The sequence below is a fragment of the Mesorhizobium sp. WSM1386 genome (assembly GCF_055901595.1).
This window is the reverse complement of the sequence record NZ_CM148373.1, coordinates 395,545-451,116: the sequence shown is the minus strand read 5'-3', so window position 1 is coordinate 451,116 and position 55,572 is coordinate 395,545. Positions and strand designations below refer to the sequence as shown.

The 55,572-nt window shown below is 64.6% G+C and carries 53 protein-coding genes (2 of these 53 cut by a window edge); 19 read left to right on the top strand and 34 right to left on the bottom strand.

Features of this window, described 5'->3' with window-relative positions:
• From AC0NIH_RS02090 to AC0NIH_RS02070, 5 genes are all read left to right on the top strand, one after another.
• A protein-coding gene (locus AC0NIH_RS02090) for a carnitine 3-dehydrogenase (RefSeq protein ID WP_023775988.1) crosses the window boundary here: on the top strand, nt 1–818 show its 3' portion. Its footprint begins 277 nt before the window's first position; only the last 818 of its 1,095 coding nucleotides appear in the window; its start codon lies off the left edge, out of view; the stop codon is at nt 816–818.
• Between the two features lie 5 nt (nt 819–823).
• A complete protein-coding gene (locus tag AC0NIH_RS02085; protein WP_473466998.1) occupies nt 824–1,987 on the top strand; it encodes an acyl-CoA dehydrogenase family protein in 1,164 nt (387 codons plus the stop codon).
• A 3-nt stretch (nt 1,988–1,990) separates the two neighbouring features.
• Nucleotides 1,991–4,069 (top strand): acetate--CoA ligase family protein, encoded by a 2,079-nt coding sequence (locus AC0NIH_RS02080; RefSeq protein ID WP_473466999.1) that lies wholly within the window; start codon nt 1,991–1,993, stop codon nt 4,067–4,069.
• The gene (locus tag AC0NIH_RS02075) at nt 4,062–4,844 is read left to right on the top strand and encodes a carnitinyl-CoA dehydratase (protein WP_473467001.1); all 783 of its coding nucleotides are present in this window, start codon (nt 4,062–4,064) and stop codon (nt 4,842–4,844) included. The genes AC0NIH_RS02080 and AC0NIH_RS02075 overlap by 8 nt, the downstream gene beginning before the upstream one ends.
• A 216-nt stretch (nt 4,845–5,060) precedes the next feature.
• The gene (locus AC0NIH_RS02070) at nt 5,061–5,999 is read left to right on the top strand and encodes an alpha/beta hydrolase (protein ID WP_473467003.1); all 939 of its coding nucleotides are present in this window, start codon (nt 5,061–5,063) and stop codon (nt 5,997–5,999) included.
• A 21-nt stretch (nt 6,000–6,020) separates the two neighbouring features.
• On the opposite strand, the gene AC0NIH_RS02065 is transcribed toward AC0NIH_RS02070, so the two are convergent.
• From AC0NIH_RS02065 to AC0NIH_RS02045, 5 genes are all read right to left on the bottom strand, one after another.
• Nucleotides 6,021–7,679 carry an FAD-binding dehydrogenase gene (locus tag AC0NIH_RS02065; protein WP_473467005.1) on the bottom strand — a complete coding sequence of 553 codons (1,659 nt, stop codon included), beginning with the start codon at nt 7,677–7,679 and terminating at the stop codon, nt 6,021–6,023.
• A 40-nt stretch (nt 7,680–7,719) separates the two neighbouring features.
• A complete protein-coding gene (locus tag AC0NIH_RS02060) occupies nt 7,720–8,706 on the bottom strand; it encodes a Gfo/Idh/MocA family protein (protein ID WP_473467007.1) in 987 nt (328 codons plus the stop codon).
• A gap of 141 nt (nt 8,707–8,847) precedes the next feature.
• Complete coding sequence (locus AC0NIH_RS02055; protein WP_473467008.1) at nt 8,848–9,423, bottom strand: YceI family protein; 576 nt, start codon at nt 9,421–9,423, stop codon at nt 8,848–8,850.
• Nucleotides 9,424–9,491: 68 nt separating this feature from the next.
• Entirely contained in the window at nt 9,492–10,064 is a 573-nt protein-coding gene (locus AC0NIH_RS02050; RefSeq protein ID WP_473467010.1) for a cytochrome b, read from the bottom strand.
• Between the two features lie 187 nt (nt 10,065–10,251).
• The gene (locus AC0NIH_RS02045; protein ID WP_473467013.1) at nt 10,252–11,142 is read right to left on the bottom strand and encodes a LysR family transcriptional regulator; all 891 of its coding nucleotides are present in this window, start codon (nt 11,140–11,142) and stop codon (nt 10,252–10,254) included.
• Nucleotides 11,143–11,238: 96 nt separating this feature from the next.
• On the opposite strand from AC0NIH_RS02045, the gene AC0NIH_RS02040 reads away from it, so the two are divergent.
• On the top strand, nt 11,239–12,234 hold the full coding sequence (locus AC0NIH_RS02040; RefSeq protein ID WP_473467015.1) for an aldo/keto reductase: 996 nt from the start codon (nt 11,239–11,241) through the stop codon (nt 12,232–12,234).
• A 212-nt stretch (nt 12,235–12,446) separates the two neighbouring features.
• Here AC0NIH_RS02040 and AC0NIH_RS02035 read toward each other — a convergent pair whose 3' ends face one another.
• The 7 genes from AC0NIH_RS02035 to infC form a co-directional block, all read right to left on the bottom strand.
• Entirely contained in the window at nt 12,447–13,049 is a 603-nt protein-coding gene (locus tag AC0NIH_RS02035) for a nucleotidyltransferase family protein (protein WP_473467017.1), read from the bottom strand.
• A gap of 94 nt (nt 13,050–13,143) precedes the next feature.
• The gene (gene pheT / locus AC0NIH_RS02030; RefSeq protein ID WP_473467020.1) at nt 13,144–15,552 is read right to left on the bottom strand and encodes a phenylalanine--tRNA ligase subunit beta; all 2,409 of its coding nucleotides are present in this window, start codon (nt 15,550–15,552) and stop codon (nt 13,144–13,146) included.
• A gap of 43 nt (nt 15,553–15,595) precedes the next feature.
• Nucleotides 15,596–16,648: a phenylalanine--tRNA ligase subunit alpha gene (gene pheS, locus AC0NIH_RS02025; protein WP_473467082.1), complete on the bottom strand. Its 1,053-nt coding sequence runs from the start codon at nt 16,646–16,648 to the stop codon at nt 15,596–15,598.
• A gap of 187 nt (nt 16,649–16,835) precedes the next feature.
• Nucleotides 16,836–17,237: a 50S ribosomal protein L20 gene (gene rplT, locus AC0NIH_RS02020; RefSeq protein ID WP_006201247.1), complete on the bottom strand. Its 402-nt coding sequence runs from the start codon at nt 17,235–17,237 to the stop codon at nt 16,836–16,838.
• Nucleotides 17,238–17,329: 92 nt separating this feature from the next.
• Nucleotides 17,330–17,533, bottom strand: a complete 204-nt coding sequence (gene rpmI / locus AC0NIH_RS02015) for a 50S ribosomal protein L35 (RefSeq protein ID WP_006201248.1) — start codon at nt 17,531–17,533, stop codon at nt 17,330–17,332.
• 182 nt (nt 17,534–17,715) lie between these two features.
• Nucleotides 17,716–18,342 carry a methyltransferase family protein gene (locus tag AC0NIH_RS02010; protein WP_473467022.1) on the bottom strand — a complete coding sequence of 209 codons (627 nt, stop codon included), beginning with the start codon at nt 18,340–18,342 and terminating at the stop codon, nt 17,716–17,718.
• Between the two features lie 156 nt (nt 18,343–18,498).
• A complete protein-coding gene (gene infC / locus AC0NIH_RS02005; protein ID WP_010912915.1) occupies nt 18,499–19,035 on the bottom strand; it encodes a translation initiation factor IF-3 in 537 nt (178 codons plus the stop codon).
• 219 nt (nt 19,036–19,254) lie between these two features.
• Here infC and AC0NIH_RS02000 point away from each other — a divergent pair, with 219 nt between their 5' ends.
• From AC0NIH_RS02000 to AC0NIH_RS01985, 4 genes are all read left to right on the top strand, one after another.
• Nucleotides 19,255–20,022, top strand: coding sequence for an alpha/beta hydrolase (locus AC0NIH_RS02000; protein ID WP_473467025.1), 768 nt, complete (start codon nt 19,255–19,257; stop codon nt 20,020–20,022).
• Nucleotides 20,023–20,027: 5 nt separating this feature from the next.
• Complete coding sequence (locus AC0NIH_RS01995; RefSeq protein ID WP_473467086.1) at nt 20,028–21,170, top strand: benzoate/H(+) symporter BenE family transporter; 1,143 nt, start codon at nt 20,028–20,030, stop codon at nt 21,168–21,170.
• 117 nt (nt 21,171–21,287) lie between these two features.
• Complete coding sequence (locus AC0NIH_RS01990) at nt 21,288–21,770, top strand: DUF2852 domain-containing protein (protein ID WP_473467027.1); 483 nt, start codon at nt 21,288–21,290, stop codon at nt 21,768–21,770.
• 99 nt (nt 21,771–21,869) lie between these two features.
• Nucleotides 21,870–22,628 carry a M48 family metallopeptidase gene (locus AC0NIH_RS01985; protein ID WP_473467029.1) on the top strand — a complete coding sequence of 253 codons (759 nt, stop codon included), beginning with the start codon at nt 21,870–21,872 and terminating at the stop codon, nt 22,626–22,628.
• Between the two features lie 6 nt (nt 22,629–22,634).
• Here AC0NIH_RS01985 and AC0NIH_RS01980 read toward each other — a convergent pair whose 3' ends face one another.
• A complete protein-coding gene (locus AC0NIH_RS01980; RefSeq protein WP_023775971.1) occupies nt 22,635–22,853 on the bottom strand; it encodes a hypothetical protein in 219 nt (72 codons plus the stop codon).
• A 112-nt stretch (nt 22,854–22,965) separates the two neighbouring features.
• Between AC0NIH_RS01980 and AC0NIH_RS01975 the strand changes: the two genes are divergently transcribed.
• The 6 genes from AC0NIH_RS01975 (at nt 22,966) to AC0NIH_RS01950 (ending at nt 28,611) form a co-directional block, all read left to right on the top strand.
• Nucleotides 22,966–23,625 carry a phosphoribosylanthranilate isomerase gene (locus AC0NIH_RS01975; RefSeq protein ID WP_473467030.1) on the top strand — a complete coding sequence of 220 codons (660 nt, stop codon included), beginning with the start codon at nt 22,966–22,968 and terminating at the stop codon, nt 23,623–23,625.
• A 28-nt stretch (nt 23,626–23,653) separates the two neighbouring features.
• Complete coding sequence (gene trpB, locus AC0NIH_RS01970; RefSeq protein WP_023765620.1) at nt 23,654–24,904, top strand: tryptophan synthase subunit beta; 1,251 nt, start codon at nt 23,654–23,656, stop codon at nt 24,902–24,904.
• A gap of 2 nt (nt 24,905–24,906) precedes the next feature.
• Entirely contained in the window at nt 24,907–25,746 is an 840-nt protein-coding gene (gene trpA, locus AC0NIH_RS01965; protein WP_287387470.1) for a tryptophan synthase subunit alpha, read from the top strand.
• 48 nt (nt 25,747–25,794) lie between these two features.
• Nucleotides 25,795–26,721, top strand: a complete 927-nt coding sequence (gene accD / locus AC0NIH_RS01960) for an acetyl-CoA carboxylase, carboxyltransferase subunit beta (RefSeq protein WP_473467032.1) — start codon at nt 25,795–25,797, stop codon at nt 26,719–26,721.
• Between the two features lie 119 nt (nt 26,722–26,840).
• Entirely contained in the window at nt 26,841–28,166 is a 1,326-nt protein-coding gene (locus AC0NIH_RS01955) for a bifunctional folylpolyglutamate synthase/dihydrofolate synthase (RefSeq protein WP_473467033.1), read from the top strand.
• 25 nt (nt 28,167–28,191) lie between these two features.
• Complete coding sequence (locus AC0NIH_RS01950; protein ID WP_473467035.1) at nt 28,192–28,611, top strand: VOC family protein; 420 nt, start codon at nt 28,192–28,194, stop codon at nt 28,609–28,611.
• 21 nt (nt 28,612–28,632) lie between these two features.
• On the opposite strand, the gene AC0NIH_RS01945 is transcribed toward AC0NIH_RS01950, so the two are convergent.
• The 13 genes from AC0NIH_RS01945 to AC0NIH_RS01885 form a co-directional block, all read right to left on the bottom strand.
• Nucleotides 28,633–28,914 carry a cupin domain-containing protein gene (locus tag AC0NIH_RS01945; RefSeq protein ID WP_473467038.1) on the bottom strand — a complete coding sequence of 94 codons (282 nt, stop codon included), beginning with the start codon at nt 28,912–28,914 and terminating at the stop codon, nt 28,633–28,635.
• Between the two features lie 132 nt (nt 28,915–29,046).
• On the bottom strand, nt 29,047–29,370 hold the full coding sequence (trxA, locus tag AC0NIH_RS01940; protein WP_013891648.1) for a thioredoxin: 324 nt from the start codon (nt 29,368–29,370) through the stop codon (nt 29,047–29,049).
• A 75-nt stretch (nt 29,371–29,445) separates the two neighbouring features.
• Entirely contained in the window at nt 29,446–32,946 is a 3,501-nt protein-coding gene (addA, locus tag AC0NIH_RS01935) for a double-strand break repair helicase AddA (RefSeq protein WP_473467040.1), read from the bottom strand.
• Complete coding sequence (addB, locus tag AC0NIH_RS01930) at nt 32,943–36,077, bottom strand: double-strand break repair protein AddB (protein ID WP_473467042.1); 3,135 nt, start codon at nt 36,075–36,077, stop codon at nt 32,943–32,945. Before addB ends, addA begins: the two co-directional genes overlap by 4 nt.
• Complete coding sequence (locus AC0NIH_RS01925) at nt 36,074–36,820, bottom strand: nucleotidyltransferase family protein (RefSeq protein WP_473467044.1); 747 nt, start codon at nt 36,818–36,820, stop codon at nt 36,074–36,076. The genes addB and AC0NIH_RS01925 overlap by 4 nt, the downstream gene beginning before the upstream one ends.
• Nucleotides 36,817–38,328: a tRNA (adenosine(37)-N6)-threonylcarbamoyltransferase complex ATPase subunit type 1 TsaE gene (tsaE, locus tag AC0NIH_RS01920; RefSeq protein WP_473467045.1), complete on the bottom strand. Its 1,512-nt coding sequence runs from the start codon at nt 38,326–38,328 to the stop codon at nt 36,817–36,819. Before tsaE ends, AC0NIH_RS01925 begins: the two co-directional genes overlap by 4 nt.
• A gap of 9 nt (nt 38,329–38,337) precedes the next feature.
• Nucleotides 38,338–40,893 carry a sensor histidine kinase gene (locus tag AC0NIH_RS01915; RefSeq protein ID WP_473467047.1) on the bottom strand — a complete coding sequence of 852 codons (2,556 nt, stop codon included), beginning with the start codon at nt 40,891–40,893 and terminating at the stop codon, nt 38,338–38,340.
• Between the two features lie 199 nt (nt 40,894–41,092).
• On the bottom strand, nt 41,093–42,493 hold the full coding sequence (gene ahcY, locus AC0NIH_RS01910) for an adenosylhomocysteinase (RefSeq protein WP_023775959.1): 1,401 nt from the start codon (nt 42,491–42,493) through the stop codon (nt 41,093–41,095).
• Nucleotides 42,494–42,675: 182 nt separating this feature from the next.
• Complete coding sequence (locus AC0NIH_RS01905; RefSeq protein WP_013891641.1) at nt 42,676–42,972, bottom strand: HPr family phosphocarrier protein; 297 nt, start codon at nt 42,970–42,972, stop codon at nt 42,676–42,678.
• Nucleotides 42,969–43,370 carry a PTS sugar transporter subunit IIA gene (locus AC0NIH_RS01900; protein WP_013891640.1) on the bottom strand — a complete coding sequence of 134 codons (402 nt, stop codon included), beginning with the start codon at nt 43,368–43,370 and terminating at the stop codon, nt 42,969–42,971. Before AC0NIH_RS01900 ends, AC0NIH_RS01905 begins: the two co-directional genes overlap by 4 nt.
• A gap of 164 nt (nt 43,371–43,534) precedes the next feature.
• Entirely contained in the window at nt 43,535–43,999 is a 465-nt protein-coding gene (locus AC0NIH_RS01895) for an HPr kinase/phosphorylase (RefSeq protein ID WP_473467049.1), read from the bottom strand.
• Nucleotides 43,996–45,780: a sensor histidine kinase gene (locus AC0NIH_RS01890; RefSeq protein ID WP_023775957.1), complete on the bottom strand. Its 1,785-nt coding sequence runs from the start codon at nt 45,778–45,780 to the stop codon at nt 43,996–43,998. The genes AC0NIH_RS01895 and AC0NIH_RS01890 overlap by 4 nt, the downstream gene beginning before the upstream one ends.
• Before the next feature lie 143 nt (nt 45,781–45,923).
• Entirely contained in the window at nt 45,924–46,625 is a 702-nt protein-coding gene (locus AC0NIH_RS01885) for a response regulator transcription factor (RefSeq protein WP_010912942.1), read from the bottom strand.
• A 341-nt stretch (nt 46,626–46,966) separates the two neighbouring features.
• On the opposite strand from AC0NIH_RS01885, the gene AC0NIH_RS01880 reads away from it, so the two are divergent.
• Entirely contained in the window at nt 46,967–48,577 is a 1,611-nt protein-coding gene (locus AC0NIH_RS01880) for a phosphoenolpyruvate carboxykinase (RefSeq protein ID WP_473467051.1), read from the top strand.
• A 95-nt stretch (nt 48,578–48,672) separates the two neighbouring features.
• Nucleotides 48,673–49,110, top strand: a complete 438-nt coding sequence (gene arfB / locus AC0NIH_RS01875) for an alternative ribosome rescue aminoacyl-tRNA hydrolase ArfB (RefSeq protein WP_013891634.1) — start codon at nt 48,673–48,675, stop codon at nt 49,108–49,110.
• A gap of 74 nt (nt 49,111–49,184) precedes the next feature.
• Here arfB and AC0NIH_RS01870 read toward each other — a convergent pair whose 3' ends face one another.
• Nucleotides 49,185–49,313, bottom strand: coding sequence for a hypothetical protein (locus AC0NIH_RS01870; protein ID WP_473467053.1), 129 nt, complete (start codon nt 49,311–49,313; stop codon nt 49,185–49,187).
• Nucleotides 49,314–49,325: 12 nt separating this feature from the next.
• Between AC0NIH_RS01870 and AC0NIH_RS01865 the strand changes: the two genes are divergently transcribed.
• Nucleotides 49,326–49,955 carry an alpha-ketoglutarate-dependent dioxygenase AlkB family protein gene (locus AC0NIH_RS01865; RefSeq protein WP_473467055.1) on the top strand — a complete coding sequence of 210 codons (630 nt, stop codon included), beginning with the start codon at nt 49,326–49,328 and terminating at the stop codon, nt 49,953–49,955.
• A gap of 71 nt (nt 49,956–50,026) precedes the next feature.
• On the opposite strand, the gene AC0NIH_RS01860 is transcribed toward AC0NIH_RS01865, so the two are convergent.
• From AC0NIH_RS01860 to AC0NIH_RS01830, 7 genes are all read right to left on the bottom strand, one after another.
• Entirely contained in the window at nt 50,027–51,499 is a 1,473-nt protein-coding gene (locus AC0NIH_RS01860) for a nucleotidyltransferase family protein (protein ID WP_473467057.1), read from the bottom strand.
• Complete coding sequence (locus AC0NIH_RS01855; protein ID WP_473467059.1) at nt 51,499–52,191, bottom strand: glycosyltransferase family 2 protein; 693 nt, start codon at nt 52,189–52,191, stop codon at nt 51,499–51,501. Before AC0NIH_RS01855 ends, AC0NIH_RS01860 begins: the two co-directional genes overlap by 1 nt.
• Nucleotides 52,176–52,928: a glycosyltransferase family 2 protein gene (locus tag AC0NIH_RS01850; protein ID WP_473467061.1), complete on the bottom strand. Its 753-nt coding sequence runs from the start codon at nt 52,926–52,928 to the stop codon at nt 52,176–52,178. The genes AC0NIH_RS01855 and AC0NIH_RS01850 overlap by 16 nt, the downstream gene beginning before the upstream one ends.
• A gap of 36 nt (nt 52,929–52,964) precedes the next feature.
• A complete protein-coding gene (locus AC0NIH_RS01845; protein WP_287276340.1) occupies nt 52,965–53,717 on the bottom strand; it encodes a glycosyltransferase family 2 protein in 753 nt (250 codons plus the stop codon).
• Nucleotides 53,714–54,760, bottom strand: a complete 1,047-nt coding sequence (locus tag AC0NIH_RS01840; RefSeq protein WP_473467062.1) for a serine kinase — start codon at nt 54,758–54,760, stop codon at nt 53,714–53,716. The genes AC0NIH_RS01845 and AC0NIH_RS01840 overlap by 4 nt, the downstream gene beginning before the upstream one ends.
• A 52-nt stretch (nt 54,761–54,812) precedes the next feature.
• On the bottom strand, nt 54,813–55,244 hold the full coding sequence (locus AC0NIH_RS01835) for a PqqD family peptide modification chaperone (protein WP_287276344.1): 432 nt from the start codon (nt 55,242–55,244) through the stop codon (nt 54,813–54,815).
• 147 nt (nt 55,245–55,391) lie between these two features.
• Nucleotides 55,392–55,572, bottom strand: the end of a protein-coding gene (locus tag AC0NIH_RS01830; protein ID WP_023765599.1) for an FAD-binding oxidoreductase. Its footprint extends 920 nt past the window's final position; only the last 181 of its 1,101 coding nucleotides appear in the window; its start codon lies off the right edge, out of view — the gene reads right to left on this strand; the stop codon is at nt 55,392–55,394.

Genomic DNA, 55,572 nt, shown 5'->3' with positions numbered 1-55,572 from the left:
ACCTCAAGCACCGCGTGCTGGCCGAGATCGACACCCACGCACCGGCCAACGCCATCGTCGGCTCTTCCACCTCCGGCATCAAGCCGACCGACATGCAGGTGGCGATGAAGAAGCATCCGGAGCGGCTGGTCGTCGGCCATCCGTTCAACCCGGTCTATCTGCTGCCGCTGGTCGAGATCGTCGGCGGCGAGCAGACCTTTCCCGAGGCGATCGAGGTCGCCAGGGAGATCTATGCCTCGATCGGCATGAAGCCTGTCGTCATCCGCAAGGAGATAGAGGCCTTCGTCGGCGACCGCCTGCTCGAAGCGGCATGGCGCGAGGCGCTGTGGCTGATCAAGGACGGCATCTGCACCGTCGAGGAGCTGGACGACATCATGCGCTATGGCTTCGGCCTGCGCTGGGCGCAGATGGGTATGTTCCAGGTCTATCGCGTCGCCGGCGGCGAGGCCGGCATGCGTCACTTCATGGCGCAGTTCGGGCCGTGCCTGAAATGGCCGTGGACCAAGCTGATGGACGTGCCCGAGTTCAACGACGAACTGGTCGACCTGATCGCCACCCAGTCGGACGACCAGGCCCACGGCCTGTCGATCCGCGAGCTGGAAAAGATCCGCGACGACAATCTGGTCGCGATCATGGATGCGCTGTCGAAGCAGAACAAGGGCAAGGGCTGGGGCGCCGGCGCCCTGCACAAGGATTATACCCGGCAGTTGGCCAAACTGGCGGCGAAGAAGCCGGCGGCCTCCAAGGCGGCCGAGAAGGCCAAGGCCGGCAAGCCGGTGAAGAAAGCCGAAAAGCCGAAGAAAAAGAAGAAAGGCTGAAGACCATGGATTTCGGTCTGTCGGAGGAACAGAAGCTCATTGTCGAGACGACGCGCGCCTTCGTCGAGCATGAGCTTTACCCGCATGAGCGCGAGGTCGAACGCACCGGCGTGCTGCGCCGCGAACTGATCGAGGAGATCAAGGCCAAGGCGATCGAAGCCGGTCTCTATGCCGCCAACATGCCCGCCGATGTCGGCGGCGCGGGCCTCGATACGGTGACCTGGCTGCTCTACGAAAAGGAACTCGGCCGCGCCAACTACGCGCTGCATTGGACCTGCGTGGCGCGCCCCTCCAACATCCTGCTCGCCGGCACGCCGGAGCAGCGCGAGAAATACCTGTTCCCTTGCATCCGTGGCGAGAAATGGGACTGCCTGGCGATGACCGAGCCGGGCGCCGGCTCGGACCTGCGCGGCATGAAGGCGACCGCCGTGCAGGACGGCGACGACTGGGTGCTGAACGGCACCAAGCATTTTATCTCCCACGCCGATCTTGCCGATTTCGCCATTTGTTTCATGGCCTCGGGAGAGGAAGAAACGGCGCGCGGCAAGCGCAAGAAGATCACCGCCTTCTTCGTCGACAAGGGCACCAAGGGTTTCACGGTGCGCGACGGCTACCGCAACGTCTCGCATCGCGGCTACACCAACGCCATTCTTGAATTCGACGATTGCCGTTTGCCGGCAAGCCAGGTTCTCGGCGAGGTGCACAAGGGCTTTGACGTCGCCAATTCCTGGCTCGGCGCCACGCGCCTGCAGGTCGGCGCCACCTGTCTCGGCCGCGCCGAGCGGGCGCTCGGCCACGCTATCGAATATTCCGCGCAGCGCCAGCAGTTCGGCCAGCAGATCGGCAAGTTCCAGGGCGTGTCGTTCAAGCTCGCCGACATGGCGACGGAGCTCAAGGCCGCCGACCTGATGGTGTTCGAAGCCGGCTGGAAGTACGATCAGGGCACAGTCACCGACCAGGACATGGCCATGGCCAAGCTGAAGGCCACCGAAATGCTCGCTTTCGTCGCCGACGAGGCGATCCAGATCCATGGTGGCATGGGGCTGATGGACGACCTGCCGCTGGAGCGCATCTGGCGCGACGCTCGCGTCGAACGCATCTGGGAAGGCACGTCGGAAATCCAGCGCCACATCATTTCGCGGGCGCTGCTGCGCCCGTTCGGGGCATGACATATGCATAAGCTTGAGCGTCTCCTGCGCCCGAAATCGATCGCCGTGTTCGGTGGCGTGCAGGCCGCCGCCGTGGTCGCGCAATCGATCAAGATGGGCTTTGCCGGCGAAATCTGGCCGGTGCACCCGACCAAGGACGAGGTTGCCGGACGCAAGGCCTACCGGTCCGTGGCGGACCTGCCCGGCGCGCCGGATGCCGCCTTTGTCGGCGTCAACCGGCATTTGACCATCGAGGTCGTCAAGGCGCTGGCCGAGCGGGGTGCCGGCGGCGCCGTCTGCTTTGCCGCCGGCTTCCTCGAAACCGAGGCCTATGACGATGATGGCGAGCGGCTGCAGGCCGAGCTGGTGGCGGCGGCGGGCGAGATGCCGATCATCGGGCCCAACTGCTACGGCCTGATCAATTATGCCGACGGCGCGCTGCTGTGGCCCGACCAGCATGGCGGCATCCGGCTGGAACAAGGCGGCAAAGGCGTCGCCATCATCACCCAGTCCTCCAACATCGCCATCAACATGACGATGCAGAAGCGCGGCCTGCCGATCGCCTTCCTGATGACCGCCGGCAACCAGGCGCAGACCGGCCTCTCCGAAATGGCGCTGGGCCTGATCGAGGACGAGCGGGTGACATCGCTCGGCCTGCACATCGAGGCCTTCGATTCGGTAGCCGGCTTTGAAAGGCTGGCCGCGCGTGCCCGCGAGCTGAAAAAGCCGATCATCGCCATGAAGGTCGGCCGTTCCGAGCAGGCGCGGCAAGCGACAGTCTCGCACACCGCGTCGCTCGCCGGCTCGGACGCGGCCTCGGGCGCCTTCCTCAGGCGGCTCGGCATTGCTCGCGTCGATTCCATTCCAGCCTTCATCGAAGCCCTGAAGCTGTTGCACATCACCGGCCCGCTCCCCGGCTACAGGCTGTCGTCGATGAGCTGTTCGGGCGGCGAGGCCTCTGTCATGGCCGACAGCGCCGAAGGCCGCTGGGTCAACTTCCCGGTTCTGACGGAAAAACATCGCGCCCATGTCAAATCGACGCTCGGGCCGCTGGTCGCGGTCGCCAACCCGCTCGACTACCACACCTTCATCTGGAACAACGAGCCGGCGATGACGGCCACCTTCACCGCTATGGTGTCGGGCGGCTTCGACCTCAACATGCTGGTGCTCGACTTTCCGCGCCCGGATCGTTGCTCGGTCACCGACTGGTGGGCGACACTGCGCGCCTTTGAATCGGCGCTGAAGACCAACAAGGCGCATGGCGCGATCGTCTCCTCGCTGCCGGAGAATCTGCCCGAGGAATACACCGCCGAGCTCATGGCGCGGGGGATGGTGCCGCTGTTCGGCATTTCCGAGGCGATCGACGCCGCCCAGGCCGCCGCCTTCATCGGCTGGGCCTGGCGCGAGCCGCAGGCGCAGCCGGTCGACACCTCCGCCTCGGGTGCCGCTGGTGGCGAGCACGTCACGCCTGACGAGGCGCAAGCCAAGGCGCGGCTGATCATGGCCGGCTTGCCGGTGCCGAAGGGCGAACGCGCCGGCAATGCCGTCGAGGCGGTGATCTCGTCGATGGCACTCGGCTTTCCCGTCGCCCTGAAGGCGCTGGGCGTCACCCATAAATCCGAGGTCGGCGCTGTCAGGCTGAACCTCAAGGACGCGGAATCGGTCAGCTCGGCGGCGCATGACCTGCTGCCGCTCGGCACGGGGCTCTATGTCGAGCGCATGGTGCGCGACGGCGTCGCCGAACTGATCGTCGGCTTCACCCGCGATCCGATGTTCGGCGCGGTGATGACGCTTGGCACCGGCGGCGTGCTGGTCGAACTGCTGCGCGACAGCGTCACGCTGATGCTGCCGGCAACGCGCGACGACATTGAGGCCGCACTGCGCGGCCTCAAGCTGTTCCCGCTGCTCGAAGGCTATCGCGGCCGGCCGAAGGCCGATGTCCAGGCCGCCATCGATGCCATCGCGGGCATCGCCGCCTTCGTGCAGATGAATGCCGGCGAGATCGAGGAACTGGACATCAACCCGCTGATCGTCTGCGCGGAAGGCAAGGCTGCCTGGATCGCCGACGCGCTGCTGGTGCTGGGAGAGAACAAGAATGTCTGACGTCATTTCGACCCGCCGCGAGGGCACCATCCTCGAGATCACGCTCGACCGGCCCAAGGCCAACGCCATCGACCTGAAGACGTCACGGCTGATGGGCGAGACCTTCAAGGCGTTCCGCGACGATCCGGAGCTTCGCGTCGCCATCGTCAAGACCGCCGGCGACAAGTTCTTCTGCGCCGGCTGGGACCTGAAGGCGGCTGCTGGCGGCGACGCGGTCGACGGGGATTATGGCGTCGGCGGCTTTGCCGGCCTGCAGGAGTTGCGCGACCTCAACAAGCCGGTCATTGCTTGCGTCAACGGCATGGCGGTCGGCGGCGGCTTCGAGCTGGCGCTGTCCTGCGACCTCATCTACGCCTCCGACCATTCCTCCTTCGCACTGCCCGAAATCCGCGCCGGTACGCTTGCCGACGCCGCGACGATCAAGCTGCCGAAGCGCATTCCCTACCATGTCGCCATGGACCTTCTGCTCACCGGCCGCTGGATGGACGTCGCCGAGGCGCATCGCTGGGGCCTGGTCAACGAAGTGCTGCCCAAGGACAAGCTCGAGGACCGCGTCTGGGAGATCGCAAGGCTGCTCGCCGGCGGCCCGCCGCTGGTCTTCGCCGCGATCAAGGAGACAGCGCGCGTGGCCGAGGCGCTGACCTTCCAGGATGCCATGAACAAGGTCACGCGCCGCCAGTTGGCGACCGTCGATGCGCTCTATGGCTCCGAGGACAACATGGAGGGGTTTCGCGCCTTCGCCGAGAAGCGCGAGCCTGTGTGGAAGGGGAAGTGAGCCCGCGGAGATGACGGCGCGTGGCGCCCCCCTCTGTCCTGCCGGACATCTCCCCCTCAAGGGGGGAGATTGGCTGTTTCGGTCTCGGCGCTCTTCTTGCGACGCAAAAGATTGGCGAAAGCTTTCGCGACATCCAATCTCCCCCCTAGAGGGGGAGATGGCCGGCAGGTCAGAGGGGGGCGCTCGGGCGCTTGCATCACAGATTGGCCTTCTTCCATGACCGACTACAGCACCCTCGTCGACGCCGAGACCTGGGCCTTCATCGAGCGCACCAATTCCTATTACCCGCCAGATACGATCGATTATACGATCGCCGAACAGCGCGCGATCTATGACCGCATGTGCCGGGAATTCTTTGCCGGCTATCCCGAGGGCGTTTTGGTCGAAACCTCGGCCATAGCGACATCGACGCACGAGATTCCGATCCGCATTTACCGAAGCGCGCGCCAAGCTGCGGCGACGGTGCTCTATGTCCATGGCGGCGGCTTCATCCTTGGCGGGCTGGACAGCCATGACGATGTCTGCGCCGAACTCTGCGCCCGCACCGGATATGAGGTGGTCTCGGTCGACTACCGGCTGGCGCCGGAGCACCTGCATCCGGCCGCCTTCGACGATGCCATGAGTGCCTTCGAATGGGCTGCGTCTACCCGCGATTGCCCCATAGTGCTTAGCGGCGACAGCGCTGGCGGCAATCTCTGCGCCGCCGTCAGCCATGCCACGCGCGGCCAAGCAAAACGCCCGTTTGGCCAGGTGCTGATCTATCCCGGCCTCGGTGGCGACCGCTCGCGCGGCTCTTATGTGACGCATGCCGAGGCGCCGATGCTGACGGCGCGCGATATAGAATTCTACAAGCATATCCGCACCGGCGGAGTGGACCGGACCGGCGACATAACGCTGTCGCCGCTCGCCGACGCCGATTTCGCCAACCTGCCGCCGACGGTGCTGATCACCGCGCAGTGCGACCCGCTGTCATCAGACGGCGAGGCCTACCGCGACCGCATCGTCGCGGCGGGCGGACGGGCATATTGGTTCGAGGAGCCGGGACTGGTGCATGGCTATCTCCGGGCCAGGCACACGGTCAGCCGCGCCCGCGCCAGCTTCACCCGGATCGTCGACGCGGTGGCCGCCCTCGGCCAGGGCGCCTGGCTCTGGTGAGCGCAGGCTGGCCACCCAAGTTTACAGTATAGCCGCGGCCGCTGCCCGGCCTGCGCCGCGGCCGGAGAAGATGCAGCCGCCGAGGAAGGTGCCTTCCAGCGCGGCATAGCCATGCACGCCGCCGCCGCCGAAACCGGCGGCCTCGCCAACGGCATAGAGCCCGGCGACCGGCTGGCCATCCTCACCCAGCACGCGGCTGTCGAGATCGGTCTGCAGGCCGCCCAGCGTCTTGCGGGTCAGGATGTTGAGACGCACCGCGATCAGCGGGCCGTTCGCCGGGTCGAGCATCTTGTGCGGCTTGGCCGTGCGGATCAACTTGTCGCCGAGATAGGCCCGCGCGCCGCGCAGCGCGGTGATCTGCATGTCCTTGGAGAACGGGTTGTCCAGCTGTCGGTCGCGGGCGCGGATTTCGCGCTCGACCTCAGCGACTGCGAGCAATGGCTCGCCGCCGGCCAGCGCGTTCATGCGGGCGACCAGCTTCGAAAGATCGGCCTCGACGATGAAGTCCTCGCCCTTCTCCATGAAGGCTTTCACCGGTCCCGGTATGCCCGAGGTGGCGCGTCCGAGAACCTGGCGCCAGCTCTTGCCGGTCAGGTCCGGGTTCTGCTCCGAGCCCGACAGGGCGAACTCCTTCTGGATGATTTTCCTGGTCAGGATGAACCAGGAATAGTCGAAGCCGGTGCTCATGATATGGCTGAGCGTGCCCAGCGTGTCGAAACCGGGATAGAGCGGTACCGGCAGGCGTTTCCCACGGGCATCGAGCCACAGCGACGACGGGCCAGGCAGGATGCGGATGGCGTGATCGGTCCAGATCGGCGCCCAGTTCTTGATGCCCTCGACATAGTGCCACATGCGGTCGCGATTGATGATCGAGCCGCCGGCCTGTTCCGTGATCGCCAGCATGCGGCCGTCAACATGGTCGGGCACGCCGGTGATCATGCGCTTCGGCGCCGCGCCAAGCCGCTTGGGCCAATTTTCCCGGACAAGCTGATGGTTGGCGCCGATGCCGCCGGAAGCGACGATCACCGCTTGTGCATGAAGTTCGAAATCGCCTGATATTTCGCGCGAGCTCCTGTGGCCGCGCTCGACCGTGCTCGGCTCAAGGATATCGCCGCGCACACCGGTGACGGCAGCGCCCGTCCGCGTCAGTTCATTGACGCGGTGACGAAATCTGAAGCTGATCGATCCGCGCTTTTGCGCCTCGCGTACGCGCAGGACGAAAGGTTCGAGCACACCCGGGCCGGTACCCCAGGTGATGTGGAAGCGCGGCACGGAATTGCCGTGACCGATGGCATTGCCGCCGCCGCGCTCGGCCCAGCCGACGACCGGAAAGAACTTCAGACCGCGCTCCATCAGCCAGGAGCGCTTCTCGCCGGCGGCGAAGCCGACATAGGCTTCCGCCCATTTGCGTGGCCAGTCATCTTCCGGCCGGTCGAAAGCGGCGGTGCCCAGCCAGTCCTCGAGCGCCAGATCGTGCGAATCGCGGATGCGCATGCGCCGCTGCTCGGGTGAATCGACGAGGAAAAGCCCGCCGAACGACCAGAACGCCTGACCGCCCAGCGACTGCTCCGGCTCCTGGTCGACGATGATGATCTTCTTGCCGGCCTCGGCAAGTTCGGCGGCCGCAACCAGCCCAGCCAGGCCGGCGCCCACAATGATCACATCCGCATCGTCAGCCATTGCCCCTCCGAGAGTTAGCCGGCTATTTTAATGCAAGCAGCTAGACAGCCTCCCAGCCGTCTTTGCCGCCGGCGCGGAAGATGGCGTCGATGACCTTCTGGTTGAGCACGGACTCCTCCAGTGTGAAGACGCGCTCCTTGCCGCCTTGCGCCGCCCGCGCGAAGGTCTCGACCTCCAGCCGGTATTGCTGCGTGCCCGGAAAGCGGAACACCTGCGCCTCGGTGTGGTTCTGGTTGTGCAGTTCGACGCGGTGATGGTCGTAGAGGCCGGCGTTGAACGGAGAAAAAACCTCGATGAAACCCTTCTCGCCGTGGAACACCATCACCTGCCGCGCCGCCATTTGCGTCGACAAATAGAAGGACAGTTCGAAGTCGCCGAAATCGGCGCGGATCGAGGAGTATATATCGGTGCCGAATTTCTTGTCGCGCTCGACCGTCGCCTGCACGCGCAACGGCTCCTTGCCGGTCGAAAAGCGCGTCGACACGGTCGGATAGACACCGACGTCGGGCAGCGCGCCACCGCCGAGATCGAGCTGGTTGCGCATGTTGTTGGGATCGACATTGTAATAGGAAAACGCCCCCTGCACGTGGCGCAGCCGGCCGATGGCGCCGCTGGCGATGAGGTCGCGCACCTTGATCCACTGCGGATGATAGATGACCATGAACGCCTCGCAGACCAGCACCTTCTTCTGGTCGCGCAGCTTGATCAGCGGCGGGATGTCCTTGGCGTCGAGTGCCAGAGGCTTTTCCACCAGCACATGCTTGCCGGCTTCGATGGCCTTCGCCGTCCATTCGACATGCTGCGAGGTCGGCAGCGGGATGTAGATGCCGTCAATGTCCTTGGAGGCAAGCAGTTCCTCATAGGAGCCGAAGGCATGGTGCGCACCGAAGCGCTCGGCCAGTGCCTTGGCCTTCGACAGGTCGCGGCTGGCGATCGCCGACAGCACGCCGTTCTCCGCCTCGACAATTGCCGGCAACAACTGCTCGCGGCCGATCTTGGCCGTCGACAACACACCCCATCGGAACATCACGCTTCTCCATGTCGATTTTTACAGGCGACGAGGTTTGCCTGAAATCGCCGGAAAAGCCAATGCGATGTGCCGTGGCAACTAACCGCTTACCCCAAGGTCAGCCCCGCTTACCCAGGGTCAGCTCCGCTTACCCCCGGGTCAGCTCCGCTTACCCGTCAGCGACATGTCGAAGTTGACGATGTTGGAATAGAGCGGCGTGCCGACATCCATGCCGTAACGCGACCTCAGCACCTTGCCGGTGACATGGAATTTGATCGTGCCGCCCTTCGACCCATCGAACTCGGCGGTGAACTTTTCCGCGAACGTCTTGCCGCGTGCCGTCAGCCGGCCGGTGACAAGGGCCGATGTGTCGCCGGTGCGGGTCACGCTGGTCGAGCGGAACTGGATCTCCGGGCTGTTGGCCGCATCGAACACAGCGTCGGAGCGCAGGAAGGCATCGATGCGGCCCTGGCCGGTGCCGACGCTTTCCGGATAGATGGTAAAGTCGACCTTGGAGCGCCCGACATCGGAATTGTCGATGCGGATAGTGCCCTTGAAGCGGCCGAAGGCGCCATCGAAGCCCCCGCCACCGGCCTTGCCGATGGTGAAACGGATGCTGGAGGCTGCCGGATTGATCGTATAGCTGCCGGCGGCGTCACCAAGCGAAATGGCCGCTGAAACAGGCATGGCAAGACAAGCGGCAACCGCCGCAAATCCGAAGATGCGTGCATACATGGGGAGTAATCCTTTTTGGAGGCAACGCTGTTCGCGTCCTCGCCCCACCAACGAACCAACTGCCAGTTCTATTCCCGGCCTGACGAAGGCGTGATCATGCGCGTGAGCACGCTGTCGCGCAGCAGGAAGTGATGGCGCAACGCGGCAGCGACATGCAGCGCGACCAGCGCGATGCCGGCATAGGCGAGATACCAATGCACAGATGCCCAGAAGCTTTCGGCAAAGTCGGACTCGGCGAGCGGCAGGTTGGGCATCACGAACAGATTGAACGGCATGGTTGGGATTTCCAGCGTCGAGACCGACACCAATGCCCAGCCCGACAAGGGCAAGGCGATCTGGAAGGCATAGAGCGCCAGATGCGCCATCGGCCCGGCGCGCCGCTCACGGGTGCCGACCGAGGACGGCAAAGCCGGCGCCGAATTGCCCAGCCGCCATGCGATGCGCAGGATGATCAGGCCAAGCAGCAGGAAACCCAGGGATTTGTGCAGTTGGATCAGCTCGAAGGCAGCGCGCTGGCTGGTGAGCCGCACCATGACGAAGCCGAGCCCGAACTGACCGATGAAGATGATCCCGATCAGCCAGTGAATAAGAATGGTTGCCCAGCCGTAGCGGGTTGCGGTGTTGGTGATTGACGCCTGCATGGGAGGCGAACGAACGGCAGGGCAGGTTTCTTCCGGGCGCTCTTCACCCTCCCCTTGTGGGGAGGGTCGATCCGCTCCGCGGATCGGGGTGGGGGTCTTCGTGGGGCACCCCCACCCCGGCTCGCAATCTCCGCTTCGCTCCGACTGCGAGCCGACCCTCCCCACAAGAGGGAAGGTAAGGCGCGCCTCATGCGCTCACCTTGAAGAAATCCACGAAAGCCCTCAGCGCCGGACGCATCTGCCGGCGGCTCGGATAGTAGACGAAGAACCCGTCGAAGGACGGGCACCAGTCCTCCAGCACGCGGATCAACCTGCCGTCGGCGAGCGGCGTGCGGACATAGGGCTCGAAGACGAAGGCCAGCCCGGCGCCGTCGACCGCGGCTTGCGCGATCAGATGGTCCTCGTCGAGGATCAGTGGCCCTTCCACCGCCATCTCGATCTCCTCGCTGCCCTTTTCGAACTCCCAGCGGTAGAGGACGCCGCTGGAGAAGCGGAAGCGGATGCAGCGATGGCCGGCAAGCTCGCGCGGGTGGTGCGGTCTGGGCATCGCTTCGAAATAGGCCGGCGCGCCGACCACCGCACCGCGAATATCCGGCCCGATGCGCACCGCGATCATGTCGCGCTGCAGGCTCTCACCCAGTCGCACGCCGGCATCGAAGCCACCTTCCACCACGTCGGTGAAGCGGTCCTCGACGACGATCTCAAGCACGATGTCGGGATAGGCCGCTGCAAAGGCGCCGAGCCGTGGCGTCAGCACCAGATGTGCTGCCGTGCGCGGCACGCTGAGCCGCAGATTGCCGGCGGGCCGGTCGCGCGCCTCGACCGCCGTCTCCAGAGCCAGGTCGATCTCGGACAGCGCCGGCCGCAGCCGTTCCAGCAATTGCGCGCCTTCTTCGGTGGGCGCGACACTGCGTGTGCTGCGCGACAGGAGGCGAACACCAAGCCGGGCTTCCAGGCTGGACACTGCGTGGCTGACTGCCGACGGCGCGATGGCCAACTCCCTAGCGGCGCCGCGGAAGCTGCCGCATTGGGCGACGGTTGCCAGCACGGCCAGTTGGGAAAGGTTCGCTCGGTTCATTGATCTATATTCTAGAACAGCCCGTGCAAATGAGAGCCGATTACCGAACACAAGGCAAGACGCTATTTGTCCCGCATCGCAACAAGGAGACGCGTTATGCAAACCCGCAAGCTAGGAACTGAATTGAACGTCCACCCCGTCGGCCTCGGCTGCATGGGCATGAGCTTCGCCTATGGCGGCCAGCCGGAGGCTGAAGCGATCGCCACATTGCGCCGCGCCGTCGACATCGGCGTCAATTTCTTCGACACGGCGGAGGTCTACGGCCCCTATGAGAACGAGATTCTGGTCGGCAAGGCGCTGAAGCCGGTGCGCGACAAGGTGACCATCGCCACCAAATTCGGCTTCAAGATCCTGGAGGAAGGTGCCGGTATGGACCGCATGGCCGGCGTCGACAGCCGCCCCGAGCACGTCAAGGCTGTCGCCGAGGCATCGCTGAAGCGGCTCGGCACCGATGTGATCGACCTCTACTACCAGCATCGCGTCGACCCCAGCGTGCCGATCGAAGACACGCTCGGCGCCATGGCCGAACTGGTGCGCGAGGGCAAGGTGCGGGCGCTCGGCCTTTCGGAAGCGAGTGCCGCGACCATCCGCCGGGCGCACGCCGTGCATCCGATCGCGGCCGTGCAGAGCGAATATTCGCTGTGGAGCCGCGATCCGGAAGACGAGGTGTTCGCCGTCTGCCGCGAACTCGGCATCGGCTTCGTTCCCTACAGCCCGCTGGGCCGTGGCCTCCTGACCGGCACGATCGCCAAGCCGGAGACCTTGAGCTCCGACGACTGGCGCCGCACCTTGCCACGCTTCCAGGCCGAGGCGATGGAAGCCAACGCCAAAATTGTCGCCACGCTGGAGAAGATGGCGGCTGAAAAAGGCGTCACCTCCGCGCAGCTGGCGCTCGCCTGGGTGCTGCACCAGGGCGATTTCATCGTGCCGATCCCCGGCGCCCGCAAGATACGTCATCTGGAGCAGAACACGGCGGCGGCCGCGATCGAGCTGAGCGTGGCCGAGGTGGCGACGATCGGTGATGCGCTGTCGCCCGATAAGGTGGTTGGCAAGCGCTACACGGAGGAGTTGCTGGCGCTGGTGAATGGGTGAGGAGCGCTTCGGCGCTCTTGTTGTGAGGCCGGCGCGAGGCGCCCCCCTCTGTCCTGCCGGACATCTCCCCCTCATGGGGGAGATCGGCTTTCCTTTCGGCTTTCGCTAATCGTCAACGTTGAGAGATGTGCGCGGCGGCCAAGCTGTCAATCTCCCCCCTTGAGGGGGAGATGGCCGGCAGGCCAGAGGGGGGCGCCTCGCGTCGACATTCCCTACCAAGGCACCACCGAAATCTCCGGCCAATATTCCTTCGCGCGGCGGCCCTTCGCATCATGCGTTCGCTGGTTATCCATCACCCGGTTGGGCGTGATGCGGAACGAAAAGATATCGTCGAGCCCGAACGGCGCCACAAGCTCCAATTGCCCGTCGGCATCGTATCGCACCCCGACCGCATGGGTTTTCGAGGCAAAATGCCCAACCGAGTCGCTGGAACTCGTATAGCGCGGGCAGGGCTGCCCGAACTTCTGCGGATACCACAGATGCACCCGAGCCTGATTGCGCACCTCGACCGGCAGTGCCAGCCCTTCGAAATGCCGTGCCGCCCGGCGAATGACGGCGTCCTCGGCCTCGTAGGATAAATCCGCATCATCGAAATAGAACAAATCGACATCCTTGATGCCGTAGCCCGATGGCCTGCCGGTCAGATGGTTCCAGACGCTGTTGTAGAGCGCGCCGGAAACCACCAGCCAGTCCGGAAGGTTGAGCGCTCGGGCAGGCACCAGCGCTTCGCGGACGAGCGGATCGGCCGACACGATGTCGAGAAACGCTTCGCGTTGTGTTTCGAACGGCAACCCGGAATGGCGCAGATGGTCCATCGTCTTTTGGAGGACGATTCGCCATCTGCCCGCAATCCATAATTCCTGCGCAATTCCGGACGGAAAACCGCTAAACACTTTTCCTGGAATTGCTTCAGCCGCGCAGAACACCACCGGTCTGCTTGCCGACATTCTCGACGATGCGCTTGGCGAGCGCCTCGAAATCCTCGTCGGTCAGCGTCTTTTCGACCGGCTGGATCGACACTTCGATGGCGATCGATTTCTTGTCGGCGCCGAGCGATGCACCCTCGAAGATGTCGAAGACCGAGACACCAGTGATCAGCTTCTTGTCGGCGGCAAGGGCGGCGCGCACCAGCGTGCCGGCCTCGACGGATCTATCGACGACGAAGGCGAAGTCGCGCTTCACCGCCTGGAAGGCGGAAAGCTCCAGTCTCGGCTTGGTCTTCGTCGGCTTGGCCTTCGGCTCGGGCACGGCGTCGACGAACACTTCGAAGCCGCACAGCGGTCCGGAGGCATCGAGCCCTTCCAGCGTCTTCGGATGGAACTCGCCGAAGGTGCCCAGCACCGTTTTCGGCCCGAGCTTGATCGTGCCGGAGCGGCCGGGATGATACCAGGCCGGACCGCCCGCCTCGATCTGCAGCCGGTCGACCGGCGCGCCGCAGGCTTCGAGCGCCGCGATCGCATCGGCCTTGGCGTCGAACACGCCGACCGGCCCCGAATTGCCGGCCCAGTTGCGGCCAGAGCCGTCGAGCTTGGCGGTGCCGCGGCGCACGCCGGCAGAGACGCGGCGCTGCTGGTCGGCGCCGTCGCCCTCATAGGTGCCCGAGACTTCGAACAGCGCCACGTCGCCGATGCCCTTGTCGGCATTGCGCTGGGCAGCGGCGATCAGCCCCGGCAGCAGCGAGGGCCGCATGTCGGACATATCGGCGGCGATCGGGTTGGCGAGCTTGAGCGCCGTCTGGCCGCCGCCGAACAGCTCGGCATGCCTTGCCGGGATGAACGACCAGGTGACGGCCTCCATCATGCCGCGCACTGCCAATGCGCGCTTGGCCGTGCGGGTGCGCACCTGCAGCGTGGTGAGGATTTTTGCATTGACCGCGTCATGCGCGCCGAGCGGCTGCGGCGCGATGTTGTCGACGCCGTGGATGCGCATCACCTCCTCGACCAGGTCGGCCTTGCCGTCGACATCGGGACGCCAGGAGGGCACGGTGACGTTGACGACATCGCCCGATCCGTCCGCCGTGAAACCGAGGCGCGAGAGGATGCCCAGGCTTTCCGCCCTGGGGACCTCGATCCCGGTCAGGCGCTTGATGTCCGACAGCGGGAAGGAGACCATCTTGGGCTGGTGGCCGGCATAACCGGCCACTTCGATCTCCGTCGGCGTGCCGCCGCAGAAATCGAGCACCAGTTTCGTCGCCAGTTCCACGCCTGGCACCATGAATTCGGGATCGACGCCGCGTTCGAAGCGATAGCGCGCATCGGTGATGATGCCGAGCGTGCGGCCGGTGCGGGCGGTGGTGATCGGATCCCAAAGCGCGGACTCGATCAGCACGTCGGTGGTGTTCTCGTCGCAGCCGGAATGCTCGCCGCCCATGATGCCGGCGATCGATTCGACGCCATCGTCATCCGCGATCACGCACATCTCCGGCGTCAGCGTGTATTCGCGGCCGTCGAGCGCCAGCACTTTTTCGCCATCCTTTGCGCGGCGCACGACGAGATTGCCGGCGACCTTCCTGGCATCGAACACATGCAGCGGCCGGCCACGATCGAAGGTGACGTAATTGGTGATGTCCACCAGCGCGCTGATCGGCCGAAGGCCAATGGCGATCAGCCGCTGCTGCAGCCATTTCGGCGACGGGCCGTTCTTCACGCCCTTGACCAGCCTGAGCGCGAAGCCGGGACAGAGTTCCGGGGCCTCGATCGTCACCTTGACCGGACACATGCCGCTGCCGGCGTGGGGCATGATGGCGCCGCCGACGAGACGGCCGAGCCCGCTTGCCGCCAGATCCCTGGCGATGCCGTAGACGCTGGTCGCATCAGGCCGGTTCGGCGTCAGATTGATCTCGATGACCGGATCGTCGAGATGCGCATAGGTCGCGAAGCTGGTGCCGACCGGCGCATCGGCGGGCAGGTCGATGATGCCGTTATGCTCGTCGGAAAGCTCCAGCTCGCGCTCGGAACACATCATGCCGTGGCTTTCGACGCCCCGGATCTTGCCGATCGTCAGCGTCACGTCGATGCCGGGCACATAGGTGCCGGGCGCGGCAAAGGCGCCGATCAGGCCCGCGCGGGCGTTCGGCGCTCCGCACACCACCTGCACGGGTGGCTTGCCGTCGCCGGTATCGACGGTCAGCACCCGCAGGCGGTCGGCATCGGGGTGCTGCACCGCCGTCAGCACCTTGGCGATGACGAAGGGTTTCAGGCTCGATTTGTCGTCGACATGCTCGACTTCGAGGCCGATCGAGGTCAGCCGCTCGACGATCTCGGCGAGCGTGGCGTCGGTCTCGAGATGATCCTTGAGCCAGGAGAGGGTGAATTTCATGATGCTGTTCCGTAATAGCTGGCAGCAGGAATGTTCAGGGCTGTCACGCGCTCAGGCCTCCGAACAGTGTCGGCATGTCGAGCGGCCTGAAACCGTAATGCGACAGCCAGCGCACGTCGGCATCGAAGAAGGCGCGCAGGTCCGGCATGCCATATTTCAGCATGGCAATGCGGTCGATGCCCATGCCCCAGGCAAAGCCCTGGTACTCGTCCGGATCGAGCCCGCCGGCGCGCAGCACGTTGGGGTGCACCATGCCGCAGCCGAGGATCTCCATCCAGTCGGAGCCTTCGCCGAAGCGCACTTCGCCGGGCCGCGAGCGGTCGCATTGGATGTCGACCTCGAGGCTTGGCTCGGTGAACGGGAAGAAGGACGGCCGGAAGCGCATCTTGACCGAGGGCACCTCGAAGAATGCCTTGCAGAACTCTTCCAGCACCCATTTCATGTTGGCGACGTTCGCCGACTTGTCGATCACCAGCCCCTCGACCTGATGGAACATCGGCGAGTGGGTGGCGTCGGAATCCTGGCGGTAGGTCTTGCCTGGAATGACGATGCGGATCGGCGGCTTCTGCTTCTCCATGGTTCGGATCTGCACCGGGGAGGTGTGGGTGCGCAAAAGCTTGCGCTCGCCCTTCTCGTCCGGCTGGAAGAAGAAGGTGTCGTGCATCTCGCGCGCCGGATGGCCCTCCGGGAAATTCAGCGCGGTGAAATTGTAATAATCGGTCTCGATATCTGGACCTTCCGCGATGGCGAAGCCGAGATCGCCGAAGATCGCCGCGATCTCGTCGATGACCTGGCTGATCGGATGGATGCGGCCGCGCTCGGCCGGCGATTGCCGCACCGGCAGCGTCACATCGACCTTCTCGGAAGCCAGCCGCGCGGCGATCGCCACGTCCTTCAATTCCGCCTTGCGGGCTGTCAGCGCCTCCGTGACGCGGTTCTTGAGGCCATTGATGACAGGGCCTTTGACCTGGCGCTCCTCGGCGGTCATGGCGCCAAGCGTCTTCAGCATTTCGGACACGGTGCCCTTCTTGCCGAAGGCGGCAATGCGCACGGCTTCGATGGCCGGCTCATCGGCGGCCGACGCGATGTCGGCCATCAGGGAATTTTCGAGCGTATCCAAGCCGGTAGTTACGTCGTTCACGGTCAAACTCGCTACGTTGGAAGTCAGCTTTAAAGTGAAAGTCACTTCTAAGTTGAAAGGTCAGGCATAAGAAGAACCCGCGCCAGCCGAGCCAGCGCGGGTTCCCCAAATCAGAATTGCGAATGCTTGGGAAGCGCTGGTCTTAGGCGACAGCGCTTTCAAAAGCGTTCGGCGTGGTGTTCTTCAGATATTCGAGCGCGACCTTGGCCTTGGCGACCAGCGCGGCGAAAGCCTGCGGCTCATGGATGGCCATGTCGGACAGGATCTTGCGATCGATCTCGATGCCGGCCTTGTTGAGGCCGTCGATGAAGCGGCCATAGGTCAGGCCGTGCTCGTGGGTCGCGGCGTTGATGCGCTGGATCCACAGCGCACGGAACGAGCGCTTGCGGTTCTTGCGGTCGCGGTAAGCGTACTGCAGCGACTTTTCCACCGCCTGCTTGGCGATGCGGATGGTGTTCTTGCGGCGGCCGTAGAAGCCTTTGGCGGCTTTCAGGACCTTCTTGTGCTTGGCGTGCGAGGTGACGCCTCTCTTTACGCGTGCCATGTCATGATCTCCTTAAAAGCAATTCCAGGAAAGTGTGTTGCGGTTTTCCGTTCGGAATTGCGTAAAAACAAACGCTGTCCAGACCGAATGCCTCAGAGGCCGTTCGGCAGAAAATTCTTGATGACCTTCTTGCCATCCGGTTCAGCCAGAACCATCGTGCCGCGGGCATTTCGAATGAACTTGTTGGAACGCTTGATCATGCCGTGACGCTTGCCGGCCGCAGCCGACAGGACTTTACCCGTACCTGTGATCTTGAACCGCTTCTTGGCGGCCGACTTGGTCTTCATCTTGGGCATTTTGCTACTCCGTCTCGTTGGCGCACTATCGCGCTTCTTGTTCGCTTCGGGCCGACCAAAGCCCGAAAAGCAAATGAAACCGCCACGGCATGCCCTGCCGGGCGGTTTTCTTGAACGGCGGTCCTATACGTCAAAGCTGGCCTGTGTGCAACACCCACCGCGCCGCGCCTTTGCAGCCTCGGTCAGGGCAGCGTGAACCACACCGGCAGCATGCCCGACTGCTGGGCGCCGTCGATCAGTTCGAACGCCGGCAGCGCAATGAGGAACACCAGGCCATCGAGCAGCGTGGTCAACAGCAGACGCGGCTTGAAGCTACCGGTATCGCCTTCCTGGTAGAGGGAAAGGTTCGGGAAGAAGCGCGGTACCCGCGCCAGATAGGCGGCATAGGGCGCACCGAGCGCTTCCTTGAGGAATTTCTCCTCGCGCAGGATGACGATGTGGAAGGCGCCGGCGCACAGCAGCCCGAACAGGATGATGCCGGAGAACGAGCCGATCTGCGCGCCGACGCCAGCCGCGGCCAGTGTCGAGAACACATAGAGCGGATTGCGGGTGATCGAGTAGGGTCCGCCCGTCACCACCTCGGACGATTTGCGCCCGCCGATATAGAGCGTCGCCCAGAGGCGGCCGACGATGCCGAGGAAGATCAGCAGCACGCCGAACATCTCGATTGTTTCATGCACCGGCGTGTCGGGTGGGAAGGTCGACTGGCCGAAAAGCAGCGCCAGAAACAGCACCACCACGAGCACGGCAAGCACGAGCCGGCGTATCTGCTGGTAATTGCCCAGCCCGTATTTGAGTTCGTTGTCCAAGGGGTGTCCGATCGTCGAGGAGCTTAGCCGGCGATCGCGGCTTTAGCCGAGAAACAGGCGTCCCGCCGATCGCCGGGACGCTCTGCAAGACAATTCAGGCGGATTTGGAGCGCTGGCCACGCCTGACTTTATCGTGATCTCAGATGTTCAGCACACCTAGCGCGGCGCCAGCACCATCATCATCTGGCGGCCTTCGAGCTTCGGCTCGGCCTCGACCTTAGCGATGGTCGCCACTTCTTCGCGCACCTTGTTCAGAAGCTGCATGCCGAGCTCCATATGCGCCATCTCGCGGCCACGGAAGCGCAGCGTCAGCTTGACCTTGTCGCCTTCCTCGAAGAAGCGGCGAACCGCCTTCATCTTGGTCTCGTAGTCGTGGCTGTCGATGTTCGGGCGCATCTTGATCTCCTTGATCTCGATGACCTTCTGATTCTTGCGCGCCTCGGCCGCCTTCTTCTGGTTGGCGTATTTCAACTTGCCGAGATCGAGGATTTTTACGACGGGCGGCACCGCATTGGGCGATATTTCGACGAGATCGAGCCCTGCCTCTTCGGCGAGCAGCAATGCGTCGTTGATGGAAACATCACCGCGGTTCTGGCCTTCTGCGTCGATAAGCTGGACCCGGGGAACCCGGATATCACGGTTGGAGCGCGGCCCATCCTTGGTCGGCGCCGCTGCTTTGAAAGGTCTGCGAATGGTCGTGGTCTCCTTGGCCGTTTCGTTCCGGGTTTTGTCGGTCTGATGTGTGGACGCGTCAATGTGGTGAGCGCGCGGGCGGAGTCAATAGCACAGCATTGACAGAAAATCACCCTGATCGCGGGCCTGCACCAAACAAAGAGCATCGTGAGCACTTTTCGCCACGCCTGTGGCTGTGTCACAAGAACCCCGCGCCGAACAGGGCCCGAGGAAAAAGCCATGACCGCCACGCCCCCAGCCTTTCTGGATGTCGATGGATCGCGCATAGCAGTGCGCCATTCGACGGGTTCCACGCCCGGCATTGTCTGGCTCGGCGGCTACAAGTCGGACATGCTGGGCACGAAGGCTGAGACGCTGTCGGCGTGGGCCGCGAGCGAAGGCCGGGCTTTCCTGCGTCATGACTATTCGGGCCATGGCGAATCCGGCGGCGCCTTTGCCGACGGCACGATTTCGACATGGCTGTCGCAGAGCCTTGCCGTGTTCCGCCATTTCACAAGGGGTAACCAGATACTGGTCGGTTCCTCGATGGGCGCCTGGATCGCGTTGCGCATGGTGCAGGAATTGCGCAAGGCGGGCGACGCAAGCGTCGTCGGTCTGGTGCTGCTGGCGCCGGCGCCGGATTTTACCGCCGAATTGGTCGAACCGGTGCTGACCAAGGCGCAGAAACGCGACCTCGCAAAAAAGGGGTTCTTTGCCGAGCCGTCGGACTATTCCCAGGAACCCTACATCTACACGCGCGCCTTGATCGAGGACGGGCGCGACAACCGGGTGATGACCGGCCCGATCGACACCCATTGCCCGGTTCACATCCTGCAAGGCCTGGCCGATGCGGACGTGCCGTCGAGCCACGCGCTGAAGCTGGTCAGTCTGCTGCCGGCCGATGATGTCACATTGTCGCTGATCCCCGATGGTGACCACCGCCTGTCGCGGCCGCAGGATCTCGACATGCTGGTGCGGTCGGTCAGTGACATGGCCAAGCGGGGCTGATGAGCATGCGCCTTTCCATCCCGATCTCAGCCTTTGTCGCGGCCATCGTCGGCTTTGGCGGCACACTGGCTATCGTCATTGCCGCCGCCCATGCGGTCGGCGCGACGCAAATCCAGACGGCGAGCTGGGTGACGACCATCTGCCTTGCCATGGCAATCGAGAGCCTGTGGCTGTCCTGGCGCACGAAAATGCCCGTCATCACCGCATGGTCGACGCCGGGCCTGGCGCTGATGGCGGCGTCGAGCGGTTTTTCGATCGGCGAGGCCGTCGCCGCCTTCATCGTCACCGCCATCCTGTTGATCGCCACCGGCCTGTTCAAGCCGTTGACGCAGCTGATCTCCAGGATACCCCCCTCGGTTGCCTCCGGCATGCTGGCCGGCATCGTCGTCACCTTCGCCCTCAACGCGGTCAAGACCGTTCCCGTCGACCCCTGGCTGATCCTGCCGCTGATCGCGGCCTTCTTCGTCATCCGCCTGTTCAACCCGGCGCTGTCGGTGCTGGCGGTGCTGATCGGTGGCGGTCTCGCCGCCTTCTTGACCGGCCGTGTCGGCGGCCTGCCGACACCCGAATTGTCGACGCTGACGCTGATCGCGCCCGATTTCACCGCCAAGGCGATGATCGGCCTGGCGCTGCCGCTCTATCTCGTCACCATGGCCTCGCAGAACCTGTCGGGCCTCGCCGTGCTGCGCGCCGCCGGCTACCACCCCGAGCCCGGCCCGCTGATCGGCGTCACCGGCTTGTTTTCGCTGCTGTCGGCGCCGTTTGGCGGCTCGACCACCAATCTGGCGGCGATTTCGGCGGCGATCTGCACCGGGCCGGACGTTCACCCCGACCCAGCCGAGCGCTGGAAGACCGGGCCGTTCTATGCGCTCGCCTATCTCATCTTCGCGATTTTCGGCGCCTCGCTGGTGGCGATCTTCGCCGTCCTGCCGCAGAGCCTGATCGTGCTGGTGGCAGGGCTCGCGCTGATGGCGTCGCTCGCCAACGCGCTGGCGATCGCATTGAAGGACGAGGGGCAGCGCATGGCCGCCACGGTCACTTTCGTCGTCACCGCCTCGGGGCTGACACTGTTCGGCGTCGGCGCCGCATTCTGGGGGCTGATTGCCGGCCTGGTCGTGCTTTTCCTCGATACGCTCAATAAGCGATAATAATTTCAGTCCCTTGTCCGGTTTTGGCGGACATTGTCTTGAATCGCCGTTTTTGCCTTCCCATTTCGATTCCACGCAGCCGGTCCTGGCTGTCTCCAACCGAAGGAATGGGAGAAAATGAACACATCTGCATTGATCCGCCCGGCCTGGACGCCGGCGACCATCGCCTTGATGGTGATCGGCTTCATGGTGTTCTGGCCGCTCGGCTTCGCCATGCTCGCCTACATCATCTGGGGCGACCGGCTCGACGGCTTCAAGCGTGACGTCAACCGCGCGACCGACGGCATCTTCGCCGGCTGCCGCCGTGGTTCCGACAAGGCCGCGCGCTGGGGCAACGGCTCCGCCCGCACCGGCAACGTCGCTTTCGACGACTGGCGCGAAAAGGAACTTGAGCGCTTGAACGAAGAGCGCCGCAAGCTCGACGAGATGCTGACGCAGTTCGACGAGTATGCCCGCGAATTGCGCCGCGCCAAGGACCAGGACGAGTTCGATCGCTTCATGGCGAACCGCAACAAGTCGACTGCCCCGACGAAGACCGATCCGAGCACCGGAACGACCCCCACCAAGCGTGGCAAAGGTTCGAACCTGCTCGACGACTGAAGCCTAGCGACAGGGCCAAGGTATGATGACGGCGTCGCGTGAGCGGCGCCGTTTCTTTTTTGTTCTATTCGTTTTTCTCGAATCGCGTATCGTCCCGCCATGACCATCGGATTCTTTCGCAATCTGACGAAGCCCAAGCCCACGCCCGCCGTGGAGCGGGAATATTGTGTCGCCGGCCGCACGCTGCCGCTCAAGATCGTCGAGAGCGCCAGGGCGCGGCGCCTGACGCTGCGCATCGATTCCGGCGGCCAGGGCCTGCGCATCACCGTTCCGCCGGGCCTGCGCCGCGGCGAGGTGGACCGGTTCCTCGAGCGCCATCAGGACTGGCTGGAGCAGCGGCTGGCCAAGGTGCCGACCCGGCCGCAGGTGCGGCCCGGCATCAGGATCCCGATACGCGGCGTGCCGCACCGCATCGTCCATGAGCCGTCGAAGCGCGGCACCATCACGGTGTCGCGCGACGAGCGCGGCCCGCTGCTCATCGTGCATGGCGACCGGATCCACCTGCCGCGCCGCATCGCCGATTTCTTGAAGCGCGAGGCCAAGAAGGAGATCGAGAAGCTGGTGGTCAAGCACACCGGGGCGCTCGGCAAGCGTGCCAAGGCGATCCGCTACAAGGATACCTCCAGCCGCTGGGGTTCATGCACCTCGGAGGGCAACCTGTCCTTCTCGTGGCGCATCATGATGGCGCCGCAGCCCGTCATAAACTATCTCGTCGCCCATGAGGTGGCGCATCTCAAGGAGATGAACCACGGTCCGAAATTCTGGAAATTGTGCGAGAAACTCTGCCCCGACACCGACCGCTGCAAGGATTGGCTGAAGCGCAATGGCGGGGCGCTGCAGGCGATCATGTTCGAGTAGGCTGCCTCAATCGTCGTTCGCCGCATTGAGCTCATCCGGCCGCAGCCCCTCGTCGCCATGATGCGGCCAGGGCAGGAAGTCGCGGTCGAAGGCGTCGCTGCCGAAATAATCCAGCGCCCGGTGCGCCTCGGCGCCGTTGAAGGCGGCCTTGTCTATCAGGTGGGCGATGACCTCGCGCGCCTGCACGATCTTCTGCCTCAATTCGGCAACGGTTCTGTCGGCCATGATTGTGCTCCCGCCTGGCATTCACTCCATCCATAGGTAGCGCCTTTGGCGTTCCCGGCAAACAGCATGCTTTTTCTCGACTCTTGGCGCGTTTCATGCCAATTCCCGCGTCATGGCGCTCGACATCAAGATCTGCGGCTTGAAGACCGACCAGGCAATGGCCGCGGCCCTTGCCGGCGGTGCCAGTCATGTCGGCTTTATTTTCTTTGCCAAGAGCCCGCGCTATCTCGAACCGGCCGAGGCCGGTCGTCTGCGCGAAGCCGCGCGCGGCAAGGCCTTGGCCGTCGCCGTGACGGTTGACGCCGGCGACGGCTTCCTGGACGAGATCGTCGCCAAAATGCAGCCCGACATGCTGCAGCTGCACGGTTCGGAAACGCCCGAGAGGGTGGCCGAGGTCAAGGCCCGCCATGGCCTGCCGGTGATAAAGGCGCTGCCGCTCAGCGAGGCCGCCGATCTCGACCGGATAATGCCGTTCATCGGCGTCGCCGACCGGTTCCTGTTCGACGCCAAGCCGCCAAAAGGTTCCGAGCTGCCGGGCGGCAACGGCGTCACCTTCGACTGGCGCATTCTCGCCGGCCTTGACGCCGGCGTCGATTACATGCTTTCCGGTGGGCTCAACGCCGCCAATATCGGTGATGCCCTTCGCCTTGCCAATCCGCCCGCAATAGACATTTCCTCGGGCGTGGAAAGCGCGCCGGGCGTCAAGGATCCGGCGCTGATCGAACAGTTTTTCCGGGCCGTCAGGGCAGCACGCGACGATCGCGCCGCCTGAACAACTCTTTCAAACCAGGAGATCGGCGATGAACAAGCCGGCGACACCCAATTCCTTCCGCACCGGTCCCGACGAACAGGGCATGTTCGGCATCTTCGGCGGTCGTTTCGTTGCCGAAACGTTGATGCCATTGATCCTCGACCTCGAACGGCATTGGAACGAGGTCAAGAACGATCCGGAGTTCAGGGCTGAACTGACGGATCTTTCGACCCACTATGCCGGGCGGCCGTCGAAACTCTATTTCGCCGAAGGCCTGACCAGGCATCTTCGCGAGGTTTCCGCGGCGAAGGGCCTCGGCGGCGGCGCAAAGGTCTATTTCAAGCGCGAGGACCTGAACCACACCGGTTCGCACAAGATCAACAACTGCCTCGGCCAGATCCTGCTCGCCAAGCGCATGGGCAAGAAGCGCATCATCGCCGAGACCGGCGCCGGCCAGCACGGCGTCGCGTCCGCCACCGTCGCCGCCCGCTTCGGCTTTCCCTGCGTCGTCTACATGGGCGCCACCGACGTCGCCCGCCAAAGCCCCAACGTCTTCCGCATGAAGCTGCTCGGGGCCGAAGTGCGGCCGGTGACAGCCGGCCACGGCACGCTGAAGGACGCCATGAACGAGGCCCTTCGCGATTGGGTGACCAATGTCGAGGATACCTATTACCTGATCGGCACCGCCGCCGGCCCGCATCCCTATCCGGAGCTGGTGCGCGACTTCCAGTCGGTCATCGGCACCGAGGCGCGCGCGCAGATCCTCGAACAGGAAGGCCGGCTGCCGGATACCATCATCGCGGCTGTCGGCGGCGGCTCCAATGCCATCGGCCTGTTCCATCCCTTCCTCGACGACAAGGAGGTCCGCATCATCGGCATCGAAGCCGGCGGACGCGGTCTCGACGGCATCGAGCATTGCGCCTCGATGAACGCCGGCGCGCCGGGCGTGCTGCACGGCAACCGCACCTACCTCCTGCAGAATGCCGACGGCCAGATCATGGACGGCCATTCGATCTCGGCCGGTCTCGACTATCCCGGCGTCGGCCCCGAGCATTCCTGGCTGCGCGACTCCGGCCGCGTCGACTATGTGCCGATCCTCGACGACGAGGCGCTGGAGGCCTTCAAGCTGACGACGCGGGTCGAAGGCATCATCCCGGCGCTGGAATCCGCGCACGCCATTGCGCATGCGGTGAAGATCGTGCCCGCCATGGACAAGGACCAGATCGTCATCGTCAACCTGTCCGGCCGTGGCGACAAGGACGTGCACACGGTTGCCTCGATGCTGGGTATGGAGATCTGATCATGGTGACCCGCATCGACCGCCGCATGGCAAAACTGAAAGCCGAAGGCCGCCCGGCGCTCGTCACCTATTTCATGGGCGGCGACCCCGACTACGACACCTCCCTGTCGATCATGAAGGCGCTGCCCAAGGCCGGCGCCGACATCATCGAGCTCGGCATGCCGTTTTCCGATCCGATGGCCGATGGCCCGGCGATCCAGGCGGCAGGCCTGCGTGCGCTGAAAGGCGGCCAGACGCTGGTCAAGACGCTGAAGATGGCGTCGGACTTCCGCTCCGGTGACAATGAAACGCCGATCGTGCTGATGGGCTATTACAACCCGATCTACATCTACGGCGTCGATCGCTTCCTCAAGGACGCCATCGCCAGCGGCATCGATGGGTTGATCGTCGTCGACCTGCCGCCGGAGATGGATGAGGAACTCTGCATTCCGGCGCTGAAAGCCGGCATCAACTTCATCCGCCTGGCGACGCCGACCACCGACGACAAGCGCCTGCCCAAGGTGCTGCAGAACACGTCGGGTTTCGTCTACTACGTGTCGATGACCGGGATCACCGGCTCGGCGCTCGCCGATACCGGCAAGGTGGCGGCGGCTGTCCAGCGCATCAAGGGCCATACAGACCTGCCGGTCTGCGTCGGCTTCGGCGTCAAGACCGCCGAGCAAGCGCGTGTCATCGGCGCCAATGCCGATGGCGTCGTCGTCGGCACGGCGATCGTCAACGCTGTCGCCAATGTGCTGGGGCCGAAGGGCGAGAAGACCGCCGACCCGGCCGAGGCCGTCGCCACGCTGGTCAGCGGGCTGGCGCAAGGCGTGCGCTCGGCCCGCCTTGCTGCCGCCGAATAGTTTCCCTACGTCTTTACCCAACTCTTCGTCAGGACAGGAGCCGAAGCGATGAACTGGATCACCAATTACGTTCGCCCGAAGATCAATTCGATGCTCGGCCGGCGCACCGACATGCCCGAGAATCTCTGGATCAAGGATCCCGAGACCGGTGAGATGGTGTTCCACAAGGACCTGGAGTCCAACCAGTTCGTCATCCCGTCCTCCGGCCACCACATGAAGATCTCGGCCAAGGAGCGGCTGAAATACTTCCTCGATGACGGCAAGTACGAGCAGCTCGAAAACCCCAAGGTGGTGCAGGACCCGCTGAAGTTCCGCGACGAGAAGCGCTACACCGACCGGTTGAAGGACGCCAAGGCCAAGACCGGCCTGGAAGATGCGATCGTCAACGCGCTGGGCACCGTCGGAGGGCTGCCGGTGGTGGTGACGGTGCAGGACTTCGCCTTCATGGGCGGCTCGCTCGGCATGGCGGCGGGCGACGCCATCGTGCACGCTTTCGAGGTCGCCTTGCAGCGCAAGCGGCCGCTGATCCTGTTCGCCGCCTCCGGCGGCGCCCGCATGCAGGAAGGCATTTTGTCCCTCATGCAATTGCCGCGCACCACGGTCGGTGTCGACCGGCTGAAGGAAGCCGGCCTTCCCTACATCGTCGTCTTGACCAACCCGACCACCGGCGGCGTCACCGCTTCCTATGCCATGCTGGGCGACGTGCACATCGCCGAACCCGGCGCGCTGATCGGCTTTGCCGGGCCGCGCGTCATCGAACAGACCATCCGCGAGAAACTGCCGGACGGCTTCCAGCGCTCCGAATATCTGATGGAGCACGGCATGGTCGATATGGTGGTGTCGCGGCTGGAACTGCGCCAGACCATCTCACGGCTGTTGAAGATGCTGCTCAAGATGCCGGAAGAGCAAAAGCCGCTGGAGCCGGAAATCCTGCCACCGGCGGTGGTCTCCGCGGAAGCTCGGCCTCAGGCCTGACGCGACACGACACGCCGCGACCGTGATTGCACGAGGGCAGTTGCGCGCTGTAGCCTTCTGATTGCCATGGCCATTCCGGAATCGATTCTGGTTCTCGGGCCATGCTCGGGGAATCTGTCATGACGACGCTCGCCGCCGATCGCGAAATCGAAGCCCTGATGGCGCTTCACCCGAAAGGCTTCGACCTTTCGCTCGACCGCATCACGCGGCTCTTGGAGCGGCTTGGCAACCCGCAGGATCTGCTGCCGCCGGCCATCCATATCGCCGGTACCAACGGCAAGGGCTCCTGCGCCGCCTTCTCGCGGGCGCTGCTTGAGGCTTCCGGCCGTCTCGTCCACGTCCACACCTCGCCGCATCTGGTCAGCTGGCACGAGCGCTACCGGCTTGCCGCCGAGGGTGGCGGCAGGCTGGTCGACGACGATGTCTTCGCCGAGGCCATCGCCCGCGTCGCCAAGGCCAATGACGGCCAGAAGATCACCGTCTTCGAGATCCTCACCGCCGTCACCTTCATCCTGTTTTCCGAACACCCGGCCGAAGCCGCCATCATCGAGGTCGGCCTCGGCGGCCGCTTCGACGCCACCAATGTCGTGGAGAGGCCCGCCGTGTCGGTGATCATGCCGGTGTCGATGGACCATGAGGCCTATCTCGGCGACCGGGTCGAGCTGATCGCCGCCGAAAAGGCCGGCATCATGAAGCGCGGTTGCCCGGTGGTGATCGGCGCGCAGGAAAGCGAGACGGCGCTGCAGGTGCTGATCGAAACCGCCGAGCGGCTGGAATGCCCGACCTTCGTCTACGGCCAGGATTTCCTCGCCTTCGAGGAAAACGGCCGCATGGTCTATCAGGACGAGGACGGGCTGATGGACCTGCCGCTGCCGCGCCTGCCCGGGCGCCACCAGGTCGCCAACGCGGCGGCGGCGATCGCCGCGGTCAAGGCAGCCGGCTTCGAGATCAGCCACCGCGCCGCCGAAAAGGCGATGGCCACCGTCGCCTGGCCCGGCCGTATGCAGAAACTGGCGCAGGGCCGGCTGGCGGAGCTGGCGCCAAGGGGCGCCGACATCTGGCTCGACGGCGGTCACAATCCGGGCGCCGGCGTGGTCGTTGCCGAGGCACTGGCCGAACAGGAAGAAAAGAACCCGCGTCCGCTGTTTCTCATCTCGGGTATGATCAACACCAAGGACCAGAGTGGCTATTTCCGTGCCTTCAAGGGCCTCGTCCGGCATGTCTACACCGTGCCGGTGAATACGAGCGATGCCGGCGTGCCGAATGACGAACTGGCGATCCGCGCCACGGAAGCCGGGTTGACGGCCGAGCCGATGAGTTCCGTTGCCAACGCGCTGATGCTGCTGCGCGACACCTGGGACGGTCCGCCGCCGCGTATCCTGATCGGCGGCTCGCTCTATTTGGCCGGCGCGGTGTTGGACGAGAACGGCACGCCACCGACCTGAGGCCATTCACTGCGAGGAGCCAGTCATGATCAAGGTCAAGCAGCTCGCCCATGTCTGCATCTTCGCGCATGACCTCGAAGCGACGCGGAGCTTCTATCGCGACGTGCTCGGCCTCGACACGCAGTTCAACTTCCTGCGCGACGGCAAGGTGTTCGGCTTCTATCTCAATTGCGGCGGCCGCAGCCATGTCGAGGTGTTCCAGAAGGATGGCACTGCATACAGCGAGCAGAACCAGATCAACCACTTCTGCCTTGAGGTGGAAAACATCGACGCGGCGATTGCCCATATCAAGTCAAAGGGCATCGAGGTCACGGCCAAGAAACACGCCTGCGACAGCACCTACCAGGCCTGGATCCGCGATCCCAACGGGGTGAAGATCGAGCTGTTTGAATACACCGACGAAAGCGCGCAATTCGTCGGTGGCGACCGCATCGCCGACTGGTGATCGCTCAGCGTTGCGACCGGCTTATTTCAGCTCGACCTCGATAAACGCGTACTCGCCGTCATTGGCGTTGATGACATCGTGTTCGACGCCCTCCTTGCGGAAATAGGGTGAGCCCTTCTTCATTTCGGCGAAGGTTTCGCCATCCTTGGTCACCAGTTTCACCTTGCCGTCCATCAACGGCACCACGACATAGTCGTGGCCATGGCGGTGCCAGCCGGTGTTGTCGCCCGGCTGGAAGCGGTATTCGGTGACGATGACGCGCTCATTATCGATGAAGACGGTAGCCTTGGCGGATCCGGTCATGACGTTCTCCCTCTATCTGTTGCCAACAGAAGACATGGAGTGCCCGGACGTGAGGGCCAGAGAAGCCCAGCGATGACGCCAACAAAAAGCCCGGCGCGAGGCCGGGCTTTTCAATCCGAATTTTTCCGGAGGTCAGGCGAGGCTGCCGTTGATCCAGTGCGAGAGCGCGGTCTTGGGCGCGGCACCAACCTTCATGTCGGCCACTTCGCCGCCCTTGAAGATCATCAGCGTCGGGATCGAGCGCACGCCGAACTGCGCGGCGAGTTCGGGGTTCTCATCGATGTTGAGCTTGGCGATCTTCACTTTAGCGCCAAGTTCGGTGGCGATGTCTTCGAGCGCCGGAGCGATCATCTTGCAGGGACCGCACCATTCCGCCCAGAAATCGACGACGACCGGTACGTTGGCGTTAAGCACATCGGCCTGGAAATTGCTCTTGTCGACCTTGACCGTAGTCATGCGGAAAATCCTTTCGAAAGTTTTCGTCGCACCAAATGTGGTGGTTATCGCGCCCTTCTTCAAGCAGGTCTTGTGTCACGCTCCCGTGAGTCGGGCAAGGGCGTCATCCATGGCCCTGGCCGGCAGTTCGATCAGCCGTGGCGCTTCGGTAAACAGCAAGGCCGCCTTGACCTCGCGCCCTGGATAAAGCGGCTGCAAGAGGGCGCGATAGAGCGCCAACTGCAGCAGATAGGCCGGCGGGACCTCCGCCAGGGAGGCAGGCGCAGGCCGGTTGGTCTTGTAGTCGACGATCGACACCGCGTCCGCTGTCACCGCCAGCCGGTCGATCTTGCCCGAAATCGAGCGCGTTTTACCCCTTACCTCCAGGCTGCCCATGATCGCGACCTCGGCGCGCGAGGATGGCGCAAACAGCTGGCCGAGATAGGGGTCGGAAAGGATGGCGGTGACCGAGGCCAGGGCTTTTTCGCGCTCTGCCGGCGGCCATTCCGCACCCGTTCGCGCGAGGTAGCGTGCCGCCGCGCCCTCCCGTTGGTCCTCGGCAATGCCGGGCAGCATTTGCAGCAATTTATGCAGCGCGAGCCCGCGCAGCACGGCAAATCCTGGCTCGGCATCGGCGTCGAGGACCGGCGAAGCTTTGTCGACCACCGCTTCCTTGCCTTCTTCGATCAGCGCCGAGGCGCCGGATGGCGACAGCGGCCGCGGCAGATCCTCAAAGGGCGGCAAGGGTCGAAACAGGTTCGCCGGCAATGGGCCGAAAGCGCCCGTTTGCCTCGCTTGCTCTGCCGTGGCGAGCGCCACTGGCGGCAGCTCGGTGACATGGAAACGGTACACCGGCTCGCCGCCGGCAGGATGCGCACGCTGTTCGCTCTCCGGCGCCCCGATCAGCGCACGGCTGACGATCGAATGCCAGGTGCCGGTGTTCGGCGCCCGCTTGCCGTGATAGCCGCAGACGATCAGCCGGTCCTCGGCGCGAGTCATGCCGACATAGAGCAGCCGGCGGTATTCGTCGTCGGCGAGTTCGCGTGCCCGCGCCGCCGCCGCGTTGGAGAAGCCGTTCGCGACATCGCTGGCCGAACGCCAGAGATAACCTTTGCCGACCCAGCCCGAGCCGTCGAATGGCATCAGGCGCGGCAGATGCTGGTCGCTGAACGGGGCGGAGCCGCCATCGACCAGGAACACGACAGGCGCTTCCAGGCCCTTGGCGGCATGCACGGTCATGACGCGGACCTCGTCGCGGGTCTGGTCCATCTCACGCTTGATCTCGGGCCCGGCGTTCTCCAGCGTCGACAGGAAGGCTTCCAGCCCGGGCAGGCCGGTTCGTTCCTCGGCAAGGCAGAAACTCAGGAACTCATCGAGAATGTCGCCCGCTTCCGGGCCGAGCCGCGCGATCATCTTGCGGCGCACGCCATCACGTGCCAGGAGGCCGGCATAAAATTCGAACACCGGCTTGAAGGCGGCCTCATCGGTCCAGATGTCGAGTTGGGCGACGACTAGCGCCAGCGCTTCGCTTTCGCCGGCATGCTGGCGCAGCGACGCGGCCAGCGACAGGCCGGGCGCTCGTTGCGCTGCCAGCGCAAAAAGCGTCTCCTCCGGCAGGTCGAAGATCGGGCTGCGCAGCACGGCTGCAAGCGACAGATCGTCCTGCGGCTGGATGAGGAGGCGGCCGAGCGCGATCAGGTCCTTGACCGCGATGTGGCCGGGCAAGCTCAGCCGGTCGGCGCCGGCGACCGGGATATCACGGCGCTTGAGCGCCCGCGTCAGCGCGTGGACGAAGCTGTCGCGCTTGCGCACCAGCACCAGCACGTCGCCCGGCCGCAGCCGCTTGCCGCGGCCCTCGATGATCTCTCCGCTGCCGATCCACCCGGCAATCGTGGCCGCGACATTCTCGGCAACCCGCACCGCCGGCGCGTGGGCGTGGTCGATTGCCTGCGTCCAGTCGTCGGGCTCGTCGACGATATCGGCACCGATCGACGGCCACACCTCGACATAGCCCGGCGCGTCGGTGCGGATCGCCTTGTGGCTCAGCGGGTCGGGATCGTGGCTGATGCCGCGCCGCACGACAGGATCGGCAAAGACGCGGTCGACGGCGGAAAGCACATCGTCGGTCGAGCGGAACGACCAGGTCAGCTTGAGGTCGGCGAAGGAAGCCTCGGCATCGCGCACCCGCCCGGCGAACAGCAGCCGGCTGTCGGCGAAGGAATCTGGCGCGGCCCCTTGGAAGGAATAAATCGACTGCTTCTCGTCGCCGACCGCGAACACCGTGCGGTGGACACGGTCGCGGGCGCCGAAGCCGGCGAAAAATTCTTCCGCCAGCCGCTTCACCACTTCCCATTGATCCGGGCTGGTGTCCTGCGCCTCGTCGAGCAGGATGTGGTCGATGCCTTGGTCGAGCTTGTATTGCACCCACGGGCCGGCATCGGGCCGCGCCAGGAGGTTGACCGTGCGGGTGATCAAATCGTTGAAGTCGAGAAAGCCGCGGCCGCGCTTCAGCACCTCGTAGCGGGCGATCAGCCAGTCGGCGATGGTCAGCGCGGCAGCCGTGCCTTCCAGCATCCGGAACAGCGCCAGCCGGTCGACGGTCTCGATGATGGCGTTGGATGCCGACAGGTAACGCTCGGCCAGATCCGGCAGCCGGTCGGTCAGCGCTTTCTTGAAGGCCTTTGCCGGATCGTAGGGATGGCCATCGGTCTTGAGGAAGGCCCTTGCAAGCTGCTGCAGGCGGCGAACCGGATCGGTCTGGGCGAAGGCCTGGCGCGCATAGGGCAGGATGTTGTTCAGCACCGACCTGGCGTCGGTGGATTCGGCGGCCTGGGCAAAGCCGGTGAAATAGTCCGGCAGGAAGCCGGGCAGCGGCCAGGCCGAGGCCGCTATGCCCTCGGCGCTCTGGCCAGGGCGGAAATGGAATTCATCGAACAAGGGCTGGAAGCCGTCGCGCCCGACCGCTTCGAGGAAGTGGCGCAAGCCGTCGCGCTTGCGCACGATCTCGCCCAGCAAGGCGTCAAGCCCGGCTTCGCCGCCGCGCTCCAGTACGGTTGCGAAGGCCTCGGTCAAATCCGCGTCACCGGCGGCCGAAATCATCTCCCGGCGCGCGGCGGCAAAGAGCGACGCTTCCATCTGGCTGTCCAGCATCTCGAAATGGGCCGGGATGTTGGCTTCCAGCGGGAACTGGTGGAGCACGGATTCGCAGAAGGCGTGGATGGTCTGGATCTTCAGCCCGCCCGGCGTCTCCAGCGCCTCGGCGAACAGCCGACGCGCGCGGCGCATGGTGTCGCGGTCGGGCCGGCGGCCTTCCAGCGCTTCGATCCTGGCGGCGAGGTCCGGGTCGCCGAGGGATGTCCATTCCGACAGCGTCGAGAACACCCGGTTCGACATGTTGGCGGCCGCGGCGCGCGTGTAGGTCAGGCACAGGATCTTCGACGGATCGGTGCCGTTGAGCAGCAGCCGGATGACGCGCTGGGCAAGCACATGGGTCTTGCCGGAGCCGGCATTGGCCGACACCCAGGCGGAGTTCTGGGGATCGGCTGCACGGGCCTGGCTGGTCGCGGTGTCGCTCGGGATGGGATAGGCCTTCTTCATGCCTCCCCTCCCTCGTCACCGGCATCGCCGCCGGCCGACCATTCGAGCACGCGGGCGAGGTGGTCGTAGTCGCCATCGGTCTCGCCTTCGCGAAACGGCAGCGCCCGCGACAGATAGCCGGTCTTCGGGTCGGCATAATGGATCAGCAGCTTTTCCAGCCGTGCCCAGGCTTCTTCGGCCAGATCGGAAGCGGTTCGCGGCTGGCGATTGTGCTCAAGAATGGACTCTTCGAACACCTCGCCGTTCGGCTTCAGCCTGATGAAGGCCAGTTGCGAGGGCTCGCATGCGCCCAGATCCTTGAAGGCCCCGCGCCTGAGCAGTGCGCCTTCGAGCGCCAGCTGCGGCGCCAGCAGCGTGTGTGCCTGTGCCTTGGAGGGCGAGGAGCCGGTCTTGTAGTCCAGTATGTCGGCCATGCCGCCGGCCAGCAGGTCGACGCGGTCGGCATAGCCGGACAGCGTCACGCCGGACTGGCCGACGACGGTTTTTCCGGCGCGCTCCTCGGCATGCCGCCGTATCACCGCGTCGGCGCGGGTGCGTTCCCATTCGACGATGTTGGCGGCGAGTTTTTCGAAGCGCGGCCACCACACCGCCTCGACATCGGGCGGCAGGGCGGCCTCGGCAAAACAGGCGCGCCCGGCAGCGATAAGGCCGGCAAGCGCGTCTGGCGCGCGCGGGTCGGCCACGCTGGAGGAGAAGAGGTGGAGAATGGCGTGGAACAGCGTGCCGCGCTCGGCCGCACCGGGATCGCGGATGAGCGGCTCGAGCGGCATCAGGCCGAGGATCCGCCTGGCATAGACGGCGTAGGGGTCGCGGCGCAGGGTCTCGATCTCGGTGACGGAAAAGTGCGTCGGGCGCACCGACAGCGGCGGCTTGGGCCGCGGCCGTGGTGCGAAATCTTGCTTAGGCCCGGTATCCAGCGCACGCGCCCAGGCGAGCAGCTCGTCGCCTCGCCGGCGCAGTGTTGCCGTCCGGTCGTTGCCGATGAAGGTCAGCAGCCGCTGCAGCCAGCGTGACGGGACCGCCGGTGCGTCGCCGGAACGCGCCGAGCGCGCCAACAGCACCTTCCCCGCGCCCATCGCCATCTGGAAATCATGAGCGGCAAGGCCGATGCGTCGTTCGGGCGGCTCGAGATCGATGCCGGTCTTCATCAGCCGCGACATGAAGCGGTCGCTCTCGGGCTTGCGCGGCCACACGCCTTCGTTGAGCCCCCCGATGACCAGCGTGTCGACATCCTGCAGGCGTGCTTCCAGCGCGCCCCAGATGGCGATGTTCCGGTCGGTGCCTTGTGCCGGCTTGACCGTTTCGGGTGCGATCAGCGCGTCCATCACGTCGGGCCACTCGTTCGCCGCGAACGACAGCGTTGCCGGAGCCGCGACCAGCCCGCGCAGCAATTCGGCGAGTTTTTCGCCGGCATCGCCGGCGTAGAGTTCGCCAAGCCCGCCATCGGCGGTACGGCCGAGATCCTCCAGCGCCACCACGCTGGCTTCGACCAGCGCGGCAAGGTCGGCGGTCGCCTGGCCGCGAAACGCTGCAAGCGGCGCCAGCGCTCGGTTGAGACGTTCGAGCAAATCCCGCGCGCTTTCAATGGCGCGCACGGTCAGCCGCGCAACCCAGAAGGGCGGCCGGCTGCCTTCGCCGAGATTGGTGAGGCGGGTCTCGAACAAGTCCGGCAGCGAAGCGATGTCGGGGCGGCCGGTGCCGCCGCGCAGCGCCACCAGTTCGACCAGTTCCGCCGCATGGCGCACGTCGGCTCTCGGCAGACCCAGGCAGAGCAGGGGATGCTTGAGCAGGGACAAGAGGCCGACCGGATCGCCTGGCCGGAACACCGCTTCGAGCGCCAGCCTGAGCAGGCTTGCCGCCGGGCTGTTGGCGAGCGGCGTGCCGCCGGAATCATCGGCGACGACGCCAAAGCGCTTGAGTTCGACCGAGACGCGTCGCGCCAGTGCACGGTCGCCGGTGACGAGAGCCGCCCTTTGGCCTGGTTCTTCGACCGCCTGCTTGAGCGCCACGGCGATCGCTACGGCCTCGTCGCGCTCGCTGGCGGCTTCGAGCAGCGTCACGTCGGCGAAGGCGGCGGCAACGTCGGGTGCCGAAAATGCGCTACGCGTCTCGGCCCACAATTCGGTGGTTTCGGTCGGCCGCAGCGCCTCGCCGACAAGGGCCGCGCGAAGCGCAAGCCGGGGTTCGGCCACGCCGATCTCGTCGACATCGCCGCGCAGCACGCCGATCTTGCCGATCAGCCTGGCCAAGCCATATTGCGGATGGCCGAGCACGGCCGGCCGCGCGCCGGGTGCGACAAGCGCCTGGAAGGACGCCTCGTCCAGCGTCCGGTCGAGCCCGGGCAGCACGATGGCGCCGCCGGGCAAGCGGGCAATCACGGCAAGCAGTTCAGCCGTCGCGGGTATCGAACCGGTCGACCCCGCGGCGATCACCGGCCCGGCGGGCGGATTGCGCCGCAGCCGCGCGGCTTCCGCCCGGATCAGCGCGCTGCGATGCGCGGCCGGATTGGAGCGGTCTTGCTCTTCGAGGAATTTCGGCCAGGCATCGGTGACGATGCCGAGGAACTCAAGCGTCACCTGCCACCATCCGGCAAGATTGCCGGTCACCAGGCCTTCAAGCTTCCCCCAGTCCGTGCCTTCCGTCTCGATCTCGTCCATCAGCCCCGCGAGATCGCGCGCCAGCCAGATCGCGTCGGCGGTCGAGGCCGGGATGACGATCTCCTCGGAGAAAAGTTTGGCCACATGGGCCGGCAGCCGGCGTTTCCAGGCGCGCACCAGCGGCGTCAGCAGCAACAGCCGTTCGGTCGCCCCGATCGGTGGCGCGAGGTCGATCGCCGCCGACGGCTCTGCTTCGAAAGCGGCTTCGTCCTCGTCGAATTCGCCGAGCGGCCGGATGACCGGCAGGATCGCCGAACCGCCGCCGCCGCGCGCCTTCAGGCTGTCGACGAAGACGCCGCGCAAGGCCCGCGCCGCGCGGCGCGTCGGCACATAGATGGTGACGTCGGCCAAAGCGAGCGGATCGCCATCGAAGCGAAACCCTGGAACCAGTCGGCCGGCAAGCAGCGCCTCGGCCAGCGTCGGCAGGAACGGCGCACCGGAGGGAATGGAGAAAACGCGGCTTGGGCCGCTCATTGCGACTCGTATAGCGCGCCGGCGACTGCTGCTTCGGCGAGCGGGATGGCATCGGGCGTGCCGACGGTGATCCAATGACCGTGCATCGGCATGCCGAACAGGCGGCCGGCTGCAATGGCTTTGTCGAAATAGGCGTTGAGCGAATGCGGTTCGGTCGACGCATTCTTGAACAGACGCGGATGGATGATCGCCGCGCCGGCATAGATCAGGCCGGCCGGGTCTCCTTTCGAACGCCGCAAGGCGCCGTCTGGCGCCACCAGGAAGTCGGTGGAGCCGCAATGTCCGGTCGCCTGATGGAGATCCGCCAGCATCAGCAGAATATCCATTTTCGCCGCGTCCCATGCAAGGGCGAGGCGGCCGAGATTGAGCGGACCATGATCGATCCAGAACGTGTCGGCGTTGAGGATGTAGAAGGGTTGCGTGCCCAGTTGCGGTAGCGCCTTGACGATGCCGCCGGCGGAATCGAGCAGCCGGTCGCTTTCATCGGAGATGATGATGCGCGGCACATGGCGTTGAGCGACATGGGCGACGATCTGTTCGGGGAGATAGTGGACGTTGACCACGGCCTTGCCGACACCGGCGGCGGCCAGGCTGTCGAGGCCCCAGTCGAGCAAGGTCTTGCCGGCGATCCGGACCAGCGGCTTGGGGATGGCGTCGGTGATCGGCCGCATGCGCTTGCCGAGTCCGGCGGCGAGTACGATCGCGGTTTGGGGTACGATGGCAGTGTCTGGTCTCGCTGTCACAGCGCACGTTCCTCCAGCAGCCCGTGCGCATCGTAGAACTCCCGCAGGCTGCCGAGCGCGGGGTGGGACAGTGCCCGGCGCAGATAGTCGCGGATGCGCGGCAGGTGCTTCAGATAATAGGGTTTGCCGTCGCGCTTTTCGAGGCGCACGAAAATGCCGAGGATCTTGGAATTGCGCTGCGCGGCCATGATCACATAGGATTCCAGGAAGCTCGCCTCGTCGAAGGCGCCCACCGCATGGCGCGCCGCGACATAGGCATCGAGCGTCTTTCTCTCGATCCCGGGCGATATGGTGACGCGGGCATCCATGGCAAGCGACGCCAGATCATAGGCTGAAGGCCCGATCAGCGCATCCTGGAAATCGACGATGCCCAGCCGGTCATGGCCGGAGCGGTCGCCGCGCCAGATGATGTTTGGCGAATGGAAGTCGCGCAGCATCAGCGTGTATTCACTGGTCCGCAGCCGGTCGAAAAGCGCGTTCCACTCCCTGGTATAGCCAGCGCGCAAATCGTCGCTTGGCGGATTGCCCGATATCGCCGGCACGTACCAGTCGACCAGCAGGTCGGCCTCGATCATCATCGCGGCGCGGTCGAATGGCGGTACGGTATGGAACCTGCCCGGCCCGGCTCCGAGGCGACGCGGCCAGGTCTTGCCATGCATCATGGCCAGCAGTTCGGCGGCCGCCGCGTAGCGCTCCGCCAGCGGCTCGCCATCCCCGCCGAGAAACCCTTCCGAGCCGAGATGTTCGATGAGCAGGAATCCCTGGTCCTGGTCCTCGGCATGGATATCGGGAACGCTGACGCCGCCGGCCTTCAAGGCATGGTCGATGGCGACGAAGGCCGACACCGACTGGGCGGTGTGGGCAATCACCGCATAGGGCTTGCCGTCGCGCACCGGCGGGCCGAGCACCAGCCGCGGCGAGTTCATCAGCACCCGCGGCTCCCGGCCGGCAAGCGACACGATCTCATAGGAGCGGGCAGAGGCATCGCCGATGAAATGGCGACGTTGTGCCTCGCCCCAGCCGGCGCTTTCCAGAAAACCGCGCATGGCCAGCGACCGTGCCGCGCGGTCGAAGGCCGCCCCTTGCCCCGACAATCTTGCCAGCCGGCCTTCGCCATGCTGGACAAGCTCGATCAACAGCGATGCCTTCGGCAGATAACCCTCGGCCCGTTCGGGCCATTCGACCAGGGCTGCCCCTTGCGTCAGCGCTTCGTCGAAACCGAGTTCATCGAGTTCGGCCGCCGAGGACAGGCGGTAGAGATCGAAATGATGGACTGGAATGCGCGTGTCGTAGCTTTGCACCAGGGTGAAGGTCGGGCTCGGCACGTCGAGACCGGCATCGTCCGCTAACGTCCGGATCAGGGCCCGCGCCAGCGTCGATTTGCCGGCGCCGAGGTCTCCCTTGAGCGCCAGCACGTCGCCCGCGCGCAGAGCCAGCGCCAGGTCCTCGCCCAGCCGCGCCGTCTCTGTCTCGTCAGCGAGCAAACGCTCCAGCACCAGGGCCGTCATCGAAGCGCGCTACTCGGCCGCGGCGCGGATGCCGGGCATGTCGGGGAAGGTGCAGATGACGGTCGTGCCCTTGTCCTTGCCGGTTTCGATGCGGACGCCGCCGCCATGCAGTTCGACGAAGCTCTTGACGATCGACAGGCCGAGGCCGGCGCCCCGCCGGCGGCCGCCATTGGCGCGAGGCTCGAAGCGGCGGAACACCGAATCGAGCACATCGGGCGGCATGCCGGGCCCATCGTCGTGAACCGAGAATTCCACGCCGTCCGCCAGATGGCGGCAGGCGAGCCGGATGGTGCTGGCTTCCGGCGCGTAGTTGGCGGCGTTGCTGAGCAGATTGTAGAGGATCTGGCGGATGCGGGTTTCGTCACCGTGGAACGTCTTGGGCGCAGCCTTGGCATCGACCTCGAGCCGGATCGAATGTTCCTGCAACCGGTCGGCAACCAGTTCGGCGGCCGCCGCGATGGTGCGGTCGACATGCACCTCGGAAATGTCGAGCTGCATGATGCCGGCATCCACCGTCGCGAGGTCCAGTATGTCGTTGACGATGGTCAGCAGCACCGAGGATGAAGAACCGACATGTTCGACATATTCGCGCTGCTTCTGCGTCAGGGGGCCGGTCGTCGGCAGCGAGAGCAATTCGGTGAAGCCGATGATATTGGTCAGCGGCGAACGCAGCTCGTAGGATACGTGCTGGACGAAGTCGTTCTTGAGCTGGTCGGACTTTTCCAGCGCCTCGTTCTTGTCCTTCAGCGCGCGTTCGACACGGACGCCGTCGGTGACGTCGACGAAGGTCATCATCACCTGCCCGTTGGGCAACGGGATCATGGCGTAGCGCAGCACGGTGCCGTTGTTGAGTTCGGTCTGGCCGTGGCGGTCGCGGCGTTCGTCGTCGAAGCCGGTGATGGCGGCGACGAAGCTGGGCCAGGGGCTGTCCACCGCTTGCCGGTCGCAAAGGTCACGTATGGTGGAGACGTGCACATTCGGCTTGGTCGCTTCGGCATCCAGCCTCCACAGCGTGGCGAAGGCCGGGTTCGACAGCCGAAGCTTGCCATCGGGGCCGAACACGGCCACGCCCTCGGCGAGATTGTCGAGCGTTTCGCCCTGGACACGCACGGCTGTCCGGTAGCGGCTTTCGAGATCCATTTTCTCGGTCAGGTTCTCGAACACCCAGGTGACGCCGCCCTTGGGTTGCGGGTTGGCGACGACGCGGATGGTCTTGCCATCCGGCAGGTGCCACCAGTGCTCCTGCGATTCGACCGCGCGGTAGGCGCCGAGCAGGCCTTCCTTCCAGCGGCGCCATTCGGGCTGCTCGGCGATCTTGCCTTCGCTGCGCAAGCGGTCGAGCAAAAGGGCGTTGTCGGGCGCGCTGTGCAGGAACCCGCTGTCCAGCCCCCACAATTTCTGGAAGGCCTGGTTGAAGAAGCGCAGTTTCTCGTTGGTGTCGAAGATGGCGACCGCGGTGTTGAGCTGGTCGAGCGTGTCGGCGTGGCTTCGCACGGTGCGTTCATACTCGCCGCGAATGGACTCGATGGCGCTGGTGTCGCAGGCAAGGCCGGCCGAGCCGTCGGCGCTGGCGAAGTCGGTCACCGCGAACACCCGGCGATCGCCTTCGATCACCGTGGAGAGCGACTGCTCGAAAACCGGATGCAGTTTGTGCTGGGCGTCGATCGCCTCGCGCGCCTGGCCGCCGAGGAATTCCTTGGCGTCGCGCACGGCGGCTTCCGCGCTCTCGGCTTCGACCGCGTCGGCATAGGCGCGGTTGACCCATTTCAGGCGCCCATGCTCGTCGCGCAGCCACGCCGGCATTTTCAGCGCTTCGAGCAGGCCGATCATGGTGTCGTGGTCGGCGGCCAGCCGGTGGTTCTCGATCTTCAGCCGCGCCTGGCTGCGCTGTGTTTCGGAAAGCGACACAAACCGCACCAGTACATGCGCCGCGCTCTTGCGGCCATGCACTTCGAGCGGGGCGCCGGCCTGCGATTCGATGACGAGGTCGAAGGGTCTGGCCTTTTCGCGCAACGCCGCGATGGCATGTTCGAGCGCCGCCGCCGAGCGCGGCATCAGCCAGCGGCCGAAGGCGAGGAACGCCGCCCGTTCCTCCGGAGCGCCGCTTTCGACCGGCAATACGCCGACAAGCTCGGGTTTCTTGTTTTCCGAGGCCCAGACGATCACGCGCTGGTCGCGCAGATTGAGCAGCGCCTCCGAACGGCGCAGCGCCGCGTTGACGTCGGCGACGCGGCTTCTCAATTCGACATTCTCCGCCGAGGTGCGGGCGCGTTCGCGGATCAGCACGATAGCCGACAGAAATGCCGTGCCTGTCACGCCGACGAACACGGCAAGCTGCATGACCTCGATCGTGCTGATCGAAAGACCGGCCGTCGATACACCGGCAGCCTGGGCACGCGCCGCCGCGCCAAACAGCGGGCTGGCAAGCATGGAGCCGGCAAGCAGCAGTCCCGCGCGGCCACGCCATGAAAGACGCTCGCGCCGGGTTGCGGAGCCAGTAGTCCCCGAATCGTCATGGCCGCCGGAAACGGCCTGTCCCGCTCCGTGCGGGTATTGCCCCGGCATGTCTTGGTCCTCTCCGCCGACTGAATGCAAGACCGCCCTGATACGCGCCTCTCTTGATCCCCTCTCGGGCCGGAAGCGTCGCGAATCACCTGACAATAAACCCTCGCCGAATCGCCGTGAAGGCTGATCACGCGCAAAAATAAAGCCGGGCGAAAGTCAATCGCCCGGCGTCAATATCTGGTAGTAAATTTAGCTTTGGTTAATAGCGGTAGTGTTCCGGCTTGAAAGGACCCTGCGGCGTGACGCCGATATAGGCGGCCTGTTCGCCCGACAGTTCGGTCAGGCGGGCGCCGAGCTTGTCGAGGTGCAAGCGCGCGACCTTCTCGTCGAGGTGCTTGGGCAGGACATAGACCTGGTTCTGGTACTGCTCGCCCTTGGTGAACAACTCGATCTGCGCCAGCACCTGGTTGGTGAAGGACGCCGACATGACGAAGCTCGGATGGCCGGTCGCGTTGCCGAGATTGAGCAGGCGGCCTTCCGACAAAAGGATCATACGCTTGCCGTCCGGGAAGGTGATCATGTCGACCTGCGGCTTGACGTTGGTCCACTTCAGGTTGCGCAGCGACGCCACCTGGATCTCGTTGTCGAAATGGCCGATGTTGCCGACGATCACCATGTCCTTCATCGAGCGCATGTGGTCGAGGGTAACGACATCCTTGTTGCCGGTGGTGGTGATGACGATGTCGGCGGTTGGAGCCGCGTCTTCGAGCGTGACGACTTCAAAGCCGTCCATCGCCGCCTGCAGGGCGCAGATCGGATCGACCTCGGTGACCTTGACGCGGGCGCCGGCGCCCTTGAGCGAGGCCGACGAGCCCTTGCCCACGTCGCCATAGCCGCAGACGACCGCGACCTTGCCGGCCATCATCGTGTCGGTGCCGCGGCGGATACCGTCGACCAGCGATTCCTTGCAGCCATACTTGTTGTCGAACTTCGACTTGGTGACCGAGTCGTTGACGTTGATGGCCGGGAAGGGCAGCAGGCCCTTCTTCTGCAACTGGTAGAGCCGGTTGACGCCGGTGGTCGTCTCTTCGGTGACGCCGCGGATCGCCGCCTTCTGCTTGGTGAAGAAGCCGGGCGAAGCCTTCAGGCGCTTCTTGACCTGGGCATAGAAATATTCCTCTTCCTCGCTCTGCGGGTTGGACAGCACGTCCTCGCCGGCCTCGGCGCGGGCGCCGATCAGGATGTACATGGTGGCGTCGCCGCCATCATCGAGGATCATGTTGGAGAGGCCGCCATCGGTCCACTGGAAGATCCGGTCGGTGTAGTCCCAGTACTGCTCCAGGCTCTCGCCCTTGACGGCGAACACCGGAATGCCGGTTTCGGCGATGGCCGCGGCCGCGTGGTCCTGGGTCGAGAAGATGTTGCAGGACGCCCAGCGGATATCGGCGCCGAGCGCCTTCAGCGTCTCGATCAGGACCGCGGTCTGGATGGTCATGTGCAGCGAGCCGGTGATGCGCGCGCCCGTGAGCGGCTTCTTGGCGCCGAATTCCTCGCGGCAGGCCATCAGGCCCGGCATTTCGGTTTCGGCGATATCCAGTTCCTTGCGGCCCCAGCCGGCAAGCGAGATGTCGGCGACCACATAGTCCTTGCTACCCGTCATGGCAGTGCTCCGTGCGAAGTGTTGTGCGTGCGAATTGGTTGCGGATGCGCCCGCGTTGGTTGGCGCGTGGAAGGGCGCGAATTGCCGGCCTGACTAGCAGATCGGCGCCGAGACGACAATGGGATATAAAGAAATCTTTATCCCTGCATGTCCCTAGATGCCGATTAGGCTGGGCCTTCGGGTCAGCTTTCCTCGCCGAAGCGGGAGGCGACGAGCTGCTCCAGCGCGTCCATGACCTCAAGCGCTTCCGGGCCGCTGGCGGTGACGCGGATCGAGTATCCAGGACTGGCCGCAAGCATCATCAGGCCCATGATCGACGTGCCGCCGACCTTGACGCCGTCCTTCTCGACATGGACCGAGGCGTCGAAACCGCTGGCGAGCTGGACGAACTTCGCCGAGGCGCGCGCATGCAGGCCGCGCTGGTTGACGATCGGAAACTCCCGGACGATCTGGTCTTTTTCCGGGGATAGTGCGTTCATTTGCTGCTCAGAAGCTGGCTGGCGACGTTGATGTATTTGCGGCCGGCGGCCTGCGCCTCGTCGAGCGCTGCGGCCATGTTGTCGCCCTTGCGGATCGATGACAGCTTGATCAGCATCGGCAGGTTCATGCCGGCGATCACTTCGGTGCGGCCGGACTCCATCACCGAGATGGCAAGGTTCGACGGCGTGCCGCCGAACATGTCGGTCAGCACGATCACGCCCGCCCCGGTGTCGACGCGGGCCACGGCGTCGATGATGTCGCGGCGACGCTGCTCCATATCGTCGTCGGCACCGATCGCCACGGTTTCGAAATTGTCTTGTGGCCCGACGACATGTTCGACGGCATGTCTGAACTCGGTGGCCAGTTGACCGTGCGTTACAAGCACGAGTCCGATCATTCTTTGGTGGCTCCCGTCATCGCCGCTTCACAGGCGCATTTTATGCTCGCCAGCCATTCCAGGCGGCGGGAGCGCTATCTTGTCGACGCGAGGCCGGTTGACAAGCCCAAAATTGCGCCGGCCCATGCCATTTTGACGCATTGCAGCAAAAAACCCGGGGCAGATCATAGAAAAGGCATGATCGACAGCCGCGCCATCACGGCGGGCAGGGCAGCCTGGACATTGCGCTCGGCAAGATCGATCCGCGGTACCGCGCAGCCGGCGATGTCGTCGCTGGCGTCCTCCTGGAAGCGGGCGATTTCACCAGCCGGCAGCAGGCGCACATGCAGGTCGACGACGCAGGCAGGTTCGAACGCCAGCGCGCGCGGCCCTAGTCCCGGCACCTCGGCGAGACCTTCTATGGTGGCGGGCGCGCGGCACACCAGCCGCCCCGCATGCGCCTCGACGAAAAGCTGATCGTCGCCGACGAGCCGTGAGAACAGGCCGCGCTGGCGGCAATGGTCGATCAGCGCCAGCGCCAGCGTCGTCTTGCCCGAACCGGACGCCCCGCTGACGAGAATGCCGCGTTCGCCGATCAGCAAGCCCGTAGCGTGGATGTTTTCAGGCCGCACGACTGGACCAGCATTCACGCTTCGGCCGGCAGCGTCACGACGAAGCGCGCGCCCTTGATCTCGCCGGGCTTGGTGCCGGGGATGTTTTCGGCGGTCAGCGTGCCGCCATGGGCCTCGACGATCTGTCTGGATATCGACAGGCCAAGCCCCGAATTCTGGCCAAACGCCTCTCCGGCCGGCCGGTCGGTGTAGAAGCGTTCGAAGATGCGGTCGATGTTGTCGGCGCGGATGCCGGGACCGTTGTCGTCGATGGTGAGGATGTTGAACTTGCCGGCACGCGCCAGCGACAGGCTGATGTGGCCATGGTCCTCGGGAACGAAGGAGCGGGCGTTTTCGATCAGATTGGTGATGACCTGGCCGATGCGCAGATCGTGGCCGACGACGAAATAGCCTTTGACGCCCTGCGGCAGCTTGGCGACCTTGAACTCGATCTCGACGGCCTTCTTGTTGCGCGTTGCTTCGCGCGACACGGCGACGAGGTCGGTGATGAATTTCTTCAGGTCCACCGTCCCGGCGTCTTCGCGCGCGAGCTCGGCGTCGAGACGCGAGGCGTCGGAAATGTCGGTGATGAGCCGGTCCAGCCGCCTGACGTCATGCTGGATGATCTCCATCAGCCGGCTGCGCGAATTGTCGTTCTTGGCCAGCGGCAAGGTTTCCACCGCGCTGCGCAGCGAGGTCAGCGGGTTCTTCAATTCATGTGAAACATCGGCGGCGAAGCTCTCGATCGCCTCGATGCGCGCATAGAGCGCGTTGGTCATGTCGCGTACGGCGATCGACAGATTGCCGATCTCGTCCTGGCGGTCGGAAAAATCCGGGATTTCCTCGCGGCTCTTGACGCCGCGCCGGACCCGCACCGCCGCGGCAGACAGCCGGCGTAGCGGGTTGGCGATGGTGGAAGCCAAAAGCATCGACAGGATGGCGGTGACCAGAGCCGCGATGCCGAACACGCGCAGGATCGCCTTGCGTTCGGCGGCGACGATCTTGTCGATGTCGCCGCCTTCAGTCGACAGCATCAGCACGCCGAGGACGGCGCGGAAGCGCTGGATCGGCACCGCCACCGAAACGATCTGCTCGCCCTGTTCCGAGACGCGCACGATCGTCGACGGGCTGCCGGTCAGCGCCTTGACCACTTCCGGGAAGGCAGCGCCATTGCCACCCGGCTGCTCGCGATAGACCGGCAGGTCGGTGTTGCGGAAGAAGTCGAAGATGAACTTCTGGATGCGCTCGACAAGGTCGGGCTCCTCCTCCTCGACCGGCGGCAGGTCGTAGCGCAGGATCTGGCCGCGCGAATAGAGATGGCGCGAATCGAGCAGCAAATTGGCGTCGCGGTCATAGATGCGGGCCCGTGTCCGCGTCGGCGAGATCAGCCGCCGCAGCACCGGCGCGACGCGCTCCGGATTGATCGGGAAGTCGAGATTGTCGAGCTGGTCCGAACCGGGCCCGAGGCTTTCGCCGGCCTGCAGCTCAAGCAGCTTTTCCGGGTCGATGCTGATCGAATCGGTCTCGACCGTCGCTGACGCCGCGATCGCGCCGGCGATGATCTCGCCCTGCGTCATCAGGCTTTCGACGCGGGCGTCGATCAGCCCGTCGCGAAATGTGTTGAGGTAGAGGATGCCGGTGACCAGGACAGCCAGTCCGGCAAGGTTGAGGAACAGGATGCGCCGCGTCAGGCTGGAAAAGATGTGATGGCCGAGGAAGCGGCGCATCGGCACCGTGATCTTCGAAACGAAGGACGGCATGATGCGCGACGGCCGCCTGGCGGCGCCCGTCGGCCTGCTTCGCTGTGCTTCCACTGCCATCGAATAGCAGCTCCCGCCTAATTAGTGAGTAGTGCGTAGGCAGTAGGGAATAGAGAAGTGGCTGAGATCGTGGCCATGTGTGAGTGGCCGCTCGCACCATTCAAAAACGGACTACTGACTATTCCCTACTGCCTACTGCCTATTCACGCTTCGCGGAACCGGTATCCGACTCCGTAAAGGGTTTCGATCATCTCGAAGTCGTCGTCGACAGCCTTGAACTTCTTGCGCAGCCGCTTGATATGGCTGTCGATCGTACGGTCATCGACATAGACCTGTTCATCATAGGCTGAATCCATCAGCGCATCACGGCTTTTTACGACACCAGGGCGCTGCGCCAGCGAATGCAGGATCAGGAATTCGGTGACGGTGAGCGTCACCGGCTCGCCCTTCCAGGTGCAGGTGTGGCGTTCCTGGTCCATGACCAGTTGGCCGCGCTCGAGCGAACGGGCCTGCTGGCTGGGCGCTTTTGCCGCGGCCTCGCGGGCGCTGGCTCGGCGCAGGACGGCCCGTACCCGCTCGACCAGCAGGCGCTGCGAGAACGGTTTGCGGATGAAGTCGTCGGCGCCCATCTTGAGGCCGAACAATTCATCGATCTCGTCGTCCTTGGAGGTCAGGAAGATCACCGGCAGGTCGGACTTCTGGCGCATCCGGCGCAGAAGTTCCATGCCGTCCATGCGCGGCATCTTGATGTCGAGGATGGCAAGATTCGGCGGGCGCGCCGCCAGGCCTTCCAGCGCGGACGCACCATCCGTATAGGTCTCGACGCGATATCCCTCGGATTCGAGGGCGATCGACACCGACGTCAGAATGTTGCGGTCGTCATCGACAAGCGCGATTGTTGCCATTTCAAGCGGCTCCCTCATGAGCTGTCCCTTCTTTAGTAGAGAAGGGGCTTTTGCAGGACAAATTAGGTACAAAATGTGGCATAGGCCTTGTCCGCTGTCACGCGCGGGGTGCCGCCGGCCACAATCCAACCTCGACATGGATTGGACGAACGAACATCGCCAATCCTTTGGCAACCGTGAAACTTTTCGCATATATAAACGATTTAAACAACTTTCAAAATTTTTAAATCGATTAATGATTTGATATCATTTGGCTTTTCTGGTTCTGACCATATTAGCCTGCGTGGTGGGCATGCCGGAAATGGCCGGCAAAGATGCGGAAAATCTAAGAAGGGACACCCATGTCGGAAGTCGGCATACGCAATCCTGCTTGCGCGATCGATCGTATCGGCCTGAAAACCTCTGGCGTGGTGCGCTACAATTTCGGTGCGGCGGCGCTTTACGAGGAATCGATCCGGCGCAATGAGGCCCGGCTGACCGCGCATGGCGCCCTGGTCGCCGAGACCGGCCAGCACACAGGCCGTTCTCCCAAGGACAAGTTCGTGGTCCGCGACGCTGCCACGGAGCCGCATGTCTGGTGGGACAACAACAAGGCGATCTCGCCGGCGCAGTTCGAAACGCTGCTTGCCGATTTCCGCGCCCACGCCGCGGACAAGGATCTTTATGTACAGGACCTGGTCGGCGGCGCCGATGCCGAGCTGAAGCTGCCCACCAGGGTAATCACCGAATTCGCCTGGCACTCGCTGTTCATCCGCAATCTGCTGATCCGACCGGGCAAGACGGAACTCGAGCAGTTCGTGCCCGAGATGACGATCATCGACCTGCCGTCCTTCCGCGCCGATCCCGCCCGCCACGGCAGCCGCACCGAAACGGTGATCGCCGTCGATCTGACCCGCAAGATCGTGCTGATCGGCGGCACCTCCTATGCCGGCGAGATGAAGAAGTCGGTGTTCACAATGCTCAACTATCTGTTGCCGGAAAAAGGCGTGATGCCGATGCACTGCTCGGCCAATGAAGGTGCCGGCGGCGACGCCGCCATCTTCTTCGGCCTGTCGGGCACCGGCAAGACCACGTTGTCGGCCGATCCGTCGCGCACGCTGATCGGCGACGACGAGCATGGCTGGGGGCCGCACGGCATCTTCAATTTCGAAGGCGGCTGCTACGCCAAGACGATCAAGCTGTCGGCCGAAGCCGAGCCGGAGATCTTCGCCACCACGCAGCGCTTCGGCACCGTGCTGGAAAATGTCATCCTCGACGCCGATGGCGCGCCGGATTTCAACGACGGCCGGCTTACCGAGAACACGCGCTGCGCCTACCCCCTCGACTTCATACCCAACGCCTCGAAGACCGGGCGCGCCAGCCATCCCAAGAACATCATCATGCTGACCGCCGACGCTTTCGGCGTGATGCCGCCGATCGCACGGCTGACGCCGGCGCAGGCGATGTATCACTTCCTGTCCGGCTATACCGCCAAGGTGGCCGGAACCGAAAAGGGCGTCACCGAGCCCGAGGCGACGTTCTCGACCTGCTTCGGTGCGCCGTTCATGCCGCGCCATCCCTCGGAATACGGCAATCTGCTACGCGAGCTCATTGCCCGCCATGGCGCCGATTGCTGGCTGGTCAACACCGGCTGGACCGGCGGCGCCTACGGCACCGGCAAGCGCATGCCGATCAAGGCGACGCGCGCGCTGCTTGCCGCCGCTCTCGATGGCTCGTTGAAGGCAACCGAATTCCGCACCGACGCCAATTTCGGCTTCGAGGTGCCGGTGGCCGTGCCTGGCGTTGATAGCGTCATTCTCGATCCGCGCTCGACCTGGGCCGACAAGGCTGGCTATGACCGGCAGGCGGCAAGGCTGGTCGGGATGTTCGCCGTCAACTTCGAGAAATTCGAAAGCCATGTCGATGCCGTCGTGCTGGGTGCGGCACCCCGTATGCAGGAAGCGGCGGAGTAATCGCCAACCCGCTCGACATCGTTGCGTTCAGTGTCATGTAGGCCCGGTTTCGATCGGGCCTTTTCTTTTTCGGCCCGCCGCGCCATGACTGCGGCATGCCGATCGACGACGACATCATCATATCCGGCGAAGCCGTGATCCACCCGGGCGACCTGCACGAGGATTTCATCCGCTCGTCGGGTCCTGGCGGCCAGAACGTCAACAAGGTGGCCACGGCGGTGCAGCTGCGCTTCGATGCGCAAAACGCCGCGGGCCTGTCGGAACGCGTGCGGGCCCGCACCATCAAGCTTGCCGGCCAGCGCGCCACCAAGGACGGCGTCATCGTCATCGAGGCCGGACGCTTCCGCACCCAGGAACAGAACCGCGCCGATGCGCGCGCAAGGCTGACCGCACTGGTCGCCAAGGCCGCCGAGCCGCCACCACCGCCACGCAAGAAGACGCGGCCCTCGAAAGGCGCGGTGGAACGGCGGCTGAAGAGCAAGGCCGGACGCGGCACGATCAAGAAGCTGCGCGGCCGGGTAGAGAACGATTAAGCACCGCGAAAAGCTGATGCGAGGCAGCGAAATCGGGCGCCGCGCATCGCAAAGCATGCGCGGCGTTTTCGTTTCTACCAGCGGCGCTTCAGCGAAGCCGTGATGTTGCGGCCCTGGCCCATGTAGCAATAGCCGCTGCCGCAGGCTTTCGGGTCGCCGTTTACGTTCGACAGTGGCATGCTGGGGCGACGAACCATCGCCATGCGAGGCAATCCATGCTCGTCCTGCCCAAGGGCGTCCGCCATATGCCGGCCTATCTGCCGCGCGCCGCCCAGGAAGCGCTGGTCGAGGATGTGAGAAGCATCGTCCAGCAGGCTCCTCTGTTCGTGCCGGCCATGCCGCGCACTGGCAAGGAGATGAGCGTGCGGATGACCAATTGCGGGCCGCTCGGCTGGGTCACCGACAAGGAACGAGGTTATCGCTACCAGCCGACGCATCCGGTGACCGGGATGCCGTGGCCACCTATTCCGGACCGTCTGCTCGACCTGTGGCGACAGGTCTCCGGTTATCGGCATCCGCCGGAAGCCTGCCTGGTCAATTTCTACACGGCCGAAGCGAAGATGGGCCTGCACCAGGACCGCGACGAGGCCGATTTTTCGGCGCCTGTCGTCTCCGTCTCGCTGGGCGACGATTGCTTGTTCAGGGTCGGCCAGACGACGCGTGACGGCGGCACCAAATCCTTCAGGTTGAAGAGCGGCGACGTCGTCGTGCTCGGCGGCGAGGGCCGTCTCGCCTTCCACGGCGTCGACCGCATCTACCCGTCGACCTCGGCATTGCTGAAAAACGGCGGGCGGATCAATTTGACATTGCGGCGGGTGACCAAGCCGGACGGGGGTGCCGCATGAGCCATACTGGAGGGGCTTCTGCCGCCGGACATCCTCGTTACCATGGAGCCATGTGACGGCACGGCGTTCTGTCAGCGCAGCGGCGAAAATGTCGCCGAGATCAGCTGGAACGGCAGCGCGCCATAGGTGGCGACAGTCTCCGCATCGTCCCACCGGCGAAATTGCCGGGAGGGTCGCGCCTCCAGCGTCATGGCCTGCCGTTCGCCGTCAAGCGTCACCTTGCCGCGAAAATGCAGAACCCTTTCTCCACCGGATCGGCTGATGGCCATGGCGCGCAGGCGTGCGACATGGTCGTCATCGGCATTGATCTCCATTTCGATGCGGCGCCGGACCGGTGGCACACTGATCCTGACGGTGATGTCCAGCATCATGTCCCCCACCATTCGCGGACAGGGTATGGCCTGGGAGAACGCCGGTGGCGACGATGCATTCAGCGGTTCGGGGCGGCCCGGCTTGCTCCGCCAGGCTTTGGCGGGCGGTTCCTGCCGCAGGCGGCCGCTCTTGCGGCGAAGCCGCAATTGCTTGGCAAGGCCGCGTGACAGCCAGACCAGCCTGCCGAAATCGGTTCGTGGCTTGGCCTGCAGCACGCCGGACCAGCGCGAGGGGCCGGCGCTGTCGGCCATCTCTAGCACACGGGCCAGCACCCTGTCCGGCGCGGTCACGCCAATTTCAAGCGCGAGGTAGGAGAGCGCCACCGCCGCGGCAACGGCAAGGCCGCGCCTGGCCAAGACATCGAGGAACACGTCCCAGTCGACATCGCCGCCGCGAATGGCCACCGCACAATCGACCAGCCAGTCGCTGTGCGTGTGGGCGTCGAGCCCGCCATGCGCGATGGCAAGCGCGATGCGGTCGGCGGGCGACGGCACCAGCACGTCGACGCCGCTGAAAATGGCGGGGTCCGCCCGCCGCCAGATGGCGATGTCATCTTCATCGCTTTGCTGCGAACCGTCATAGGCAAGCTGGTGCAGGTCGATGTCGCCAAAATTGCCCTTGAAGAAGTTCATCGAGCGCAGCGAGGCCAGTCTTGTCCTCAGATATTGCGGGCTGACGCCGGTGGCGATCTGCCACTCGCGGTCGCGCAGCACGTCGAAGGCTGTTTGCATGTCCTGCGGCCGCACCAGTATGTCGATGTCGTGCGCCACCCGGCCACGCTGTGCCGCCGCGTCGAGGGCAATTCGGCTGGCGCCCTTGATGAGCATCACGATGCATCCGGCATCCGCCATCGCCTTCAGTGCCGGTTCGGCTTCGCGCATCGCCATCCGCGACTTGGTCCACAGCATCTTCTGCAGGCCGACAAGCCGTGGGAAGGCAGTATGGCCAGCCAATTTCCTGCCGAATCGGTCCGAAATGGCGGCCAGCAGCCGGTGTTCGCGGAAGGAGACGAGATCGATGTCGTTCACGGCCAACCAGTGCATCGCGCATTGGCTGGCCGCCTCCTCGTCATCGAGGAGTGCCGCCTTGAGCAACTGGTCGAGACCCCCGGTCGGCCAGGACCAGCCATAGTCGGGAAACCGGCGGGTGATGCGGCGGACAGCCTTGGCCATCAGCCACCACCCGCTCTGCCTTGCGCGCGCCTTTTCATGGCCAGCCTTGCGACTTCGAGATAGCCGCGATCGCGCGCCGGGTCGCGTCCATAAGAGAGGCTGCCGGGCCTGATGCGGCGCAAGGCCAGCACGTCGTCGAGCATGGCAAGGACAAAGCCTGCCTCGCGAACCCGGGCGATCCAGTCGATCATCTCGCCGCGGCCGCCTTGTGGGTCGACGATGGGGCCGACGGCCGTCACCACCTCCTGGCGGATCATCATCGTCGTGCGCGACCAGCCTGCCACGCTGGTCGTCTCGGGCAAATCGGGCCTGTCGCCGCGAAACGTCCGCCAGTGCGCGAAGACGCCCGCTGTTCGGGGATCACGGTCGAGGCAGGCTAGCTGTTTTTCGATCTTGTCCGGCAGCCACAGGTCGTCGGCGTCGAGCGTCGCGACGAACGGGGTCGAGAGTGCGGCAAAACCCCTGGTGGTGGCGCTTCCGGGGCCTGCATTCTCTTGCCGCAGCACCGTCACCGGCAGGTTCATCGCCTCGATCACGGCAACCGTATCGTCGGTCGATCCGTCATCGACCACGACGATGGCTTCCGCCTTGACCGTCTGGGCCAGAACCGAGTTCAGCGCCGCGCCGATGGTTGCGGCCGCGTTGAAAGCCGGAATGACGACGCCATAGCCCGCCATTACAGGAACCGCCACTGCGCGAGATCCTTGAAGTCGAATATGCCCTCGACCCGCCGCAAGCCGGGGTCTGCCTTGCGGCGCTTCATCGACTTATGGATGGCGCGCATGAACTCGCGAAAGGGCACGTCGGCTTCCTTGGTCATGTTGCCGGGATGACGCCTGTAATAGAGAGCCACCGTATCGGGCATAATGTATTTTGCCTGGCTCTCGAAGATGCGCAACAGATAGTCGGTGTCCTCCGCCTGCCTGAAGTCCTCGTCGAAGCCGCCGGTGCGCTCGATGAGTTCCCGTGCAAAAATCCCGGCTGACAGGTGGATTCCCCGCACGGTGATGGCGTGGCTGTCGGCGGCCGGCTCCAGCGTCTCGCCATCGATCTTGTCGACCAGCGTCATGCGCGAATAGGTCAGGTCGAGGCCAGGATCCTCTTCGAAGCAGGCGATATCCGCCGCGAAGCGCCCTATCGGCGAGATGTCGTCGGAATCGAGAAACGATACCAGCCGCGTCTGCGGCAGCAATTGTTTCAGCCCGGCATTGCGTGCCTTGGTGACCCCGCCATTGGCCTGCTGGAAAAGACGAATGCATGGGGCCTTGTCGACCAATGACCGCACGACGGCCGCCGAGCCGTCGGTCGAACCATCGTCGATGACGATGATGTCGAGATCGACGTTTTCGCGTTGCCTGAGCAGCGAGCGCAGCGCGAGGCCAACGAATTGTTCGCGATTGTGGACCGGCATGATCACGCTCAGCTTCATATGTCGCCCCGGATCATGAATTCGCCGCCCGACATATCACATGAACCGCCAGTCGGCGGAGTCTTTCAGGTCGAAAATGCCGTCGACCGTATGCAGCGAGGGATCCGCCTTGCGCCGCTTCATCGACTTGTGGATCGCACGCATGTACTCGCGAAGCGGTACGCCGGGCTCCCTGGTCATGTTGCCGGGGTGACGTCTGTAGTAGAGCGCAATGGTGTCCGGCATCACGAATCTGGGGCCGCTCTCAAAGACGCGCAGCAGGTAGTCTGTATCTTCGGCCTGACGGAATGCCTCGTCGAAGCTGCCGATCCGGTCGATAAGCCTCCTGCTGAATGTTCCTGCCGCCAAGGAAAGCCCTCGGGCGATCTTGCGGCGGCTGCCAGGAGTCGGCTCCAGCATCTCGTCGTCGAGATCTTCAACCATCATCATCAGGGAATAGGTCAGGTCGAGGCTCGGATCGGCTTTGAAATGGACGAGGTCGGCCTTGAAGCGTCCGGATGGCGAGATGTCATCGGAGTCCAGGAACGATACGAATTGCGTCTGTGGCTGCAATTGGCCAAGACCGGTGTTGCGCGCACTTGCCACACCCTGGTGGGCCTGGTGGAAAAGCCGGATGCACGATGCCTCCCGCATGACGGCGCGGACGATGTCCACGGTGCCATCCGTCGACCCGTCATCGACGACGATGACATCGAGCTCGGCATCGTCCCGCTGCCTGAGCAGCGATCGCAAGGCCGCAACAACATAGTGCTCGCGGTTGTAGACAGGCATGATGACGCTCAATCTCACGCGTTGCTCCGCATGATGTCCGAAATCGTGCCGGCGATCTCCTGTGGGCGCGTCCCCAGCGAGAGCTGGTAGCATGGCAGCTGCCGGGTGAGGTCGCTGAAAAAGCGAAACCCGCTCTCGCGCTCGCCAGGCATTTGCGAGATGCCGGACGGCGCCAGTGCAATCATTGCCTCCTTGCGCGACACGGGCATGATCGAACTTGCCTCGTCCCCGCTGATATGAGGCACCATCAACGCGATGATGTCCAGCCGCGCCGGTATCGGCCGTGCCGCGATGTCATCGATGCTGAACTGGTGCTTGCCTTGCCAGTTGAGCGGACCATAGGATTTCAGCCGATGTTTCAAGCCCAGCCGCTCGAAGCCCTCGGGATCCTGCTTGAGCGTGGCAAACAACGGATGCGCGGTCGGCCCGTTGGCAAGGTCGATCAGCACATAGTCGTCGCCGACACTGTCGAGCCCGTTGAGCAGGCCGGCGACGACCGTTCCCGATTTGCCGGCGCCGCCTGCTCCGGCGAGCAGAATTCCCTTGCCGCCGACACCCAGCGTGCCCGCATGGGCCAGCCGCATGCCGCGCGCCGCATATTCCCAATGCAGGAAGGGGCGGAGCGGCGCCCCCGGCTCCCAAGGCGGGAACCTGTCATCGGCGGTCATCAGTTGAACGCCCAGACGGCGACCGGGGTCGTAGAACTGCCAGAAATCCAGGTCGTGGAAATGGTTGCCGCGCAGTCCGGCTTCCGCCAGCCGGCTGGCGAAGGCATGCTCCGTGAAGGGTCCTTGGCCCCAACTGGCTGGCGCCGCGATGCCATCCACGCCGGGATGGGCGACGAAGATGCGGCAGGTGTTGGCAGCCGCCCCATTGCCCGGAGCAGCGACAAAGCCGTGAACGACGGCATTCGCCAACGCGCCGGCACTCAGATGTGCGGTCAGCTCCAGATGCGGCAGGCCCACCGTGCGCGTCAGCGGGTAATGCGCGGCGCTGCTTTCGGCCTGCGCCAGCACATGACGTGCGTAGTCCGCTAGGTTCTCGAGAGTGACTTTCGGCATGGTTTGCCTGTTCCGACGCCGCCCAGCGACGAGAGTGCCTGACGCGCGTGCCTCAGTTGGCCTGCTTCACCGCGGGCCAACCGAGGGGTTCCTCGACCTCGTGGATGGGGTCAACGACGATGAGATCGGCAAGGTCGTCGTGGATATCGACCTTGAGGGGCTCGCTGGCACCCGCAAGCTGAGCCAGCAATTCGCTGGGAACCGGTCTTGCCGCGGCATCGGTCACGGCCGCCAGCAAGCCGAATTCGAGCAATTGTGAAACAAAGCCGTCAATCTCGGCGGCACCCAGCGCGCCGGTCGCCGTTGCGGCGCCGACCAGTTCGGAGGCAGGCACGCCGGACGACAGCGCATCCCAAAGCCTGCTGCCTGAATCCGAGAAGCCGAAATATTTGCCCGTCGTCAGGTCGAGAACGACGGCTTCGCCGTCGAAGGATTCAAAGACGATGTCCTTGCTCGCTATGGCATAGATGCCGGATTGTCGCATGTTTGCTCCCCGCCGAAGCAGGCCGCGCGGATGATCGCCGGCCCTCACGGTCAACCCTACCGTTGTAGAGGCGTCTAACCATTTGCAGGGTTTTTGGCAAGATGGCCCGCAGGCCCGGCGAGCGCGACCGCAGGCCCTGCCTGCCGGTTACGCCTCGATTTCCAGTGCCGACAGCGGCTTGGAGCAACAGGCCAGGATGAAGCCGTCGTCGATCTCATGATCGAGGATGCCGCCATTGTGGCTCATCTCGACATCGCCGGAGACCTTCTTCACCTTGCAGGTTCCGCACAGGCCGAATTCGCAGGCGGCGGGGATCCGCACGCCCGAA

What these genes read in the sequence shown, in the direction of transcription:
- AC0NIH_RS02085 (WP_473466998.1), top strand. Translation starts at nt 824, where the DNA reads ATGGATTTCGGTCTGTCGGAGGAACAGAAGCTCATTGTCGAGACGACG.
- AC0NIH_RS02080 (WP_473466999.1), top strand. Translation starts at nt 1,991, where the DNA reads ATGCATAAGCTTGAGCGTCTCCTGCGCCCGAAATCGATCGCCGTGTTC.
- AC0NIH_RS02075 (WP_473467001.1), top strand. Translation starts at nt 4,062, where the DNA reads ATGTCTGACGTCATTTCGACCCGCCGCGAGGGCACCATCCTCGAGATC.
- AC0NIH_RS02070 (WP_473467003.1), top strand. Translation starts at nt 5,061, where the DNA reads ATGACCGACTACAGCACCCTCGTCGACGCCGAGACCTGGGCCTTCATC.
- AC0NIH_RS02065 (WP_473467005.1), bottom strand. Translation starts at nt 7,679, where the DNA reads ATGGCTGACGATGCGGATGTGATCATTGTGGGCGCCGGCCTGGCTGGG.
- AC0NIH_RS02060 (WP_473467007.1), bottom strand. Translation starts at nt 8,706, where the DNA reads ATGTTCCGATGGGGTGTGTTGTCGACGGCCAAGATCGGCCGCGAGCAG.
- AC0NIH_RS02055 (WP_473467008.1), bottom strand. Translation starts at nt 9,423, where the DNA reads ATGTATGCACGCATCTTCGGATTTGCGGCGGTTGCCGCTTGTCTTGCC.
- AC0NIH_RS02050 (WP_473467010.1), bottom strand. Translation starts at nt 10,064, where the DNA reads ATGCAGGCGTCAATCACCAACACCGCAACCCGCTACGGCTGGGCAACC.
- AC0NIH_RS02045 (WP_473467013.1), bottom strand. Translation starts at nt 11,142, where the DNA reads ATGAACCGAGCGAACCTTTCCCAACTGGCCGTGCTGGCAACCGTCGCC.
- AC0NIH_RS02040 (WP_473467015.1), top strand. Translation starts at nt 11,239, where the DNA reads ATGCAAACCCGCAAGCTAGGAACTGAATTGAACGTCCACCCCGTCGGC.
- AC0NIH_RS02035 (WP_473467017.1), bottom strand. Translation starts at nt 13,049, where the DNA reads ATGGACCATCTGCGCCATTCCGGGTTGCCGTTCGAAACACAACGCGAA.
- pheT (WP_473467020.1), bottom strand. Translation starts at nt 15,552, where the DNA reads ATGAAATTCACCCTCTCCTGGCTCAAGGATCATCTCGAGACCGACGCC.
- pheS (WP_473467082.1), bottom strand. Translation starts at nt 16,648, where the DNA reads ATGGCCGACATCGCGTCGGCCGCCGATGAGCCGGCCATCGAAGCCGTG.
- rplT (WP_006201247.1), bottom strand. Translation starts at nt 17,237, where the DNA reads ATGGCACGCGTAAAGAGAGGCGTCACCTCGCACGCCAAGCACAAGAAG.
- rpmI (WP_006201248.1), bottom strand. Translation starts at nt 17,533, where the DNA reads ATGCCCAAGATGAAGACCAAGTCGGCCGCCAAGAAGCGGTTCAAGATC.
- AC0NIH_RS02000 (WP_473467025.1), top strand. Translation starts at nt 19,255, where the DNA reads ATGACCGCCACGCCCCCAGCCTTTCTGGATGTCGATGGATCGCGCATA.
- AC0NIH_RS01995 (WP_473467086.1), top strand. Translation starts at nt 20,028, where the DNA reads ATGCGCCTTTCCATCCCGATCTCAGCCTTTGTCGCGGCCATCGTCGGC.
- AC0NIH_RS01990 (WP_473467027.1), top strand. Translation starts at nt 21,288, where the DNA reads ATGAACACATCTGCATTGATCCGCCCGGCCTGGACGCCGGCGACCATC.
- AC0NIH_RS01985 (WP_473467029.1), top strand. Translation starts at nt 21,870, where the DNA reads ATGACCATCGGATTCTTTCGCAATCTGACGAAGCCCAAGCCCACGCCC.
- AC0NIH_RS01980 (WP_023775971.1), bottom strand. Translation starts at nt 22,853, where the DNA reads ATGGCCGACAGAACCGTTGCCGAATTGAGGCAGAAGATCGTGCAGGCG.
- AC0NIH_RS01975 (WP_473467030.1), top strand. Translation starts at nt 22,966, where the DNA reads ATGGCGCTCGACATCAAGATCTGCGGCTTGAAGACCGACCAGGCAATG.
- trpB (WP_023765620.1), top strand. Translation starts at nt 23,654, where the DNA reads ATGAACAAGCCGGCGACACCCAATTCCTTCCGCACCGGTCCCGACGAA.
- trpA (WP_287387470.1), top strand. Translation starts at nt 24,907, where the DNA reads ATGGTGACCCGCATCGACCGCCGCATGGCAAAACTGAAAGCCGAAGGC.
- accD (WP_473467032.1), top strand. Translation starts at nt 25,795, where the DNA reads ATGAACTGGATCACCAATTACGTTCGCCCGAAGATCAATTCGATGCTC.
- AC0NIH_RS01955 (WP_473467033.1), top strand. Translation starts at nt 26,841, where the DNA reads ATGACGACGCTCGCCGCCGATCGCGAAATCGAAGCCCTGATGGCGCTT.
- AC0NIH_RS01950 (WP_473467035.1), top strand. Translation starts at nt 28,192, where the DNA reads ATGATCAAGGTCAAGCAGCTCGCCCATGTCTGCATCTTCGCGCATGAC.
- AC0NIH_RS01945 (WP_473467038.1), bottom strand. Translation starts at nt 28,914, where the DNA reads ATGACCGGATCCGCCAAGGCTACCGTCTTCATCGATAATGAGCGCGTC.
- trxA (WP_013891648.1), bottom strand. Translation starts at nt 29,370, where the DNA reads ATGACTACGGTCAAGGTCGACAAGAGCAATTTCCAGGCCGATGTGCTT.
- addA (WP_473467040.1), bottom strand. Translation starts at nt 32,946, where the DNA reads ATGAAGAAGGCCTATCCCATCCCGAGCGACACCGCGACCAGCCAGGCC.
- addB (WP_473467042.1), bottom strand. Translation starts at nt 36,077, where the DNA reads ATGAGCGGCCCAAGCCGCGTTTTCTCCATTCCCTCCGGTGCGCCGTTC.
- tsaE (WP_473467045.1), bottom strand. Translation starts at nt 38,328, where the DNA reads ATGACGGCCCTGGTGCTGGAGCGTTTGCTCGCTGACGAGACAGAGACG.
- AC0NIH_RS01915 (WP_473467047.1), bottom strand. Translation starts at nt 40,893, where the DNA reads ATGCCGGGGCAATACCCGCACGGAGCGGGACAGGCCGTTTCCGGCGGC.
- ahcY (WP_023775959.1), bottom strand. Translation starts at nt 42,493, where the DNA reads ATGACGGGTAGCAAGGACTATGTGGTCGCCGACATCTCGCTTGCCGGC.
- AC0NIH_RS01905 (WP_013891641.1), bottom strand. Translation starts at nt 42,972, where the DNA reads ATGAACGCACTATCCCCGGAAAAAGACCAGATCGTCCGGGAGTTTCCG.
- AC0NIH_RS01900 (WP_013891640.1), bottom strand. Translation starts at nt 43,370, where the DNA reads ATGATCGGACTCGTGCTTGTAACGCACGGTCAACTGGCCACCGAGTTC.
- AC0NIH_RS01890 (WP_023775957.1), bottom strand. Translation starts at nt 45,780, where the DNA reads ATGGCAGTGGAAGCACAGCGAAGCAGGCCGACGGGCGCCGCCAGGCGG.
- AC0NIH_RS01885 (WP_010912942.1), bottom strand. Translation starts at nt 46,625, where the DNA reads ATGGCAACAATCGCGCTTGTCGATGACGACCGCAACATTCTGACGTCG.
- AC0NIH_RS01880 (WP_473467051.1), top strand. Translation starts at nt 46,967, where the DNA reads ATGTCGGAAGTCGGCATACGCAATCCTGCTTGCGCGATCGATCGTATC.
- arfB (WP_013891634.1), top strand. Translation starts at nt 48,673, where the DNA reads ATGCCGATCGACGACGACATCATCATATCCGGCGAAGCCGTGATCCAC.
- AC0NIH_RS01870 (WP_473467053.1), bottom strand. Translation starts at nt 49,313, where the DNA reads ATGGCGATGGTTCGTCGCCCCAGCATGCCACTGTCGAACGTAAACGGC.
- AC0NIH_RS01865 (WP_473467055.1), top strand. Translation starts at nt 49,326, where the DNA reads ATGCTCGTCCTGCCCAAGGGCGTCCGCCATATGCCGGCCTATCTGCCG.
- AC0NIH_RS01860 (WP_473467057.1), bottom strand. Translation starts at nt 51,499, where the DNA reads ATGGCCAAGGCTGTCCGCCGCATCACCCGCCGGTTTCCCGACTATGGC.
- AC0NIH_RS01850 (WP_473467061.1), bottom strand. Translation starts at nt 52,928, where the DNA reads ATGAAGCTGAGCGTGATCATGCCGGTCCACAATCGCGAACAATTCGTT.
- AC0NIH_RS01840 (WP_473467062.1), bottom strand. Translation starts at nt 54,760, where the DNA reads ATGCCGAAAGTCACTCTCGAGAACCTAGCGGACTACGCACGTCATGTG.
- AC0NIH_RS01835 (WP_287276344.1), bottom strand. Translation starts at nt 55,244, where the DNA reads ATGCGACAATCCGGCATCTATGCCATAGCGAGCAAGGACATCGTCTTT.